General features: G+C 41.5%; 53 protein-coding genes (1 of these 53 running past the window's edge). 16 read left to right on the top strand and 37 right to left on the bottom strand.

The window, feature by feature from the left end:
* A protein-coding gene (locus QT711_RS09945) for a DUF4179 domain-containing protein (protein ID WP_317943890.1) crosses the window boundary here: on the bottom strand, window positions 1-19 show its beginning. Its footprint begins 1,307 nt before the window's first position; only the first 19 of its 1,326 coding nucleotides appear in the window; it begins with the start codon at window positions 17-19; its stop codon lies beyond the left edge, outside the window.
* Window positions 12-542 (bottom strand): sigma-70 family RNA polymerase sigma factor, encoded by a 531-nt coding sequence (locus QT711_RS09940; RefSeq protein WP_317943889.1) that lies wholly within the window; start codon window positions 540-542, stop codon window positions 12-14. The genes QT711_RS09945 and QT711_RS09940 overlap by 8 nt, the downstream gene beginning before the upstream one ends.
* 126 nt (window positions 543-668) lie before the next feature.
* On the opposite strand from QT711_RS09940, the gene QT711_RS09935 reads away from it, so the two are divergent.
* Window positions 669-1,328 (top strand): hypothetical protein, encoded by a 660-nt coding sequence (locus QT711_RS09935; protein ID WP_317943888.1) that lies wholly within the window; start codon window positions 669-671, stop codon window positions 1,326-1,328.
* Between the two features lie 742 nt (window positions 1,329-2,070).
* Here the strand turns inward: QT711_RS09935 and QT711_RS09930 are convergent.
* Window positions 2,071-5,154 (bottom strand): efflux RND transporter permease subunit, encoded by a 3,084-nt coding sequence (locus QT711_RS09930; protein ID WP_317943886.1) that lies wholly within the window; start codon window positions 5,152-5,154, stop codon window positions 2,071-2,073.
* A 90-nt stretch (window positions 5,155-5,244) separates the two neighbouring features.
* Here QT711_RS09930 and QT711_RS09925 point away from each other — a divergent pair, with 90 nt between their 5' ends.
* Entirely contained in the window at window positions 5,245-6,084 is an 840-nt protein-coding gene (locus tag QT711_RS09925; RefSeq protein WP_317943884.1) for a TetR/AcrR family transcriptional regulator, read from the top strand.
* Between the two features lie 341 nt (window positions 6,085-6,425).
* Here the strand turns inward: QT711_RS09925 and QT711_RS09920 are convergent, their stop codons facing one another.
* The 5 genes from QT711_RS09920 to QT711_RS09900 all read right to left on the bottom strand — a co-directional run bounded on the left by QT711_RS09920 (window position 6,426) and on the right by QT711_RS09900 (window position 9,828).
* The gene (locus QT711_RS09920) at window positions 6,426-7,241 is read right to left on the bottom strand and encodes a ZIP family metal transporter (protein ID WP_317943883.1); all 816 of its coding nucleotides are present in this window, start codon (window positions 7,239-7,241) and stop codon (window positions 6,426-6,428) included.
* Between the two features lie 114 nt (window positions 7,242-7,355).
* The gene (locus QT711_RS09915; protein ID WP_317944033.1) at window positions 7,356-8,069 is read right to left on the bottom strand and encodes a ZIP family metal transporter; all 714 of its coding nucleotides are present in this window, start codon (window positions 8,067-8,069) and stop codon (window positions 7,356-7,358) included.
* 187 nt (window positions 8,070-8,256) lie between these two features.
* Window positions 8,257-8,763, bottom strand: a complete 507-nt coding sequence (locus QT711_RS09910) for a DUF2165 family protein (protein WP_317943881.1) — start codon at window positions 8,761-8,763, stop codon at window positions 8,257-8,259.
* 16 nt (window positions 8,764-8,779) lie between these two features.
* Entirely contained in the window at window positions 8,780-8,971 is a 192-nt protein-coding gene (locus QT711_RS09905; protein WP_317943879.1) for a DUF4177 domain-containing protein, read from the bottom strand.
* A gap of 620 nt (window positions 8,972-9,591) precedes the next feature.
* Window positions 9,592-9,828, bottom strand: a complete 237-nt coding sequence (locus QT711_RS09900) for a hypothetical protein (protein WP_317943877.1) — start codon at window positions 9,826-9,828, stop codon at window positions 9,592-9,594.
* A gap of 128 nt (window positions 9,829-9,956) precedes the next feature.
* Here QT711_RS09900 and QT711_RS09895 point away from each other — a divergent pair, with 128 nt between their 5' ends.
* Window positions 9,957-10,934, top strand: coding sequence for a tRNA dihydrouridine synthase (locus QT711_RS09895; RefSeq protein ID WP_317943875.1), 978 nt, complete (start codon window positions 9,957-9,959; stop codon window positions 10,932-10,934).
* A 211-nt stretch (window positions 10,935-11,145) separates the two neighbouring features.
* Here the strand turns inward: QT711_RS09895 and QT711_RS09890 are convergent, their stop codons facing one another.
* Together QT711_RS09890 and QT711_RS09885 are read right to left on the bottom strand one after the other, a co-directional pair.
* Window positions 11,146-11,748, bottom strand: coding sequence for an FAD-dependent oxidoreductase (locus QT711_RS09890; RefSeq protein ID WP_317943874.1), 603 nt, complete (start codon window positions 11,746-11,748; stop codon window positions 11,146-11,148).
* A gap of 6 nt (window positions 11,749-11,754) precedes the next feature.
* Window positions 11,755-12,255: an FAD-dependent oxidoreductase gene (locus QT711_RS09885; protein WP_317943872.1), complete on the bottom strand. Its 501-nt coding sequence runs from the start codon at window positions 12,253-12,255 to the stop codon at window positions 11,755-11,757.
* Between the two features lie 339 nt (window positions 12,256-12,594).
* Here QT711_RS09885 and QT711_RS09880 point away from each other — a divergent pair, with 339 nt between their 5' ends.
* Entirely contained in the window at window positions 12,595-13,497 is a 903-nt protein-coding gene (locus QT711_RS09880) for a LysR family transcriptional regulator (RefSeq protein WP_317943870.1), read from the top strand.
* Here the strand turns inward: QT711_RS09880 and QT711_RS09875 are convergent.
* From QT711_RS09875 to QT711_RS09850, 6 genes are all read right to left on the bottom strand, one after another.
* Entirely contained in the window at window positions 13,488-14,495 is a 1,008-nt protein-coding gene (locus QT711_RS09875; RefSeq protein ID WP_317943868.1) for an ABC transporter ATP-binding protein, read from the bottom strand. The genes QT711_RS09880 and QT711_RS09875 overlap by 10 nt on opposite strands.
* 6 nt (window positions 14,496-14,501) lie before the next feature.
* Window positions 14,502-15,482 carry an ABC transporter ATP-binding protein gene (locus QT711_RS09870; protein WP_317943867.1) on the bottom strand — a complete coding sequence of 327 codons (981 nt, stop codon included), beginning with the start codon at window positions 15,480-15,482 and terminating at the stop codon, window positions 14,502-14,504.
* A gap of 17 nt (window positions 15,483-15,499) precedes the next feature.
* The gene (locus QT711_RS09865; RefSeq protein WP_317943866.1) at window positions 15,500-16,435 is read right to left on the bottom strand and encodes an ABC transporter permease; all 936 of its coding nucleotides are present in this window, start codon (window positions 16,433-16,435) and stop codon (window positions 15,500-15,502) included.
* A 16-nt stretch (window positions 16,436-16,451) separates the two neighbouring features.
* Window positions 16,452-17,369, bottom strand: coding sequence for an ABC transporter permease (locus QT711_RS09860; protein WP_317943865.1), 918 nt, complete (start codon window positions 17,367-17,369; stop codon window positions 16,452-16,454).
* Window positions 17,370-17,440: 71 nt separating this feature from the next.
* The gene (locus QT711_RS09855) at window positions 17,441-18,994 is read right to left on the bottom strand and encodes an ABC transporter substrate-binding protein (protein WP_317943864.1); all 1,554 of its coding nucleotides are present in this window, start codon (window positions 18,992-18,994) and stop codon (window positions 17,441-17,443) included.
* 13 nt (window positions 18,995-19,007) lie between these two features.
* The gene (locus QT711_RS09850) at window positions 19,008-20,198 is read right to left on the bottom strand and encodes a M20 family metallopeptidase (RefSeq protein WP_317943863.1); all 1,191 of its coding nucleotides are present in this window, start codon (window positions 20,196-20,198) and stop codon (window positions 19,008-19,010) included.
* Between the two features lie 666 nt (window positions 20,199-20,864).
* Here QT711_RS09850 and QT711_RS09845 point away from each other — a divergent pair.
* The gene (locus QT711_RS09845; RefSeq protein WP_317943862.1) at window positions 20,865-22,379 is read left to right on the top strand and encodes a Na+/H+ antiporter NhaC family protein; all 1,515 of its coding nucleotides are present in this window, start codon (window positions 20,865-20,867) and stop codon (window positions 22,377-22,379) included.
* Between the two features lie 116 nt (window positions 22,380-22,495).
* On the opposite strand, the gene QT711_RS09840 is transcribed toward QT711_RS09845, so the two are convergent.
* From QT711_RS09840 to QT711_RS09825, 4 genes are all read right to left on the bottom strand, one after another.
* Entirely contained in the window at window positions 22,496-23,065 is a 570-nt protein-coding gene (locus tag QT711_RS09840; RefSeq protein ID WP_317943860.1) for a cupin domain-containing protein, read from the bottom strand.
* Between the two features lie 150 nt (window positions 23,066-23,215).
* The gene (locus tag QT711_RS09835; protein WP_317943858.1) at window positions 23,216-23,803 is read right to left on the bottom strand and encodes a hypothetical protein; all 588 of its coding nucleotides are present in this window, start codon (window positions 23,801-23,803) and stop codon (window positions 23,216-23,218) included.
* A 221-nt stretch (window positions 23,804-24,024) separates the two neighbouring features.
* Window positions 24,025-24,684: a hypothetical protein gene (locus QT711_RS09830; RefSeq protein ID WP_317943856.1), complete on the bottom strand. Its 660-nt coding sequence runs from the start codon at window positions 24,682-24,684 to the stop codon at window positions 24,025-24,027.
* A 38-nt stretch (window positions 24,685-24,722) separates the two neighbouring features.
* Window positions 24,723-26,195: a BCCT family transporter gene (locus QT711_RS09825; protein WP_317943855.1), complete on the bottom strand. Its 1,473-nt coding sequence runs from the start codon at window positions 26,193-26,195 to the stop codon at window positions 24,723-24,725.
* Window positions 26,196-26,493: 298 nt separating this feature from the next.
* Between QT711_RS09825 and QT711_RS09820 the strand changes: the two genes are divergently transcribed.
* Genes QT711_RS09820 through QT711_RS09800 form a run of 5 tightly spaced genes read left to right on the top strand, consistent with a single transcriptional unit; the run spans window position 26,494 to window position 33,402 of the window.
* Entirely contained in the window at window positions 26,494-27,819 is a 1,326-nt protein-coding gene (locus QT711_RS09820; RefSeq protein WP_317943853.1) for a hypothetical protein, read from the top strand.
* Between the two features lie 3 nt (window positions 27,820-27,822).
* Window positions 27,823-29,085, top strand: coding sequence for a Zn-dependent hydrolase (locus QT711_RS09815; RefSeq protein ID WP_317943851.1), 1,263 nt, complete (start codon window positions 27,823-27,825; stop codon window positions 29,083-29,085).
* Between the two features lie 20 nt (window positions 29,086-29,105).
* On the top strand, window positions 29,106-30,551 hold the full coding sequence (locus tag QT711_RS09810; RefSeq protein WP_317943849.1) for a M20 family metallopeptidase: 1,446 nt from the start codon (window positions 29,106-29,108) through the stop codon (window positions 30,549-30,551).
* A 9-nt stretch (window positions 30,552-30,560) separates the two neighbouring features.
* Window positions 30,561-32,078 (top strand): AbgT family transporter, encoded by a 1,518-nt coding sequence (locus QT711_RS09805; RefSeq protein ID WP_398295910.1) that lies wholly within the window; start codon window positions 30,561-30,563, stop codon window positions 32,076-32,078.
* Window positions 32,079-32,121: 43 nt separating this feature from the next.
* Complete coding sequence (locus tag QT711_RS09800; RefSeq protein WP_317943847.1) at window positions 32,122-33,402, top strand: amidohydrolase; 1,281 nt, start codon at window positions 32,122-32,124, stop codon at window positions 33,400-33,402.
* Between the two features lie 159 nt (window positions 33,403-33,561).
* Here the strand turns inward: QT711_RS09800 and QT711_RS09795 are convergent, their stop codons facing one another.
* Window positions 33,562-34,086: a CueP family metal-binding protein gene (locus QT711_RS09795; RefSeq protein WP_317943845.1), complete on the bottom strand. Its 525-nt coding sequence runs from the start codon at window positions 34,084-34,086 to the stop codon at window positions 33,562-33,564.
* Window positions 34,087-34,977: 891 nt separating this feature from the next.
* Complete coding sequence (locus QT711_RS09790) at window positions 34,978-35,244, bottom strand: hypothetical protein (RefSeq protein ID WP_317943842.1); 267 nt, start codon at window positions 35,242-35,244, stop codon at window positions 34,978-34,980.
* A gap of 216 nt (window positions 35,245-35,460) precedes the next feature.
* Between QT711_RS09790 and QT711_RS09785 the strand changes: the two genes are divergently transcribed.
* The gene (locus QT711_RS09785) at window positions 35,461-36,105 is read left to right on the top strand and encodes a hypothetical protein (protein WP_317943841.1); all 645 of its coding nucleotides are present in this window, start codon (window positions 35,461-35,463) and stop codon (window positions 36,103-36,105) included.
* Here the strand turns inward: QT711_RS09785 and QT711_RS09780 are convergent.
* Window positions 36,102-37,049, bottom strand: coding sequence for an AEC family transporter (locus QT711_RS09780; protein ID WP_317943839.1), 948 nt, complete (start codon window positions 37,047-37,049; stop codon window positions 36,102-36,104). The two genes, QT711_RS09785 and QT711_RS09780, sit on opposite strands and share 4 nt — an antisense overlap.
* 283 nt (window positions 37,050-37,332) lie before the next feature.
* Between QT711_RS09780 and QT711_RS09775 the strand changes: the two genes are divergently transcribed.
* The 3 genes from QT711_RS09775 (at window position 37,333) to QT711_RS09765 (ending at window position 39,211) form a co-directional block, all read left to right on the top strand.
* Window positions 37,333-37,770, top strand: coding sequence for a general stress protein (locus tag QT711_RS09775; RefSeq protein ID WP_317943838.1), 438 nt, complete (start codon window positions 37,333-37,335; stop codon window positions 37,768-37,770).
* 87 nt (window positions 37,771-37,857) lie between these two features.
* On the top strand, window positions 37,858-38,004 hold the full coding sequence (locus QT711_RS09770; RefSeq protein WP_317943836.1) for a YfhE family protein: 147 nt from the start codon (window positions 37,858-37,860) through the stop codon (window positions 38,002-38,004).
* Between the two features lie 238 nt (window positions 38,005-38,242).
* Window positions 38,243-39,211 (top strand): Rpn family recombination-promoting nuclease/putative transposase, encoded by a 969-nt coding sequence (locus QT711_RS09765; RefSeq protein WP_317943834.1) that lies wholly within the window; start codon window positions 38,243-38,245, stop codon window positions 39,209-39,211.
* 216 nt (window positions 39,212-39,427) lie between these two features.
* Here QT711_RS09765 and QT711_RS09760 read toward each other — a convergent pair whose 3' ends face one another.
* Window positions 39,428-40,786, bottom strand: a complete 1,359-nt coding sequence (locus tag QT711_RS09760) for an amidohydrolase family protein (RefSeq protein ID WP_317943832.1) — start codon at window positions 40,784-40,786, stop codon at window positions 39,428-39,430.
* Window positions 40,787-40,890: 104 nt separating this feature from the next.
* Here QT711_RS09760 and QT711_RS09755 point away from each other — a divergent pair, with 104 nt between their 5' ends.
* The gene (locus tag QT711_RS09755) at window positions 40,891-41,814 is read left to right on the top strand and encodes an Rgg/GadR/MutR family transcriptional regulator (RefSeq protein ID WP_317943830.1); all 924 of its coding nucleotides are present in this window, start codon (window positions 40,891-40,893) and stop codon (window positions 41,812-41,814) included.
* Window positions 41,815-42,577: 763 nt separating this feature from the next.
* On the opposite strand, the gene QT711_RS09750 is transcribed toward QT711_RS09755, so the two are convergent.
* The 9 genes from QT711_RS09750 to QT711_RS09710 all read right to left on the bottom strand — a co-directional run bounded on the left by QT711_RS09750 (window position 42,578) and on the right by QT711_RS09710 (window position 52,477).
* Window positions 42,578-42,736: a sigma factor gene (locus QT711_RS09750; protein WP_317943828.1), complete on the bottom strand. Its 159-nt coding sequence runs from the start codon at window positions 42,734-42,736 to the stop codon at window positions 42,578-42,580.
* A gap of 174 nt (window positions 42,737-42,910) precedes the next feature.
* Window positions 42,911-43,426, bottom strand: a complete 516-nt coding sequence (locus QT711_RS09745; protein ID WP_317943826.1) for a nucleoside deaminase — start codon at window positions 43,424-43,426, stop codon at window positions 42,911-42,913.
* An 88-nt stretch (window positions 43,427-43,514) separates the two neighbouring features.
* Window positions 43,515-43,760, bottom strand: a complete 246-nt coding sequence (locus QT711_RS09740) for a transposase (RefSeq protein WP_317943824.1) — start codon at window positions 43,758-43,760, stop codon at window positions 43,515-43,517.
* 109 nt (window positions 43,761-43,869) lie between these two features.
* Window positions 43,870-44,856 carry an Rpn family recombination-promoting nuclease/putative transposase gene (locus tag QT711_RS09735; protein ID WP_317943823.1) on the bottom strand — a complete coding sequence of 329 codons (987 nt, stop codon included), beginning with the start codon at window positions 44,854-44,856 and terminating at the stop codon, window positions 43,870-43,872.
* Window positions 44,857-45,246: 390 nt separating this feature from the next.
* Window positions 45,247-46,122, bottom strand: coding sequence for an ABC transporter ATP-binding protein (locus QT711_RS09730; RefSeq protein ID WP_317944031.1), 876 nt, complete (start codon window positions 46,120-46,122; stop codon window positions 45,247-45,249).
* Between the two features lie 5 nt (window positions 46,123-46,127).
* Complete coding sequence (locus QT711_RS09725) at window positions 46,128-48,584, bottom strand: hypothetical protein (protein ID WP_317943821.1); 2,457 nt, start codon at window positions 48,582-48,584, stop codon at window positions 46,128-46,130.
* Between the two features lie 615 nt (window positions 48,585-49,199).
* Window positions 49,200-50,672, bottom strand: a complete 1,473-nt coding sequence (locus QT711_RS09720; RefSeq protein ID WP_317943819.1) for a YcdB/YcdC domain-containing protein — start codon at window positions 50,670-50,672, stop codon at window positions 49,200-49,202.
* A 195-nt stretch (window positions 50,673-50,867) separates the two neighbouring features.
* The gene (locus QT711_RS09715; RefSeq protein WP_317943817.1) at window positions 50,868-51,413 is read right to left on the bottom strand and encodes a GNAT family N-acetyltransferase; all 546 of its coding nucleotides are present in this window, start codon (window positions 51,411-51,413) and stop codon (window positions 50,868-50,870) included.
* Between the two features lie 143 nt (window positions 51,414-51,556).
* Window positions 51,557-52,477, bottom strand: a complete 921-nt coding sequence (locus QT711_RS09710; RefSeq protein WP_317943815.1) for a tetratricopeptide repeat protein — start codon at window positions 52,475-52,477, stop codon at window positions 51,557-51,559.
* Between the two features lie 307 nt (window positions 52,478-52,784).
* On the opposite strand from QT711_RS09710, the gene QT711_RS09705 reads away from it, so the two are divergent.
* On the top strand, window positions 52,785-53,111 hold the full coding sequence (locus QT711_RS09705; RefSeq protein ID WP_317943813.1) for a hypothetical protein: 327 nt from the start codon (window positions 52,785-52,787) through the stop codon (window positions 53,109-53,111).
* Between the two features lie 169 nt (window positions 53,112-53,280).
* Here the strand turns inward: QT711_RS09705 and QT711_RS09700 are convergent, their stop codons facing one another.
* The 4 genes from QT711_RS09700 to QT711_RS09685 form a co-directional block, all read right to left on the bottom strand.
* Window positions 53,281-53,973 (bottom strand): ABC transporter ATP-binding protein, encoded by a 693-nt coding sequence (locus QT711_RS09700; protein WP_317943811.1) that lies wholly within the window; start codon window positions 53,971-53,973, stop codon window positions 53,281-53,283.
* Window position 53,974: 1 nt separating this feature from the next.
* Window positions 53,975-55,606, bottom strand: a complete 1,632-nt coding sequence (locus QT711_RS09695) for an ABC transporter permease (protein ID WP_317943809.1) — start codon at window positions 55,604-55,606, stop codon at window positions 53,975-53,977.
* A gap of 69 nt (window positions 55,607-55,675) precedes the next feature.
* On the bottom strand, window positions 55,676-56,743 hold the full coding sequence (locus tag QT711_RS09690; RefSeq protein ID WP_317943807.1) for a Fe(3+) ABC transporter substrate-binding protein: 1,068 nt from the start codon (window positions 56,741-56,743) through the stop codon (window positions 55,676-55,678).
* A gap of 391 nt (window positions 56,744-57,134) precedes the next feature.
* Window positions 57,135-57,416 (bottom strand): hypothetical protein, encoded by a 282-nt coding sequence (locus QT711_RS09685; protein ID WP_317943805.1) that lies wholly within the window; start codon window positions 57,414-57,416, stop codon window positions 57,135-57,137.
* Between the last annotated feature and the right edge of the window lie 255 nt (window positions 57,417-57,671).

Raw genomic sequence — 57,671 nt, 5'->3', positions numbered from 1 at the left:
CCTTTTCTTCATCAAACACGGCGAATTTCTCCTTTCTCTTCAAAAAATGTGCGTAATGATTTGATCGCTTTATACAACCTCGTTTTCACAGTTCCTTCTGGTGTTGCTGTCATTGCGGCGATGTCCTTAATTTTGAGATCATGTAAATATTTCAAGTGGACTAAGTCTCGATCTTCTTCAGCAAGATGGCTGAGCGCTTCTTCGACTTCAAGGTACGTAAAATCATCACTCACTTTATTTGTAAGAATGAGTTCTTCATTAAGCACAACACGTTTTTGATTCCGCAGTAAGTCGTGACAATGATTCATCATAATACGGATTAGCCAAGTTTTTACATATTGAGGATTCCGTAATGATTTCATTTTCTCATAGGCACGTACTGTTACTTCTTGCAACGCTTCGAGTGCGTCTTGTTCATTTTTCAAATAAGCAAGAGCGGTTCGATAAAGAGCCTCTTTATGGATAAACATCAGTTGTAAAAAGGCATCGTCGTCTCCACGGATCGCTTTCCGTGCTAGGTCTATTTCTGTCAATTTCCCCACCCCCTGTGAGCACCTTCTATCTATTAGACTGTCATGTACGAAAAAAGTTTTTTCTTCCCCAAGAGTCCAACCCAATTCTTTTATTGTTACATAGAATGAAGAGAAGCGCTTGAGAGGAGAGAACCAATGAATGACGTAAATTCTACGAATCAAGGTCAAGGACAGGAGCAATGGTACCCGAAATTACCTGAAGGATATACTGGGGAGGCAGAGAGAATGAATAATAACGGAATGGGTGGATGGATGCCAGGAAGCGGCATGCCGAATTATGGAATGGACGATTGGATGTCGGGAATGGGCATGCAAAATTATGAGATGAATCATTGGGGGCCTGGCGGACAGTTTCCTCCATTTGGACCACCAGGTTTTCCACCAGGGCAAGGTGGACCAGGAGGAATGCCTGGATTTCCACCAGGGCAAGGCGGACCAGGTGGTTTCCCAGGGGGCGGATTCCCAGGATTTCCGGGTGGCGGTTTTCCAGGATCACCGGGGCAAGGGGGTTCTGGCGGACCAGGCCAAGGCGGATCACAAGCGCCTACTGCTGCGCCACCGAGTTATACACCGAGTTATCCGAGCGCACAATTGTACCGCGTCGATCCAGGCGGCATAAGAGGTTGCTTGTACCGCTATACGTACATTTGGACGTCTCGAAATAGAGGTTTCTGGTTCTATCCAACTTTTGTCGGGCGCACGTCGATTGCGGGCTATCGCTGGAGACCGAATCGTCGTCGTTGGGAATACTTCGGGATGGATTTAGACCGAATCGATCAGTTTACGTGCTATTGAGTTGGGAGGGAATCCTAGATGATAGGATTCCTTTTTTTAGTTGGTTATGCGGTGATTTGGGTCTAGTTATGCGGTGTTTGAGTGGATTATGCGGCGATTGGAGAGAGTTTGCTGTGTTTGAGAGGATTATGCTGTGATTGGCGGGAGTTTGCCGCGTTCGAGAGGATTATGCGGAGTTTGGCGAGAGTTTGCCGCGTTTGAGAGGATTATGCGGAGTTTGGCGAGAGTTTGCCGCGTTTGAGAGGATTATGCGGAGTTTGGCGAGAGTTTGCCGTGTTTCGGCGTTTTATGCGCCGTTTTAGGATAATTTGAGTTGTTGGGAGAGAGTAAGCCGTGTCGAGATGTTATCGTGCTTTTTTAGGAGTTTATTTTTCTCTGATCTGTCGTTTGGTGAATGTTGGATTCGCGGATTACTATTGAGTTGCAGTTTTTATTATTCGCGCCAATTGGGTTTTGACAAACTAGAGGGGTTGTACATTGGAAAATGCGGCGTTTAGGTGGCAGTTTGCGCCGTTCGAAAGATTATTCGGTGATTGAAGGGAGTTTGCCGCGTTTGAGAGGATTATGCGGCGATTGGCGGGAGTTTGCCGTTGTTCGAGAGGATTATGCGGAGTTTGGCGATTGCTTCACCTACTGAACCTACTATAAATTTTTCTAGGATTTATTAAATACTATTTATTCAAAAACGCATGAAGACGAATGAGTCTCCATGCATTTATAAGGTAGCTGTGAAGATTGAATGTTATTCTTCCTCTAAATCTACACGATTTTTCTTAAACATCTTGGATAAAATCTCGTACACAATCGGTACCACAATCAATGTCAATGCTGTTGAACTGATCAACCCACCAATAACTGTGATGGCAAGGCCTTTGGAAATTAATCCGCCACCGCCGCCCGTGCCGAGCGCTAACGGAACAAGTGCACCGATTGTTGCAATTGCGGTCATTAAGATCGGGCGCAAACGAGTGACTCCAGCTTCAAGTACCGCTTCTCGCATTTTTAACCCGCTACGTTCCATACGAACGATTCGATCCACTAATACAATGGCATTTGTGACGACAATCCCAATTAACATCAACAATCCCATCATGACCGAAACAGAAATCGTTTCACCTGCAATCAACAGACCGACAAATGAACCAATAACAGTAAATGGTAACGAGAACAAAATCGCAAAAGGTGCGACACCTTCACGGAATGTAACAACTAGAATGAAGTAGACAATCGCGATTGCCGCTAACATGGCAACAATTAGTTGAGTAAATGTTTCTGTCATATCTGCAGCAACCCCAGCCACATCAATGGTTACGCCTTTAGGTAACTCTAACTTATCGATAGCTTCATCAACTTCTGTTGTCGCTTTTGAAATATCTTCATCTTTAATCGTTCCTGAAACGGTTGCATAGTATTCGCCCTTACTTCTTGAAAGCTCATTTAGCGTCGTTCCTTTTTCAAGCGTTACTAGATCTGACAATTTCATCGTCGTGCCAAGTGCTGTTTGTACCTCAGTCGCTAGCAATTCATCAATCGACTTTGGCTGTTTTGCCTCTTCTTGCTGAACAACTACTTCTAACGTATTGCTGTCTTTTTCAATCGTCGTTAGCACATCATGTGTCCGCGAAGGGTTCAGCATCATAACGATTTGACCTGTCGTTAGACCGTACTGAAGCAATTCATCTTGTTCGACTTTGAATTTGTACTCGATGTATGCATCCTTCGCACTTGAAGAGACGTCCTCCAGTCGGTCGTTCTCATTCATAATACCTTCGACCATTTTTACAGCTTCATTTAATCGATCAAGATTTTCACTATAGAATGTGTAGCTAATCTCATTTGTTGGCATAGCCATTCCGAAGTTTTGGCTCTTCCATTCACCGGACTGACTAATATTGAATACATACTCTTCAACTTCCGTACGAGCCGCAGGGAAGTCCTTCATATCTGGATCGAAAATGAGATACATTAACGCACCATTTGACCCGCCACCCATCATCGCAGACATCGGATCCCCCGCGTCCGTAACAGACAACTGGACAATATCAATATCATCACGTTTCATTAGTTCTTGTTCCACAACTTCAATATTCGCTAACGTATCTTCCATTAACTCGCCCGTTTCTGGCGTGTATGTTAAATACATGACTTTTTCTTCTTCACTACCTAAGAAACTAAAACCAATCAGTGGCGTGAGTGCGATACTTCCTGCTAATAAAACAATTGAAACAATAGAGGTAATCCACTTGTGATTCAACGTCCAACGAAGAATCCCTTTGTAGCTTGTCGCCATCTTACCAATCTCTTTGTGACGGCTATCAGTTTTCTCACTATATAACTTTTTCTTAAATAAGAAGTGTGATAGAGCAGGAACGATTGTTATTGCAACAAGTAAGGAAGCTCCGAGTGCAAAAGTCATCGTCAATGCGAACGGCATGAACAATTCGCCGACCATACCACCTACGAAGATGAGTGGTGCGAAGACTGCAACGGTTACTAATGTTGAAGACATAATCGGCTTAAACATTTCAATTGTCGCTTCCCGTACAAGTGCTCTACCGGACAATTTCTCTGTTTTTAAATGCAAGCGTCGATAGATGTTCTCTACAACGACAATAGAGTCATCGATGACACGACCGATGGCAACGGTAATTGCTCCAAGCGTCATAATGTTTAACGTGATATCCATCCAGTTCAGTAGCAACAAAGCCATGAAGATCGATACTGGAATGGAAACGATGGAAATAATCGTTGATTTTACATCGCGAAGGAACAACAAAATGATGAGCACAGCGATTAATCCACCAAACAATGCTTTTTCAATCATTGTGGCAACAGATTCTTCAATTGGTGCGCCTTGGTCAAGTGAAATATCGACTACAAGACCTTCTACAGCTTTTTCTTCTTCCTTAACGAGCTTCTTCACCGCATTTACTACTTCAACGGTATTTGCTTGTTGCCCTTTAACAACTTGAATGGCAATGGCATCTTCACCATTTGTGCGGGATACCGATTGTACTTTCCCGACTACTTCAATTGTCGCGATATCACCAAGCTTTACAAATGGTGATGGGTTCGCTTCAGATGGTGTGACAGGAATCAGCATTCCTTTCAGTTCATCCACCGTCATGAATTTCCCATCTACTGAAACTGCTTGTTCCCCTTCTTCAAACTCATAAAGGCCCAATGAGACAGCTAGATCACTAGCTTGAATCATCTGTTTCACGTCTTCAGGCGTAATGCCCAGTTCAGCCATTTTCTCAGCGTTGTATGTTAACTCTACTTCTTCTATATGCTGCCCTGTAATCGTAGCTGAAGCAACACCTTCGATCTTCTCGATTTTTGGAAGGAGTATATCTTCTACAGTAGATGTTAACTCAACAATGTCTTCTGTTTCACTGCTTATACTTAACGCAACGACTGGCATCATGTTCATACTAATCGCTGTTATTGTCGGCGCCTCTGCACCTTCCGGTAAAGTTGCCGCATCTAAAGCGGATGCTAAAGCACGCTTCGCTTCATCCATATCTATTCCGTATTCATATTCCACTTGAATACTGGACATGTTAGAATACGAGTTGGAATAAACTCCTTTAACATCTTCAAGGTTTTCAATCGCTTTTTCTAACGGAACGGAAACATCTTTCATGACTTGTTCAGGAGTTGCTCCTGGATAGACGTCCATAACCATTAAAAATGGAATTGAAATATCAGGCAACGTTTCTGTTTTCATCCGTGTCCCTGAATAAATACCTGTTACAACTATAATAATTGTTAGTAGCCATACTGCTAGTTTATTTTTCAATACAAAATTGACCAAGCCTTTCACAATGACACCTTCCCCTACATTGACTTTGAGAACTCATTTATTTATACTAATGACTACTCGGTCACTTGTCAACAAACGAGGAGTGATAATATGCACATGACAAAGAAACAACTAATTATGGAAAACGCTTTGGAACTCTTTGCAGAACAAGGTTTTGAAGCAACTTCTGTACAACAAATTACTGATCGCTGCGGAATATCGAAAGGTGCATTCTACTTAGCTTTCAAATCCAAAGATGAATTGATTTTAGCATTAATCGATCATTTCACTACGCAATTCACGTCAAACATTGACTACTTGGTCAACACAATAAAAGATGACGATGAGCTTCTTTATAAATTCTATTATTTTGTTTTTGATTCGTTTGAGAGACATTCGGACTTTGCTAAGATATTAATTAAAGAACAAATGCAATCGTTTAACGAAGACTTCATGTTAAAGATGCGGTCATACGATCAAATGATGGAACAGACAATATTATTGATGGTGGAACGATTATTTGGCGATGCTGTTGATCGCACGAAACACGATCTTGTATACAGCATTAAAGGTTTTATGAAAATGTATTCGGAGTTGTTCATTTTCTATAACACGCCATTAGATGTAGACGTACTCGCTCGATCACTCGTGGAAAAGACGGAGATACTCGCTAAACATATCATTACTCCATTCATAACAAATGAGCTTGTTCAGCAGTTTCAGCACGGCATTTGCAAAGAAGTGTCAGTAGATCAGTTACTTGACGTTATCGAACGGACCTTGCATGACATTGATGCGTCTATTGAGAAAGATTCGTTGGAATTACTGAAGCAGGAATTACTAGAGCCGACGCTAAGCCGCCCGCTTGTTAAAGGTTTACTCGAGAATATCCAATTACATCCACATTGTAAATGGGTCGCTTATTTATTGAGGAAGCATTTTGGATTTTAATAGAGGGATATGCCGTGTTTGAGCGAGTTTTGCGGCGTTACGAGAGAGTTTGCCGTGTTTGAGAGAAGTTTGCGGCGTTCTGAGAGAGTTTGCTGAGTTTGAGAGAAGTATGCGGCGTTCTGAGAGAGTTTGCTGAGTTTGAGAGAAGTTTGCGGCGTTCTGAGAGGGTATGCCGCGTTCATCAAGATTATGCGGCGTTCTAGCGAGTTTTGCCGTGTTGGTGAGTGCGCGGTAGGATTCAAGATGGGTGTTAATCAAAATCGCGCTAAATGGTTTTGACAAACTAATGGGTTGCTTGCGATGAGGGTGTGAGTCCTTTCTACACGAATGATTCGGGGCATTCATCCAAAAGCGACGTCCAGTATCATCATAACTGTGAAGCCGATTAAGTAACACATCGTCGCTAGATCGGTATTGCCGTTTTCTTGTGAACCTGGAATGACTTCTTCCACTACGACAAACAGCATCGCGCCTGCAGCGAAACTGAGCGCGAAAGGAAGAATGGGTTGTAATGCTACGACTGCAAGTACCCCGATTATTGCTGAAATAGGTTCTACCATACCTGAGAATTGCCCATAGAAAAAGCTTTTTCTGCGGGATAACCCTTCTCTGCGAAGGGGCAAGGAAACAGCTGTTCCTTCAGGTAGGTTTTGTAAACCGATGCCTATTGCAAGCGCGACAGCAGACGCTATTGTTGCTGATGGTAAGCCAGCAGCCACTGCGCCAAACGCCACGCCAATTGCAAGACCTTCGGGAATATTATGTAATGTTATTGCCAGGACAAGCAGCGTACTCCTTCTTTTCCTTGTTGGTCGGAATCCTTCCGCATGCTTCAGCGACATGCCGGGATGTAAATGTGGAATGATTTTATCTGCAATCCACAAAAAGAGCCCACCTGCTAAAAAGCCAACAGCAGCTGGAAACCAAGATGGATAAGGACCGTTTTCAGCCATGGCAATTGCTGGTGCAAGCAGCGACCAAAAGCTAGCTGCTACCATGACACCGCCCGCAAATCCTAACATACCATCCATGAATTTCTGGTTCACTTTTTTCGTTGTGAATACGAAGGATGCGCCGACAGCTGTCATCCCCCAAGTGAAAAGCGTTGCAAGCACTGCTTGTTCTATTGGACTGCGCGCTGTAAAAAATTCAATCATCTATTTACTCCTCAGTTTTTAAGCTATTTATATGCGACAGACTTACCCGGTAAGACCACACTGCTATTCATACTTATTCCCATACTTCTTTGATTCTCGTCGTCGTCATTTATTTCAAACAATAAACATGTACACCCACATCACACCGAAACCAATACAAACTATGAACAAACTAGAGAGATTGGAAGATCGCTTTACGGCTTCAGGCAGAATTTCTTTTATTGTAATCATGTAGATTGTACCTACCGTTACACTAATGAGCAGACCCAATAGCATGTCAAATTGTTGCCCCATTTCATTGCCAATATATGCACCTATGCCAACAGGAATGGACACAATAATTGCCAATAGAAATATTACCGTTACACGAACGCGAGCAAGGAGTAGTGGCGTAAATAGAATCATCCCTTCAGGAATCGTATGAAGTGCAAGCGCTTGTAATAAAGAGAGATTGAGCGTTGTATGATGACTCGCTCCTAAAACAACGCCCATTGGCAAATTATGCAGTAAAATGATAACCGCCAACAAAATGCCCGAGCGAATCCATTGTGTCTTCTGAGCATCTTTGCGAATAATCGGATAGCGATGCAACCACTTATGAGTTATCACAAAAAGTAGAACCCCTCCGAAAAAACCTACGCCAAACACCAGCCATCCCCCTAAATGGATTGCCTCAGGTGCAATTTCTAAACTAAGCAATCCGAGTAAAAGGCCCGCACAAAGTGCAAAGATTGTCGCGATACTTCTTGTAGTTTGGTTAACAATTGCCGCCAAACCACCGCCAATTACAAGTCCAATGAATGTTGTAGTGAATCCCACAATCCACATATGTGCCAATGAACCATCCTTTAGCTAATTGTTTCTACTGTTATATGGAAAAAGAACAAGTATTATGCGTAGTCAAATTCATGCAGTGTATAGCTATTAACAAAGTAGTGACTTCCAATAAAAAAACTTTACAAGAATTGATCTCTTGTAAAGCTTCGTTTAAGGAATATAAAAATAAATAAAAATATTAGGCCTCTAAATCTTCATCTTTTAATGCTAATAAAATTGCGAAACCGATCCAAACAGATGTAATATCCATCGCTGTTTCTTTTCCGTTCCAAATTTGCGACTGCCACATTGCAAACCATTCGCTACCGATGACAATAAAACCAAAGAACCAAATCGCGAATCCTAAAATGAATGCATAAAAACCAAATGACTTCGCTTTGTTAAATTGGCGTCCTGTCCCACGTAAATTCTTCAACATTTTGTACACACCGATGAATGCTAAGAAACTAAACGTTCCTTCTGCAATAATTAATGCCCAATAAGCAATTGTGTGTGCTGTAGAGCTTTCAATTGCTCTCCACATTAATGAATTTCCTTCAAACGTAGTGTCCATCGATAATACATGTTGAACGAATTGATAGTTTGAGTTATAGTCCAACAAATTCCCAGCAAATACAAAGAAACCGAAAAGGCCGGCAAGCAATAGCGTAACAATTTTCAACAAACGCAATGCAACTGTATTCATGAGAGTCACTCCTTTCCTATTCTATTTTCCTTTCAAATAGGAGATCGATGCGACGTTCGTTAGGTGCCAATTCAGAAAAAACGACAAGTTGTACAAACCGCCATCCTTGTTTTGCATACGCGGCAATGTGTTGCTCATAGTCTTCAACTAAGGACATCCCCTCACGACCATGAACTAAAGCAATTCGTTTCACGGTATACTCGTACATCGTAGATACCTCCTTATTCATCCAGGTCATTAATCCTATTCCATTAAACCCTCAACGATTCACCTTGTCAAGACTAAAGTTGCGTGTTATCTATTTTGTAAAAGGTATATAAAGAACTATAAAATGGAATTAATTACATAAATAGTTTTGTGCTGCGAAGGTAAGGATGAATGACGACCTTATGCCCTGTTGACAGCAATAATCATTGTATTAGCATGAAAGCTACTTGCCAAATTCCGTTTTCATTCGGTTTGTGAAGGGTTTGTTGGAGTCTATGGAAATATGAAGTTTTTCATTGGCATATTGGAACAATTGTAGAAAATAAGAGCTTTTACACAAAACCTAAGCGACTTCTAGATTTTCGAACGCGAGAAATGGCTTGTATCTAAATGTCTCACGTCGCGCCTAATTGGTTTGACATGCTAACGGGGTTGTTTGATGAGTGGATTGTTTTGTAGGAGTATGCGGTGTTTAAGAGATGTTTGCCGCGTTTTAGGAGTTTATGCGGCGTTTGAGTGATGTTTGCCGCGTTTGAGAAGTTTATGCGGCGTTTGAGTGATGTTTGCCGCGTTTAAGAAGTTTATGCGGTGTTTGAGAAATGTTTGCTGCGTTTTAGGAGTTTATGCGGCATTTGAGTGATGTTTGCCGCGTTTGAGAAGTTTATGCGGCGTTTGAGTGATGTTTGCCCCGTTTGAGAAGTTTGCCCCGTTTGTGAAGTTTATGCGGCGTTTGAGTGATGTTTGCCCCGTTTGAGAAGTTTTTGAACCGGTTTTATGTGAAATCAGCGTTTTAACTTGATAACGAACAGAGATTTTGTAGATGTTTACATAATTCTGCAGTTTTTCTGTTACTAACAAGGTTAAAGTTCATGGGAATGATTTAGTTGTCTCTGTGCATCCTTTACAAAAAATGATAAACTCTAAAATGGATTAGGAATTCGCAATGAATAAAGTTGGTTTTATTGATTGCATCAGGAGGATATGAAATGAGTAATGAAGATAATTTCTGGCTCGATTTACCGAAGCCGTTTTTTATATTAGCACCAATGGAAGATGTTACAGATGTTGTATTCCGTCATGTCATTGCAGAAGCAGGGCGACCTGATGTATTTTTTACGGAGTTTACAAATACGGAAAGCTATTGTCACCCAAATGGTAGAGATAGTGTGCGTGGACGATTGACGTTTACGGAAGACGAGCAACCGATTGTGGCACATATTTGGGGCGATAAACCGGAGTATTTTAAACAAATGAGCATCGATATGAAGAAACTTGGTTTTCGCGGAATCGACTTGAACATGGGATGCCCTGTACCAAATGTCGCTGCCAAAGGAAAAGGATCAGGGTTGATTAGAAGACCCGATGTGGCTGCAGAGCTTATCCAAGCAGCGAAAGCAGGCGGATTGCCAGTTAGTGTAAAAACACGTTTAGGCTATGTTGAAGTCGATGAATGGCGCGAATGGTTAGGACATGTGTTGAAGCAAGATATTGCGAACCTTTCCATTCACCTCCGCACTAAAAAAGAAATGAGTAAAGTCGATGCACATTGGGAACTGATTCCTGAAATCAAAAAATTACGGGATGAGATTGCGCCAAACACGTTGTTAACGATAAATGGCGATATTCCTGATCGTGCAACAGGTATGAAATTAGTGGAACAATATGGCGTAGATGGCGTCATGATTGGTCGCGGTGTATTTACAAATCCATTTGCCTTCGAAAAGGAACCTAAAGAACATAGTGTGAAAGAGTATTTGAATTTATTGCTTTTGCAATTAGATTTGCACGATCAGTATTCAACAGAAGCTGAACCTCGTTCGTTCAAACCGCTTCTCCGTTTCTTCAAAATTTATATCCGTGGATTTAGAGGTGCGGGCGAATTACGGAATGAGTTGATGAACACTAAATCGACTGATGAAGTACGTAGCTTAATCGTGCCTTTGTTGGATAAAGAGCTAGATTGAGACGTAAAAATCCAATCAATTTCAAAACGTCTAGCATTTCATTTGCTTAATAAACGAAAAGAGTGCTAAGAAGCTAACAACCTTCTTTCACTCTTTTTTCATGTAAATTTCTTAATACTTTCAAGGTTTTGCCTGTTACTTCCAAAACTTCACCTTCCGCTGCATGCAGAACTATCACATATGTAGGTTTAATTGCTATTTCTAGTCTTCTTTACGGACGACCAAACGACTGGCTATAAAATTGTCCGGATTGGACCATTTGACGGACGATGTTCAAACGGAGAGATTCATATTTTGCTAAAGCTTGGATTGCCAATTGTCCTTGTATGCCTTTTGAGACACATCTTCCTAAAGTTACCGCATCTTGGAGCAATTCATTGAACCCACTAGCTGTAATGGGTGCTGGTACATGTGCTGCATCACCGACGAGTGCAATGCGTCCCCTCACCAAATTATCCGGGACATATTCTTTGATGGGAATGCCCATGAGTGTGCGTGTTTCAATGGCATGAAGGGCTGTAGAACGCCATGGCTCTGGCCAATCGGAAGCCTGATGCGCCAGCTCCGCTAATGTAGATTTTGGTATATCCTGCCCATTCAATGAATGACGGACAACCATCCCCTCTACACAACCCCGATGACGCAGCAACTCACTTCGTTTATTGTCATACCATGTACAGCCAATTCTTCTGCTCTCGACTTCAGAGCCCTCTTCTCTTTCAATAATCGAACCGAATTTAAAGCCATCGACATGATCAAACATCTCGACAGCTGGCCCCTCATCGTAATGATGAATACGAAGGTTGTCAGGCAAGTCATCCTAACTCATGGAAGCAATCCAGCCCATATAACCCGCGTATACAGCATTCGACTTTTGAGGAGCCACATGCTTTCGCACGCGGCTATTGTGCCCATCCGCGCCTATTAATAGGTCACCGCAAATCTCCTCTCCCGATTCTGTCACTGCCCAAGCAGTGTCTTCATCTTGTCCTACCGATGATACACGCGTATCATAGAGCAAGTTAATTCGGGATTCTTTTTTAGCTTGAGTACGTAAACGGGACTCAATCGTAGACCAAAGCTGTACAGAGCTCTTCCCACGTGAAACGAGTTGTTTAAGCAACCTTTCAGTCTTTGATTCACCAAAGGTCTCGCCGTTCACGCGTAGTCCTGATCCCCCATGCCGAATCTCCCCTACCTTGTCTATAATCGTTATATGTATACCTTCTTGTGCAAGTGCAATACCCGTCATAAGACCTGAAAGTGAAGCGCCAACAATGACTGCAGATCCGTCCCGCTCATTCCTAAGTGCGTTCTTCACAATAACCCCTCCTTATTTTATGGTAGTATATCACTTTTGAGTTATTCGAAGCTAAAACAAACGTAGGTTAGTTGTTTATTTACAAGACTTTTCCTACGACTTCAGTAGCGCCAGATTTTCTATGATTCGTCAAATTAATGATCTCTTACAAGCATTCTTTGACATAGTTTGACCGACAAATTACAGTATAATTAGGACATTCCTTTAATTTCGTCGTTCCTACTTTTTATACTGAACAAGATATGCAACTAACACATCCCACTAATCACCAATCTACGAGAATAGATGATTTATAAAAGAACGAATTCTCAACGTAAAGCTACACAAAGGAGGAGTCTTATGCAAAAGCAAGATTGCTTAATGCTTATTTCAGTTTACGAAGAAAAAAACCTTACGAAAGCCGCTGAAAAGTTATTTACCTCTCAACCGGCTATAACGTATCGTCTTCAAAAGTTAGAAGAGGAATATCAAATTAGACTATACACAAGAGAAGGGAATAAGTTATTTTTCACTCCAGAAGGTGAGTATTTAGTAGACTTTTGTAAAAAAATGCTTCTGGATTTAAACAAATTAGAAGAAAACTTAAAGACATTAAAAAAAGACGCTACCGGTACAATTCGGATTGGCGTCTCAAGTAACTTTGCCTTATATAAGTTACCCACTCTCATTAAGCAATTTGTAGACAATTATCACTCCATCCAGGTGAATGTAACGACAGGATGGAGTTCAGAAATTATTCAGTTGCTAAACAAAAATGAAATTCAAATTGGTATAATCACTGGCAATTACAATTGGTTCGACGAAAAAATTCTGCTAGCCGAAGATCCATTGACCATCATCTCTAAAACCCCAATCATTCTAGAGGAAATCCCTTTCCTCCCGCTTATTTCCTATCAGCCTAATAAAAAGAAGGGGCCTGGAGAAAAAGCAACGAATCCTCTCGCGCAAATGATTGAAAATTGGTGGCAAGACCGTTTTTCAGCCCCTCCATTAGTACGAATGGAACTCGATAAAGTCGAGACGTGTAAAGAAATGGTTAACAAAAACCTAGGCTACTCAATTATTCCAAAATCATGTTTGACGGACAAAGATCCATTTTACACACATGATCTTATCAATGATAAAGGGAAGCCTTTAAACCGTAAAACATGGCTCATCTATCGGAAATCGAATATGGAACTTTTAACAGTGACCCAATTTATCAACTTCATCCAAGCGCAACAAAACGGATTTCATTCCTGATGTAACGGAAAATGGCACGCAACATAGTGTCCTTCTTCTTTCTCTTCAAATTCGGGGACGACCAATTTACATGTTTCTTGTGCAAATGGACAACGAGTGTGGAATTTACAACCACTAGGGGGATGTACAGGGCTTGGCATATCCCCTTCCAACAGCACCTCATCTTTTTCTGCTCTTCGCAATCGCGGGTCAGAAATTGGTAGTGATGCTAGTAATCCATTTGTATACGGATGCATTGGCTTTTTAAAAAGTGCATCTTTCGTTGCTAGTTCGACTAAGTTCCCTAGATACATGACGCCGATCCGATCACTGATGTGACGAAGAGCCGGCAAACCATGAGAGATGAAGATGAACGTTAAATCATATTTCTTTTGGAGTTCATCGAGCAAATTCAGTATTTGTGCTTGAATAGATACGTCTAATGCTGAAACCGGCTCATCACATATAATAAGCTTCGGTTTTAACGAAAGCGCGCGTGCAATCCCTATACGCTGCCTTTGCCCGCCACTGAACTCATGTGGGTACCGATGAGTATAAGAGGGATCGAGACCGACATCTATCATCAAACGATGAACTTCCTCTTCTAATTCCTTTTTTGAGAACTTACGGTGTGTAATTAACGGCTCAGCGATTAAGTCAAAAACGCGCATTCTTGGGTTTAATGAAGAGAAGGGATCTTGAAAAATCATTTGGTAGTCTACGCGATATTTTTTCAAATCCCGTTCTTTCATTTTCGATATATCGACACCATTAAAGTAAATTTCACCTTCAGTTGGCTGCAATAATCCCATGATTACATTCCCTAATGTAGACTTTCCACACCCTGACTCTCCAACGATCCCAAGCGTTTCTCCTTTGTATACCGTCAAATCGACACCATCAACTGCTTTTAAATATTCCTTTTCCTTTTTAAAGAACTGTTGATTTACAAGAAAGTGTTTTTTCAAGTTCTTTACGACAAGAATTTCTTCCGTTTGAACAGATGTAAGATTACCCATTACTCCTCACCCTTCCTTCTGTTCTGCATGAAGCCAGCATCGTACTTTATTTCCGTTCTGTTCGTTCGTTTCCAACTCGGGCATTTGACTTTTACATCTTTCCATTGCGAACGGACATCTCGGATGAAAGTAACAACCAGACGGTTTATTGCTAGGCGTCGGAACATTCCCTTGAATTGAATTTAATGTATCTACTTCTGCGTCAATTTTAGGTGTACTTTGGATTAACCCCATTGTATAGGGGTGTTTAGGATCCGCATATAAAGAGATGACATCCGCCTCTTCAACAACCTGTCCCGCGTACATCACAATGACTTTGTCAGCTAGTTCCGCAACAACCCCTAAGTCATGGGTAATTAATAAGATGGATGTCTCAATTTCGTTCTTCAAGTTTTTCATTAACCGCAAAATTTGAGCTTGAATCGTAACGTCCAATGCTGTAGTTGGTTCATCCGCAATGAGTAAACTTGGGTTACACGATAATGCCATAGCAATCATGACACGTTGTCGCATCCCTCCACTTAACTCATGGGGATGCATGTCATACACTTGTTCAGCACGTGGAATCCCTACTTTTTTCAACATCTCAATGCTTTTTATCTTTGCTTCTTTTTTACTTATCGTTTGATGCAATAGTAGAATTTCATCTAATTGAGCGCCAATCTTTAAGATTGGATTTAAAGATGTAAGAGGCTCCTGAAAAATCATAGAAATTTCATTGCCTCTAATTTTACGCATTTCCCGATCACTTAAACCGGTTAAGTCCTTGCCTTTAAAAAGGATTTCTCCACCAACGATTTTCCCTGGAGCGCTCACTAGCTGCATTATTGAAAAAGAGGTAACACTTTTCCCGCACCCAGACTCTCCTACTAATGCAGTCGTTTGCCCAGCTTCTAGAGCGAATGAGACTCCATCAACAGATGGAACGATGCCATTCGTCGTATAAAAATAAGTCTTTAAATCTTTCACTTCTAACAAAGTCGACATACAGCAGCCTCCTCTCTTTACGAATTAGTACCTTGTGAACGTGGGTCAAGCAAATCACGCAACCATTCTCCTAAGAAGATGATGCCTAACACAGTCAGTGTAATAGCTAATCCTGGGAACGTTGCTAACCACCAGCTAGTGGCCACATATTCTTTTCCTTCACTTAACATAATTCCCCACGAAACAGTAGGTGGCTGAATTCCTAACCCTAAAAAGCTAAGGGAAGATTCAGTTATAATCGTGCCCGCTACACTCAGTGTTGAGATAACAATTATTGAAGATGTGACATTTGGAAGGATATGCCGTTTCATAATTTGAAAATCGGACACCCCCATCGTTCTTGCAGCCTTTACATACTCTCGTTCTCGCAAGCTTAACGTTTCGCTTCGAATCATCCTCGCATACAGGACCCAGCTCGTCACACCAATAACAATGATTAAGGTAGGGATTCCAGGATCCAGTACTGTCAAAAATACAAGACAGAAGAGAATCGTTGGAACAGATAAAAACGCATCCACGAGTCGCATAATTACGTTATCAACCAGTCCACCGTAATATCCCGAAATCAGTCCAAACACAACCCCTATTGCTCCCGCAACCAAAACAGATAATATTCCAACAATTAAAGAAATACGCGATCCGTAAATAATGCGACTCAAAATATCGCGCCCTAAATTGTCAGTACCTAAAATATGAGTCATACTTCCGCCCTCCGCCCAAAATGGAGGGACTAACATTTTTGTTGTATCAATTTTCCCAGGATTGAACGGTGCAATCAATGGAGCAAAGATTGCCATCAAACATAACGCTAGAACAATTACTAGTCCAACTGTTCCTGTCTTACTTCTTAAAAGTTTTGTAAAAAAGATTGTAAATTTGTTTTTCGATTTTATACTTCTATCATTCTTATCTATAGGAGGAGAAGCAAGTTCAACTTGACTCGTTGATTTCATATTGTCAAATCCTTTCTTAGCTATATTTGATGCGCGGATCTAAGAAACGATAGAGAACATCCGTCAACAGATTCATGAATAGAATAAGAACTGCGGTTACAAAAACAGCCGCTTGAATAATTGGTAAGTCCTTATCGTAAACCGCTTGGATGATCAATTGACCGATTCCCGGCCACGCAAAGATCATTTCCGTTATCAAAGAGCCACCTACTAAACTTGCCATTTGTAGGATCGTAATTGTAAGGACTGGGACTAATGAATTTCGGAATGCATGACGGAAAATAATAACGCTTTTCTTCTGCCCTTTACTCCTTGCTGTTCGAATGTAATCTTGCTGAAGGATTTCCAACATATTGGATCGGACGAGTCTAGTAATTTCAGCTGATACAGCTGTACCAAGCGTAATTGCAGGTAAAATAAGATGTTTCCAACTCCCTGTCCCAGAAACAGGCATGATCTTTAAATTAACCGCAAAGACTAAAATTAACATGATCCCTAACCAAAAGTTTGGAATCGCTTTCCCAAGAACCGACAAACCCGTTGTGAATAAGTCAATGATTCCATTTGGTCTAATAGCCGAAATAATCCCTAGAGGCACCGCTATAATAATAGCCATAATCATAGATGCCGTAGCTAATTCCAATGTCGCAGGCAGTCTTTCCAAAACAAGGCCTAGAGCAGATATGCCGTATTTATACGATTCACCAAAATCGCCTTGCACTAAATCCACCATGTACGTCCAAAACTGTATGTAAAAAGGTTGATCAAATCCTAAGGCGGCTCGCAATTGCTGCACTTCTTGCTGTGTTGCTTCTGCAGGTAACATCATCGCCACCGGATCTCCTGCTACATAAACAAGTACGAAGATCATTAGAGAAATGATAAAAAGCACGATTGGTATTTGCAAAAATCTACTAAGAAAGTATCTCCACATATTGCTCCTCCTTGAAAGAAGGGCGGCAGGGTCTGTCTGCATAACAGTCCGCTGCCGTTTCCTTCATTTCCTTATTTTTTATGAACATCTGGAATGTAAATCAATTCGTCTAAACGTGGCGTATATTCAATGCCATCCGTTACGCCAAAGAACTGGTCAATTTGGAATAAAGGAATAATCGGCATTTCTACACTAGCAATCTTTTGAATTTCTTGGTATTTTGTCGTTCTCACAGATGGATCCAACGATGTATTCGCTTCCTGTAACAACGCATCAATTTCCTTGTTGCTATAGCCGTTAATAGAAGCAGAACGTTCAGTTCCGTAGTAATCAAGTGCTTGTCCTGCATCAAAGAAAGATGATCCAAGAGCAATTAAATAGCCATCTTTGTGTTTTTCTTGGTCTCGTAACTCAGCGAAGCTTCCCCATTTGAGCAAATTCATTTCTGTATGAATGCCCACTTCTTCTAGCATCCCTGCAATCAATTGCATCACTTCACGGTCTTTAATGTATCTTCCAGTAGGACCAGCTAGCTCAATCGTCAAGCCATCCTTATACCCCGCCTCTTCCAATAATTGTTTCGCTTTATCGACATCAAAATTGTATTGATCGAAGAGACTTTCCTCAAAACCAACATTTCCAGGATTGACCCTAGTCAATGTTGGAGTTCCTCCCCCATCTAGTAAACTATCAACTAACGCTTTGTCATCAATTGCATAATCAATCGCTTGACGTACTTTCACATCAGAAGTTGGCCAACCTTCTTGTGTTCGCAAGAATAACATGTACGTACGATTAGAAGGACCGTTTACAATGTCACTATTATCCGAGTCATTGATACGTTTCCAATCACTTGGTGGAACGTTTGCAATAATATTTACACTGTCCGTCAATAACTCAGCTACACGTGTAGAATCTTCCGGAATTGCACGAAATACGACTTGATCCCACTCGCCTTTTTTGCCGAAATAATCGTCGTTCTTTACTAATGTAACTTGGTTATCCTTTTTCCACTCTTTAAACTTATAAGGGCCTGAGCCAATCGGTGAATTCAAGAATTCATCCATTCCTTTTTCTTCAATATACGCTTTTGGAAGGATTCCTGACGCTTGTCTTGAAATCCGGCTAATTAACATCGGATCCGGCTCTTTTGTAATGATTTGAAACGTATAAGGATCTAGCACTTTCACTTCTTTAATCGTATTGAAGTCGCCATGACTTTTTAGCTTCTCATCATTTGCCACTCGCTCCAATGTGAACTTCACATCTTCTGCTGTGAGTTCGTCACCATTATGGAACTTGACACCTTCATTTAATTTGAATTCATAAGTTGTGTCGTCCACCATTTCCCATTCTTTTGCAAGGTGTGGTTGGATGTCACCTTTCGTGTCTCTCATTAACAAGTAGTCAAAAACGTTCACATGAATAGCTTCCGTAGCAGTCGTCGTATGGTTATGAATGTCCCAAGTGAGCATATCAGAACCTAATGAAATTGTTAACGTACTGCTTTCTTTCTCCCCTGTTGCTGATCCACCACTTTCATTAGATGGCTTACTTGTCGTCGTACATGCAGATAACATGACGAGTAATGCTGCCAACATTAAACACAAAAACTTCTTATTCATTATTTTTCCCCCTTTATTGTAAAACCAAGTTTTCTTGTAGCTCTTTTTCTTCCTTAAATTGCATTTTAATCGCATCTAATAACGTTGCAGACGAAAGTACATCGATACACGTAGCACCCAATGTCTTTGCTGCAGTAATAATAGCCTCGTTCCCTTCCTTGCTATTAGAAGCCTCTACCCATTCTTTTGTATGATTCGGTGTGCCTTGTGGAACAAATGCAACTCGGATGCACGCACCTGGCACGCGGTGTGTGACAATACTAAAATCTGTAGAACCCGTTTTCTCACGTGGAGGTGTAACGTTTTTCGCTCCAACTAACTTTGCATTCTCCAAAAGCACATCATTGAGCGCTTGCACGTTTAACTTACTTTCTAACGATTTTTTAGGATGGATATGCACTTTTGTCCCGGTAGCTAAAGCGGCTCCTCTTGCGACATTTAATGCACGTTCGACAACTGTATCCAAGTAAGGACGGTTAATCGCTCGTATAGAAAACATCGCCGCAGCTCTCTCTGGTACAATATTGGCTGCGATTCCTCCGTCTGTAATGATCCCGTGGATTCGCACGTCTGAACGAACATGTTCCCTTAAATACTCCATCCCATTAAAAGTCATTAAGACACCATCTAAAGCACTAACACCTTTTTCTGGAGCAACCGCAGCATGTGAAGCCTTACCTTCAAACACAAATTCGAAGTTATCAACCGCAAGTGAACGGCCATCTACTGTCGTCCTGTCACCCCCATGCATCATGAGTGCGATGTCTAAGTGGTCGAAGCATCCTTGCTGCGCCATAGGAATCTTCCCACTTGTCGTTTCTTCAGCTGGTGTACCAATTACTTCAATCGTACAAGGCGGTAAATCCTCCAAACGTGACAAAGCAAGCGCCGCGCCTACAACAGATGGAGACTGTAAATTATGCCCACAACCATGCCCTAAGTCCTTTAGCGCATCATACTCGCATAACATCCCTATCACGGGTCCCCCTAATCCAACCGTATAGCTTGCTCGGAATGCAGTATCCAATCCAGCCAAACCACGTTCAACTACAAATCCGTTACGTTCTAAAATGTGTGTAATCCTGTTTACTGCCTGAAACTCTTCATTGCCCAATTCTGGATTTGCATGCAAGAATGCACTTAACTCTATCAACTCTTGTTCCAAATCCTCAACTCTCGTAAACAAAGCTTCCTTACTCATCATAGATCGCTCTCCTGCCCTTCTCTGTTGTAATCGCTTTCACATACGAGGAGCGAATACTCTGTAAACAAATCGTACAAGAGTCCTTCGATTAAAGGAAATTGAAAAAATTTAAACAACCAATAAAAAACTTTTATAGCGCATGATAAAGGTTTGTTTATTATGTAGTTTGCTCGTTTCTCTGCTCGGCAACTAATATCTAAAAAAGCAATTGATATTGAAGTAGTTAAATCTATCCTTAAAAGCCGATTTGTAAATTGAGCTATTACATGAACAAGAATAACATAAAATAGCTATTGGAATATTTATAAAATAAAAGAATAGTACAACCACAAATACTTTAGTTACATCCCTTATAGCTATCAACAACTTGAACAGAACTTTTATACGAATACAAAATATTTCTACATTTGTTATCAAATAGTAGGGAACTTACATAGGCCTGAACCTATTTAATATGATAGCCATCTTGACAATAGAAACGCGTACTATATTTATGTATAGTTTCTTTTTTAAATCCAAGAAAAAATTTATAATATAAGGTTAGACATTATGCATTATTGATAATTCTACAACGCATGTAAATTCGAATTCTCTTTCTCACGTTGTATATAAAATGATATTATTGTATAGTTATGCAATGAATAATCTTAGAGAGGAATGGACTGTATGGAACATATGGGACTGTTATCGTTAATTCCCCCAATTATTGCGGTCATTTTAGCGATCGTTACGAAAAATGTACTGATTTCGTTATTCTCCGGCGTGTTTGCCGGTGTGCTTATTCTTGTTGGCGGGAATCCGCTGTCAGCTACGACTGGCGTCATTGGAGAATACTTATTTCCTCAACTGACAGATAGTTATAATGCAGCGGTACTTGTATTGCTGTTCTTCATCGGCGGCTTTGTTGCTTTGATGGAGAAATCTGGGGGCGGAGCGGCCCTTGCTGCAGCATCCATGAAATTTATTAAAACACGAGCAAATGCGCAATTAGCAGCTTGGTTCGGCGGCATACTCATATTCTTCTCTGACTTAGGTACGCCGCTTATCGTTGGACCTGTTTTTGAAAAAATCTTTGATAAGGTGAAAATTTCGAGGGAGAAACTTGCTTGGATTATTGATTCCACAGCCTCACCAGTAGCTGTTCTAATACCGTTTATCGGGTGGGGCGTCTATATTATGGGATTAATTCGCGCAGAGTTTGATAAGTTGAATATTGCTGATTCAGAATTCAGCACACTTATCCAAGTTATCCCTTTTCAATTTTATGCGATTTTAACAGTTTTGCTTGTGCCGTTAATCGCCATTACGAAATTGGATTTTGGTCCAATGGCAAAAGCGGAACAACGTGTACGTCAAACTGGCCAGCTGTATTGGCCAGAGTCCAAACCGTTGCGGAAAGCCGAAGAAATGAAGGACTATACGACGGGAAGCCGTACAATTCTCATATGGCTTCCGCTTCTCGTTTTATTTGCAACGTTGTTTGGATTGCTCGTGTCGAAAGGTTTCCCGGTAACGCCTGTTCCAGGAAGCGAATTCCGTGTGGCGTTAAGTACGGCTTACTTGTTTGCGGCGATTACAATTGTTGTTTTAATGATTGTGTATAAAGTGAAGAAATTCAATGAGATCTTTGATATTTATACAGGCGGCATGCAAAAGATGGTGTATGTGGCGACGACACTTGTTCTTGCGTGGTCACTTGGTAAAGTCATTGGTGAGATGGGGACTGCTGCTTTCATTGTGGAAATCATGAAAGGGAATGTACCTGCATTTATTATCCCGGCCATTCTCTTCATTGTCGGTGCAGTTATGGCGCTTGCTTCTGGTACGTCTTGGGGTACATTTGCAATTATGTTGCCGATAGCAATTCCGATGGCGATTTCGTTGGACGCGCATATACTCGTCTGTATCGGTGCAGTTTTATCCGGAGGAATTTTTGGAGATCATTGCTCACCAATCTCTGATACGACCATTCTTTCTTCAACTGGAGCAGGCGCGGATCATCTGGATCATGTGAAAACGCAATTCCCTTATGCATTGTTGAATGCCTCTATTGCGCTTGTTGGGTTCATTGTTGCTGGTTTGACAGGAAGTGCTTATACACTACTCTTGGCAATACTTCTACTTGTCGTAACGACTCTCGTCTTATCGCGACGGAAACAAGCACAGATTATTTCAGCATAGCTACAAGATTACAAGGTGGACAAATTGAGTGAACAGAGAAAATGCCTGATTGGAATGATCCTTCAGGCATTTTTACTATTTAAGCTTTCTACAACGCAAATTTAAAATGGCGACACTTACTCGGTTCCATATTCCGCCGCCATTGCGGCTGCTTTTGTCGGGTGAATAGTACCAAACGGGTGATTAGGAGGTGCATAAATCGAGTACAGCTTTAACGGAATACGCCCTGTATTCGTGAGGTTGTGCCATGCACCAGCAGGAATAAAGATTGCCGAGTCTTCCGCTACAGCAGCTTGAAAGTCTAGCCGGTCTTTTTGCTTGCCCATTTGTGTAATTCCTTCTCCTTGTTCAATGCGTATGAACTGGTCCACATCAGGATGTATTTCAAGTCCGATACTTTCTCCCGGTTGAAGGCTCATTAATGTCGCTTGTAAATAAGTTCCTGTCCATATGGCAGTACGGAAAGTATTGTTTTGTTTCGTCGCTTCATCAATGTTCAAGACAAATGGTTGCGGTCCATAATCTGTAGGAGCCGTTTGATATGGAAAATAATTGTGATGAGAGGGATAGGCCTGCATCGCTCCATTAGGACAAGGTTGATAGGTTGGATTACCTGCTGAATGCTGCATTGAACCATTCCAATAATTGCGCGGTTGGTTCGGATAGCCGTACGGTGGATAATACATAGGACTCGCTCTTCCTTTCAAACTTTTCTTCTAGCATATGCGAATGTCTTTGAAACGTCCTTTAGTGATGGATTTATCATTACGTTTCTGCTGTTTTACCTTTCATCCGTACACCTAAAAGAAATCCTCCATCGATCGGTGTTGTTCGTTCTACATGCCTATCGGTCTTGTTTGATGGATTTTTAGTTGCTCCTCCAATAGAAGTATGAGCTTTTGCTTGACCGATTCCGTTGTCACAAGACAGCTCACTTCTGAAAATTTCGTATGAATTAGTAACTCATAGCCTTCATTCAGTTCAGGTGAATAGCCATAATAGCGATGATGTTTATCGATTTGGATGAACTGATAGGACTCTAACCGATTCCACGGAATAAAACGGTTACCACAAACAATTCCTTGTTTTAGAAAAGCGAATAGATTCCATAGTTTAGGCAAGTTCCACAATATTGGAGCGAACACGATAGCGGCAGGAAAATGACGTTTTAAGAGAAATGTTTCCACTACAATCCACACAGTGATGAAAAAAATGACTAGGCCATTTCCCCATACAGCCATCTTTTGGTGAGAGAGGTCCGGCTTGCCAACCGTTTTATTCGGATGAACTTGAATGGAATTCCACTCAACTTCTGTCAATGGAAAAACAACCGTCTGTCTCATCTTAAAAAGAATACGAATGAATCGAATAGTTAAGAAAAGAAGTATGGATACCCATAAACCCGTAATAACTGTAATGTACATGAAATGCTTCCCCCTCTCCGATTTTCAGTATCAATCGATTATTCACCATGTATTTAAAGAATCACGCACTAGCACTTTAACTGTAAACACCTTCCAGTTGAAAGTCAATCCACCCATGTAGAAACAAATCAAAAATTTCAATACACAAAAGATGAGGGGAAGGCGAATGAAAAAAGCCAACCAGAACTTGTCTGATTGACTCGCTTTTACGTATGCATTCCTTACAATGGTACCCGGGCAAGTAAACTCCACGTCTTGCTGTTTATTAACTTTTCAATCGGCACCTCGATATCACCGCCTAAATAGGCTGTGTCACCTTTAATGGCAACGACCATCGCTTGTAAAACAGGGTCAGTATTGTTTTTCTGATAGACATCGCCAATTTTAGGCGTATACGTCTGACGTATATGCTGTTCTTGTCTCTTTGCCTGTTCGGCCGATTCATGGCTATCGGGTTGTGCCAAGTCAATGATCGTCGCCCCTTCTTCCAGCCTCGGAACCATGACCCAGTACTCACTATGTTTAATACCGTTGGATTTATTACTGATAACACCATTTGCTTCAATAGAAGAAACGATTTCAATTGCATGAAGATGGTGATGATCCAAGGAGTCTGGTTTGGGATTAATGATTAAAATATAATCTCCCACACTCGCCTTTGCTTCTTTATGCAACGTATACCGTTCATAATTAAATAGGAAACTATCCAAATGCTTTGGTTTGTACAATGTAATTTCTTTTGCAGTAACGATTTCCTGTTCCAAGTCTTCTAGGCGAATAAGGTGCACAGACTTTTTAAAGAACGGTTTGACGGAATACACCTTGTGCAACTTATTGTTGTAATAGACAAATTGTCCTTTTCGAACGTTTAATAAATTCACTAAAATCACACCTCTTGAGAATTTTTGTAGCTAAAGGCTTATTCTTTTTGCTGAATGATTTTGTAAAAAGAAACAACCATTAATATAACGATAAGGGAAAGCGGCAATGCGGAAATGATAAGCATATTCTGGAAGCCTTTAATCCCACCGGAGTACATGACAATCGCAGCCATTGCAGCTAGCGTGAGACCCCAAACGATTTTGACGACGTTGGACGGATTCAATTGACCACCTGTACTGAACATACCAAGAACAAACGTTGCCGAATCGGCTGATGTGATAAAAAAGATTGCAATCACGAATACAGTGATGAAAGACAAGACCGTACCGAGCGGATAATGTTCGTACATACCGAATGTCACTGTTTCTGTGATTAATGAGGACAGCTGGGCTATCCCATTTTGCTCCAAGTATAATGCCGATCCACCGAATACTGCAAAGAAGATGAAGGTTACAAGTGTTGGAGCAAGCAAAACACCTGCAACAAACTCTTTAATTGTACGCCCTTTAGACACACGCGCGATGAACATTCCAACAAATGGAGCCCAAGAGATCCACCAAGCCCAGTAGAAAATTGTCCAATCGTTAATCCATTGACGTTTGTCGCCATTTAACGGTTGGAGCTCAAAACTCATTTCAATAAAATTACTCGCATACTTCCCGATCGATGTCGTAAACAGATTTAATATGTACATCGACGGTCCGACGATGAATAACAAAATGAGTAGGATGAACGCGACAACAATATTGACTGTACTTAAGTATTTGATACCTCTGCCAATTCCAGACCATGCTGAGAGTATAAACAAAACCGTTGCTACTAAAAGAATGATGAGTTGGAACCAAAAGGTTTTCGGTGCATCAAATAAATACGTCAATCCGCTGTTTATTTGCGCTGAACCAAATCCAAGTGTAGAAGCTACTCCAACAACCGTTGCGAAAATGGCAAGTGTATCCACAATATGACCGACAGAGCCTCTCATTATTTTTTTGCCGAATAACGGTTCCAATGTAGCGCTAATTAATCCTGGCGCACCTACTCTGAATTTGAAGTACGCTAACACGAGCGCAACAATACTATATAGTCCCCAACCGTGAAGCCCCCAGTGAAACATGACATACTGAAGGGATTCAATAATTGCTTGGTCGGATCCCGGTGATGCATTTGGTGAACTGATAAATGCATGGGAGATCGTTTCCGCTGTCGTAAAAAACATAAGGCCAATCCCCATACCTGCACTGAAAAGCATTGCAAACCATGCAAGTAAACTAAAATCCGGTTCATCATTTTCTTTCCCTAACTTCACCTTACCAAATCGGGAGAACATCATGTAAAAACAGAAACTGATCATGGCGACAATAACAAAAATATAAAACCATCCAAAGTGATCATAAATAAATGCTGTTATTACCTTTGTTGAATCGTTTAATTGAGCGGGAGCAAGTGAACCCCATAAAACAATCGCTATACAAATAACGACTGCATACCAAAATACTCTAGTAATATGCAAAAAAACTTCTCCTTTCGACTTATTCTTCTTAAATGCAATGTCTTCATCTACTAATTAAAGCGCGACAAGTTATCTAGTTAGCGTTTAAGTATTCCCCATTAAAAACAAAACTAAACTTTTTTCACTCTATTTTTTCGTTTACATCGCTAAAACCCCATCATATCAATGTTTCTAAAAAACAATCTAATATTTCCAAAGAAAAACATATAGACAGTGAAAGCGCTTTATAGTAACGTATAAGGAAACTTAAAGGAATTTGTCCTTAAATCGCATTTCACATTGGAGAGGAGGTGCCTCATTGCTTGTCACGATCGGCGTTATTGGACCTGCTGAATCGGTTGAAAAGATCCTATACGTTGCAGAAGAGTTTCCACATGCAAAGTGCATTCCATTCATTTACGAAAAAGTGAGTGAATTACCTGGCCTCATTGAGCAAGGTCGTCCAATTGTCGATCAGTGGCTGTTTTCCGGGATGATGAACCATATGTACGCACTGCAACATGAACTGGTACCGGAAGAACAGTCGAATTATCCTTATTTACACGGTTCCAGCTTTTTCGTCAAACTACTAGAAATTCAAGAGAAAGAAGGAAGAATGATTCACTCTGTGAGTATTGATTACATTACGGATGAAGAAATGGAGAAAGTCGTCTCCTTTTATAATTTTGACCATCTCCGATTTAGTACAATCCCTTCTTCTTTTAACGGCGACAGTAAGCAGATCGCTAGTTTGCATGAGAAAATGTATAAAGAAGGGAAAACGGAAGTAGCCATTACAGCGTTAAAAGATGTATTCGATCGCCTTCAAGCCGTCAACATCCCTGTGTACCGGCTCACCCCTTCGTACATTGCGATCAAGTTAGCACTTGAGCTACTTATTGAAAAAGCACAGTCAAAACACTATGAAAACTTGCAAATGGCTGTTCTCGGTTGCCAAGTGTTGAACGCACATGAAAACATCGAACAATCCATTTTTGAATGGAAGCACCAAGATTTGCTCGTTAAAAAAGATTTGCTCACATTAACGCAAAAATTGAACGGATCGTTTGTTGAGAATGCTGATGGTCTTTATTCAATCTATACAACGAAAGGTGAAGTTGACGAAGACATTGAAGCTTCATTACTGAACATGATTGAAACATTCAAATTGAATCAGCAATTGGATGTCGGTTTTACGATTGGTTACGGACAAACCGTTCTTGAAGCTGAACAACATGTGCGACATGGGCTCAATCAATTGCAAGCCGTTGAAGAACCGTACATTTTAATTGTAAGAACAAAGAAAGACATTACGCAAAAAGTCCAAAGCGATTACGCCAATCAATTGAACACGACTGAAATGCGTGCCACGTTACAAGACCGGTTCCAGTTGACGGACAGCAACGCTCGTGATGTTTTGCGATTAGCTTTTCATTGCCAACGCTATAACAGACAAGCATTTACGGCGGACGATGTGGCGCAATGGTTTTCGCAAACGAAACGGAATGCGCGGCGTATCTTATTGGAATTACAACAAGCCGGGGTCATTACAATTCATGAACGAACGCAAACGACACAAAGAGGACGACCGAGCAATGTGTACCGTTTTTCGGACATGGAACTCCTCTTCAGGAAGGAGGAGTAAGTGATGGAACTACTCACTTGTTGGATTGAAGAGACGTTGTGTCGACTCAACCTCGTTGAAACGATGGACCAGCCTAAAGGGTTTTCACGTCTCGGTTATTCGAAAGAAGAACAAGCCTCTCAAGAACAATTTCGGTCCATCGCGAAAGAACTTGGCTTGCAAACGTTCCAGGATGCAGCTGGCAACCAATGGGCGGTATGGCAAGTTGACGAATCTGCAGATTTAATTGCTACAGGCTCGCATCTCGATACGGTTTACAACGGTGGCGGATACGATGGTGTAGCAGGAGTCGTCGCTAGTCTTGCCGCGGTCAAACTACTAAAAGATGCTTGTTTTAAACCGACAAAGAACATTGCCGTGATTGCCTTTGCCTGCGAAGAGTCTGCGCGTTTCAATGTATCAACGATTGGCAGTAAAGCGATTGCTGGCTTGTTAGACACGGACAAACTTGCTTTGTTCGAGGACTCGAGTGGCATCTCGTTAAAGAAAGCGTTTACAGATTGTGGATTAGATTGGGACGCCCTTCATGAAGCTCGACTAGAAGATCATCAGCTTGAGCAATTTATTGAATTGCATATTGAACAAGCGACGCAACTTGAAAAAACCGGGAAGGACATCGGGATCGTCCGCACCATCGCCCAACCGACGAGACTTCGGATTACTACCATTGGCAAAACAAATCATACAGGTTCTACGCCGATGGATGAACGGCAAGATGCGCTCGTTGCAATCGCACCGCTTATCAGCTTCATCGAACAGGAAACGCTTGCGATAAATCAACGAAATACTCCACTTGTCGCGACGGTAAGCACAATCCAAAATAGTCCAAATGCGATGAGCATGATTCCAGGAGAAGTCGTGTTAGGCGTTGATATTCGAAGTACAAGTGCTGCCGCAAAACACGAACTGGTCCAAAAGATTAATCATTTCGTTCGGACCATCGAAGCAAAACGAGCGGTGACGGTCTCGATCAAAATACTCGTTGATGATGACCCGATTGAGTTGGACCCAGCGATACATGCAACACTTACCCAACTATGTAACGACATCGGATTGTCATCGATGGAACTAAATAGTGGTGCAGGACATGACGTGATGAATCTAGCAAAACGCTGGCCGTGCGGGTTGCTTTTCATCCCTTGCCGTAACGGAGTGAGCCATCATCCGTCAGAGCATGCCGATAGTGACGATCTACTGAAAGGAACGAAAGTGCTTGCCGAATATTTAAAACGAGTAGCAAGCAATGAAGACCCATCATTAGACTGAAAACTAGGAGGAAATTTTACATGTATACATTCATCAAAGATTATATGGATAACAAAGCAGACTACTTCAATGAGGTATCCGCTTATATTTTCCAGCATCCAGAAACAAGGTTTGAAGAATTTGAATCTGCAAAGTTTCTAGCAGAGCAATGTGAGAAACAAGGTTTTACGGTCGAGCGTAAACTTGCCAATATCCCTACTGCGTTTAAAGCGACATACGGTTCAGGGAAACCGGTCATTGCTTTCTTAGGTGAGTATGACGCTTTGCCCGAATTGAGCCAAACGCCAGGAACAGCTAAAAAGGAGCTTGTTGAAGAAACCCCTCATTTCGGACATGGATGCGGACATAATTTACTCGGTACAGGCGCATTTGCTGCAGCTTGTGCAACGAAAGCCTATTTAGAAGCGAACAACTTGCCAGGTACGGTCGTCTTTTACGGCTGCCCAGGTGAAGAAGGTGGATCGGGAAAAACGTTCATGGTGCGAGACGGTGCGTTTGAAGGCGTTGACGCCGCATTGACATGGCATCCGTCACCGGGTAATTCCATTATGAGCCGACCGACGCTAGCAAACTACCAAGTCGCTTTCCGTTTCAAAGGGATATCTGCACACGCAGCAAACTCCCCTCACCTAGGCAGAAGTGCGTTGGATGCAGTCGAATTAATGAACGTCGGTGTCAATTACTTGCGTGAGCATATCATTCAAGATGCTCGTGTTCACTATGCCGTTACCGATACAGGCGGCCTATCCCCTGCTGTCGTGCAACCACAAGCGGAAGTGCTTTACTTAATTCGTGCACCTAAAAACAATCAAGTCGAAGGGATTTATAAACGGATTTGCAAGATTGCTGAAGGTGCAGCACTCATGACGGAAACGAACGTGGAAATTGAATTCATTAAAGCGTGCTCCAACTATGTGCCAAATCGAAGTTTGGAACAAATCCTTCACAAAAACTTGAAAGAAGTCGGAGCTGGTGAAGTGTCTGCCGAAGAAGAGGCGTACGCAAAACAGATTTGGGAGACATTCTCATCTGATGAGCAAGAATTTTACTTAGATGTTATGAGTGGATTCGGCTACATCGGAGACGGTAGTGAATTCAAAGGCAAGTATTTGAATGATCAAATTTCTGATTATGTCCCATCTGAGGAAATTTTCTATGGCTCGACAGACGTAGCGGATGTCAGCTGGGTGCTCCCTACTGCCCAACTTACGGCTGCAACAAGTACGCTTGGTACAGCACTTCATACATGGCAAATGACGGCGCAAGGGCTTTCAGATTTTGCGCATCGCGGGATGATCCGTGCAGCTTCAGCAATGGCTTTGACTGGTATTGATCTACTCACATCAAGTGAAAAACTTGCACAAGTGAGAGAAGAACATGCTCAATTTGAGCACCAAAACCCATATAATCCGCCGATTCCGAAAGATGTCAGTCCATCTACGCTTGGCGGAAAAAGAATCTACTAAAGAGGTGAAATGATGAAAGAGAAGAAAGGTTTTTTCCAAAAGTTTTTGGACATTGTTGAGAAGGTAGGGAATAAATTACCCGATCCATTCGCACTATTTGTCGGTTTAGCAGTATTAATGATTATTGTTTCTTGGATTTTCAGTTTGTTTAACGCTTCTGTTGTCCATCCAGGTAAAGGTGAAGTCCTACCGATTAAAAGCTTGATTTCTGCAGAAGGTTTGCAGTTCATCCTCACATCGATGCTCGATAACTTTACGGGCTTTGCGCCACTTGGCCTTGTCGTCGTCATGATGCTTGGTGTTGGATTAGCTGAAAAAGTTGGGATGTTAGACTATGCTGTACGTAAAACAATTTTGAAATCCCCCCCTTTCCTACTGACATACACAGTTGTATTCGTTGGGATCATGGGGAACTTGGCGTCAGATGCTGCAGTCGTATTAATTCCACCACTTGCAGCACTTGTCTTCTATAAAGTCGGCCGTCATCCTTTAGCGGGTCTAGCTGCAGGATTTGCAGGAGCAGGTGCAGGTTTCACGGCAAACTTGTTCATTGCTGGAACAGATGCATTGCTTGCGGGTATTACGACAGAAGCTGCACGCATCATGGATGAAACATTCATCGTGTCACCCGTAGATAACTGGTTTTTCAATATCGCGTCCGTTATCGTTTTAACAATTGTCGGGGGCTTGCTGACAACGAAATTCATTGAGCCTCGTCTTGGTGTCTACAAAGGAGATGCTGTTGTAGACGAAGAGACGGAAGAACATCCGAAGGCGAAGAAAGCGTTCATATCAGCAGTTCTTGCAGGTCTTTTATATGTCATTCTAATTGTCGTAACGATTTACTTACCGAACAGCCCATTAACAAATGAAAACGGCGAATTACTTCCGAAATCTCCGTTCTTAAGCGGTATCATTCCGATTATCTTGTTCTTCTTCATTATTATCGGGGTAACTTACGGTATGGTTATCGGCAAAATTAAGTCTAGTAAAGATATTAGCCACTACATGTCTGAATCCGTCAAAGACTTGTCTAGCTATATCGTACTCGTATTCGCAATCGCACAATTCACTGCGTATTTCAACTGGTCGAACTTAGGAACATGGGTAGCTGTCAACGGTGCGGAATTCCTAGAAAGCGTCAACTTTACAGGAATGCCACTTATCATCGGGTATATTATTTTCACATCACTTATGAACTTCCTCATTACATCTGGTTCAGCAAAATGGGCTATTGAAGCACCAATTTTCGTACCGATGTTTATGGAGCTTGGGTATCATCCGGCATTCACGCAAGTTGCTTATCGTATTGCGGATTCATCTACAAATATCGTTACGCCGTTGTTCCCTTACATGGTCATTATTTTGGCGTTCATGCAACGCTATGATAAGAAAGCTAGTATCGGAACGTATATGTCCTTAATGATTCCATATAGCCTTGTATTCTTAATCACATGGATCATTTTAATTCTTGTATTCTTCTATGCAGGCATTCCGTTCGGACCTGGTATTCCAGCACGTATGTAATAAAGAATACAAACAACAATTCGTCATTTCAGGAGGCATTAGTATGCAACTAGAAGAACAAATGATTGACTGGAGACGTGATTTTCACCGATTTCCCGAGCAAGGTTTTCTAGAAATCCGTACGGCATCCATCGTAGCAAGCATTTTAGAACCGTTAGGGTTTGACTTACAGCTCGGTAAAGAAGTGATGAAAGAAGACGAATGCATGGGGAAACCCGATGCAGCTAAAACAAAAGCACATGTCACTTGGGCAATTGAAAACGGTGCCGTCGAACGCTTCCTTCCTTATTTTGAGGAAGGGTTCACAGGCATCGTTGCAACGCTCGATACAAAGCGCCCTGGTCCGACCGTTACGTTCCGGGTAGACATGGATGCACTGCCGATTTTAGAGGCAGATACAGCGGATCATACGCCTGCTTCATTCGGTTTCCGGTCAACTGCTGACGGATCGATGCATGCATGCGGGCACGATGCACACACGTCAATAGGTCTTGGACTCGCTACGCTACTTGCAGAAAAGCAAGAAGAGCTGAACGGTGTCATTAAGCTCATTTTCCAACCAGCAGAAGAAGGAACGCGAGGCGCAAAAGCAATGGCTCGTGCCGGAGTTGTAGACGACACAGATTACTTCATCGCCTCTCATATCGGTACGGGTGTGCCGCAACACCATTTTGTCGCTGCAAACAATGGCTTTTTAGCGACAACGAAGCTCAACATTTCGTTTACAGGGAAAGCTGCACACGCGGGCGGAGAACCGGAAGCCGGAAAAAACGCCTTGCTTGCCGCTGCTAGTGCTGCATTGAATATGCACGCCATCTGCCGACATTCAGGCGGTGACTCGCGCATTAACGTAGGTGAATTGCATGCTGGATCGGGACGAAACATCATCCCGAACCATGCCACACTTGTCGCCGAAACACGTGGTGAAACGAGTGACGTGAACAACTACATGAAAGAACAAGTCGAAAACATCGTAAAAGGCGCTGCCCAAATGTACGGCATTGACTATTCGATCGAAACAGCTGGCGAAGCGGTGAGCTGCAAATGCTCGGATGACTTGGCAAAACGCTTAGCCGATATTGCGAAGCATCATGCATTCATCCAACATGTGGACGTCACAAGTGAAGCGAACGCAGGATCAGAAGATGCAACTTACTTTTTGGAAGCGGTCCAACAGCGCGGTGGTCAAGCGACCTATTGCATCTTTGGCACAGAGCTTGCTGCTGGTCATCATCACGAATGCTTCGACATTAATGAAGACGCCCTACTCCCCGCTGCTGAAATTTTATTTGCCGCTGCAAAGGAATTAAGCCGTACGGAGTGAGTTATTTAATTAAAAAGGATGTTCCAGAAAATTGATTTCAGGAACATCCTTTTTTATGTCCAAACACGGGTCTTAATGAGTAGTTTTTAAAAACTTATCGCTATACTCAACAATTGTTTGGCATATCAAATCTGTTACAAATGCAACTCTGTAACAGCATTAAGTCAGTTGCATTGTCGTAATACAAGTATTATCGCCTTCAAATGTAGAAATAGTAGATTCAACTGTTTTATCGCCTTGTGTAATTTTCACCGACAAATTTTTATCGCGCGGTAACCACAAGTCAATAAATCCATTTTCTAGTGATGTCATCGTTTCATCTACTACTACATTGCCCTCTTCATCTTTAATGAGCACGCCAAATTCCTCTCCAACTAATTCCCCTTGGCACCCAGTTAAGCTGTGGATTGCACAAGAATGAGTCGTTTCAACAAAGGGAGCAATCGAAACAAAGAATTCATCGTTCGGCAAGTCGAATGTCGTTTTTTGACCTTTGTCCGTGACAATGAGTTCATGTGAGGTAATAGACGCTGTTACATCGTCTGGGAAACTTCCTACGCTATATTCATGTACCTTTTCTTTAATATCTTCGACTTCACTTTTATTCCCCGAATCTTCCTTACTACAAGCAACCAAGAGAAGACTTACTAGTAAACCGATTACTAAAATCAATCTTTTTTTCATAATGCATTTCACTCCTGTTCGTTATATGTTTCAGAAGGTGATCAAGTTCACATTCAAGTGAACAGCTAGTGTCTCTATTCTAGCATAGGCAACTTTAGGATTTCACTGTCGGACGATGAACGCAGTAGACAATGACATTATGTAAAAACATCACTGACTCGATCATGAAAGTTTGGCAATGTATATTTTTCGTATTTTATTAACCGTTAAAACGGATAAGATGATAGAAAAAATAATTACAAGTAAACTCAAAAGACCAAGATATAGAGAATGCCCCACATGTAGTGGCGAATAGTTATAAAGCAAACTGAGGATGTAAAAATAAAGTATGGCAAATGCAATGATGAACAGGTAATAGATAGACTTTCTAGCAAAATCCAAGTGTGCGATCCCCTTTCCGCGCTTTGTGTTGATGAACAAACTACCACTACATTTCCCCTGTTTTTATCCAATATCTACTACGTAAATTTCCAAATAGGGCTACCATAAATAGTGCTATGAGCATTAAAATCCATAACGATAACATACCGATTTCAGCAATGTCGTTCTTATGAATAGCCACAAAAATTAGGCAGCCAATCAGCATAATGTAACAGAATACATTGGGCACAATCCAAATAACCCTTAATATTGTATTCTTCAAAACATCACCTTCAATGGTTATTTTTCTCTCTCCCATACGTCTGTTAACTCTCAACAAGTTATGATCATTTATCAATTTTACTTAATGTAGTCGTGTATCTACTAGTTAATACGATCACTTACGGCAGAAAGTTTCATATGAATTCTGAACTTTATCATCTTATTAATTTCCAGCAATCAACAAAAAAATAAAAGCATGTTTTGAAATAAAAATCAAAACATGCTTTTATTCAAGGGCGGCTGACCCTATTATTCGTTTCCAACGATATTTAGACACCAAGTGAAGTTTTCCCAAGCGGAATTCCAGCCTGTGAAAATTTCCGTGGAGTCATCCCACCGGACTTCAAACTTCTTCTGTCCATCTACATCGACTAAATACAATTCGAGTGTCTTGTCCACTTTTGACACCGCAATTTTCATGCCGTGTTGAAGTTCCTCCTCTGTGAACGTTACATCTGAGACTGAACGCACTTGCGCTTGTTCAAATACTTGCTTGTTCATAATTCGATAATTCATAGTAACCTCCAGCAATCCGATTATTCGTTACTTCCGTACATCTACTCCAAGTAGAACTACAGAAGTCTATTTTAAATGCATTCACCGGTGAAATCAAAAATGAAATGAATTGAGTTTATTCAAACAACTCTCAATCTGTGCAATATAAGACGTGTCGATTATCTCGAAAAACAATCCGTGGTATGATGAAATTCTGATGTGAAGGAGTGAAAACCAATGGACAATAAAGAAAAACAACTTTTTGCATATTATTACAAACAATTCGCTGAACGGTCATTTGACGAAAAAGACGTGCTAGCATTTCTGTTATTTGCCAAAAAACATGCGCAAGCCAATAAAGTACTAAACGAACTCGGACAATTCCTTGTCCAACGTGAACAGATGACAGGGTACGTTAAAAGCTATTTCGACCACTGCCAAGAAATCATTCAAAACCTCGGCAAAGGAAAAAAAGAGAAAATCGAGAATTTGTTCTCCTTTAAGGAAATCCGCAACCAGCTCAATGCCTTTTTCGTGGAACAAGGATTCGATAAACTTTCACCTGAAGTGATCAATGATATTATGTTGTGCATGATCGCTTTATTGCAAGACGTAAAACTTATCTCCCGTACGACAAATAAGAAAGTCGGCCACTTAAGCTTTGCCGCATCTAGCAAAGAGTTATTCCTGATGGGCAATATGCGGGTCTTACATAAAGGACGTTTCATCCCAATCACCTTCCCTGTGCTAACGGCTAGAAATAGCTATGAAAAGGTTACACCACGTGATCAGAATGACACGCCTTACCTCTTTGACGATGCACTCATTGAAGTGATGAATCATGAAGGTCAATTGGTCATTACGTTTCCTACGATAAATTAGTAAAAATACGGATACAACCAATGCAAAAGGCTATATAATAACGGCAATGTAAACAGGCATAGCACCGATGTCAAAAGGACACCAAACGAAGCAAACGACGCATCCGCCCCAAACTTCTGGGCATAGACCGAAGTCGTTGTAGCACTCGGCATCGCCGATGTCAGCACAGCAACAACTAGCAATGGAAAAGGCACATGGACATAAAGGATAAGCAGTAAACAAATTGGCAACACGAGTAAACGAAAAGCAGCCGCTATCCATAGATACCTGTTTGTGCTGTATTGGCGGAATGTTCGCCATCGGATATCCGCAAGCAGACTACCGATGAGTAGCATCGATAATGGTATCGTCATCTTGCCAATGCTTTCAACGGTTGCTACAAATGCTTCTGGCCAAGAAAGAGGCAAAACCATCATAACAATCCCGATTACGGTCGATACAATGCCTGGATTGACGATCAAACCTTTCCAGTTCACCTTGTGTGCACCCTTTGTGAATAAATAAATGCCGTACGACCAAATAAGTAGCAAATAACAACTATTGAAAATCGTTAAATACACGATTCCCTCTTCAGCCATAAGAATAAAAATGATTGCATAACCAATGAATCCTTGATTGCCAAAAATAATGAGGCTTTCAAAGACACTTTTTTGTTGTTCAGGCAAACGCGCTTTCTTCCGTAGAATGAACGCGACAATGACGGAACTGCCGAGGATGAAAATGGACATTGCCACTAACCATTCAAAAGAGATAAGCAGTTCTTTTGTAAGCTTCGTGTTCAATGAATAGATGATTAATGCCGGTAACGTAATGTTCAGGAGTAGTAGGGTAATCACTTGATTCGTCTGCGTATGGAAGACGTTTATTTTACGCGCGATAAACCCGACGCTTGCAATCAGATACAACGGGAGTAACACTTGCATGAACGTGGCAATCGATAGCATCTTTAGCCCTCCTTTTCATATTGTTGTAGCGTATGAATGAATTAGCAAAGAGGTACGTAGAAGGTATCAACATAACGAAAGACTCCGTTTTTAATATCCAAATGAAAGATGCATAGGGGCAAACTGTCTCTCATGCATTTTTGTTTTGAGAGCCAATTTTCATGAGTGCTATCGTCCTTTTCATTTTATTGCGATAATAATTTTCAAGGAACGATGTATAGATTTCTTTCAGGATGGGTAAAGAGGATACATCACCGCAGAAGTGAACTGGAGGGATTTTGTTATGACAAAACAAGTAATTGGTGTCTATTCGACTGAACACGAAGCAGCTGAAATAGTGGAATCATTAAAAAAGGAAGGTTATACAACTGATGAGATTTCGGTGATTGCTAAACATATTGAAACGCCGGATGCCGTAACACAGGAAATTAAACCGTCAACGAGGGATGGAGCGATTGCAGGAGCTGCAACGGGCGGTGCGATCGGTATGGCAGGCGTTCTAGTTGGGTTATCGACCGTTGTGATTCCGGGATTTGGTGCAGTGTTAGCGGCCGGCCCCATTTTGACAACGTTTGGCGGTGCAGTAATCGGCGCTGGTACAGATGCTGGCGGATTAAAGCACGCATTGCTTGAACTAGGCGTTCCGGATGATGATGCAGAACAGTTTGCAGATGACGTTCAAAATGGAAAAGTGCTTGTGTTGGTTGATCCGAAAAAATGATGGATGTACTCTAACATTGAGTTGTGCATAGTATTCCAAGGTTTGGGTACAAGTAATAGAGACACAAGGATGAAGGGAGTAATTGAAATGGATAAGAACAAACAACCACATGAACAGATGACTGACAAGAATAATAATCTCAGTTCAGCACAAGAAGTACTTTATCAAAAAGACTTCAATAAGGCGGATAAAGCGATAGAGCAAGAGGAAAACGACAAAGATAAAAATAAATAATAGGACGACATTACTAAACCGTGTAGATCAAGTAGGATTCAACTTTGTCTACACGGTTTTTAGTTATGCATTTCAGTCCTCTACAATCCACCTTGCAAATGAGGGATATTATAAAAATAGTCTTCACAAAATACATAGAATAGAATACACTTAATAAAAGTTTGAATAATTCGTTATTTTAATTGATTTCCACGAACATTTGTTTTATTATAATTGTAACGAAATGGAGGGATGTACGTTGGTTACTGTCGTGAAGGAAGATATGGAAGTGTACGGTTCTGAATTACTAGAGCTACGAAATGATTTTGTTTTCAAATCGTTTTTCACAGATGAACGGAACAATCGGTTGCTTCTGCATTTTGTCAATTCAATTTTAGGGGGTACGATTAAGTCTTTACAGTTAATAGATCCCATGAATACGAAAAAGTATGCCGTTGATAAGTTGTCCATCATGGATTTGCGTGCGACGACTGAACTTGGCGAACAAATTAACATAGAAATGCAATTGGAAAGACATACTGCTTTCAACGAACGCATGCTGTATTATTGGGCGAGTTTGTATAGTTCACAAATAAAAAGTACAGATCCATATGGACAGTTAAAAAAAGTAATCCAGATTATCATTTCGGATTTGTTGCCAATTAAAGACATCCATAGTACATTTCAAATTATAGAACCGAAAAAAGGACTTCTCTTTTCTAAGCACTTGGAGATACACGTAATTCAATTGCCAAAAGAACTGCAAAAGCCTCTAGATGATATGAATACGCTCGAAAAATGGCTACTATTTTTTAGAGGAAATCAAAAGATGAAGGAGGAAATCGCGATGGAAAGTTCCGCATACAAAGAAGCATTTGAGGAAATCCGTAAACTCAGCATGGATCCCGAAACGTTCCACCTTGCTCTTAGCAGGGAAATTGCGCTGCGTGACCATATTCAACGGATGGAAGATGCTGAAAAGCTTGGACTTGAAAAAGGGATTGAAAGAGGCATCGAGCAAGGGATTCAGCAAGGCGTTGAAAAAGGGCGTGAAATCGGAATCGCAAAAGGTATCGAGCAAGGCATCGAGCAAGGAAAGGAACAAACCAAAAAGGCGTTTGTTTTGAAAATGCACGATGAATCTCTTCCTTTGGAATTAATTTGTAAGCTTGCTGATTTGACGGCTGAACAGGTACAAAACATCATTGATAACCGAGCAAATCAGTAATATTTTCTGTTAGGAAGCTACTGAGCGTATAAATGAAGAAAGTAACCATCCTACATACTCACTCACATGAGCAAAGGATGGTTATTTTCATTTTTCGTATTTTTATAAGATGTACTTCTACTATTGGCCTTCATTGTTAGTTGACCATCCCCTTGTCGAACAATGTGTCAATCCCTTCTCAACGTTGGTACAATGACTTCTCTCGCTTACTATATTTCAGTCGCCAACTTCCACTTTGCTCATCTCCTCTTCCCATCTACTTTGGAATTCAACCATCCGCACTTCGGACTCCTCATTGCTTTGAATATACGTAAGCACTTCTTCTTGGCTGTACACCCTCCCACCTTTCACAATGCGATGGATGCTTTTCGTATGCTCGATCGCTTCGAGTGGATTCTCATTCAAGATGACGAGATCAGCGATGTACCCTTCTTTAATTGCGCCGATGTTCTCAAGATAGATGGATTGCGCCGCACGGATTGTTGCAGCTTGTAACGTTTCCATTTCAGTTAGGCCAATCTCTCTGAATAGCTCTAACTCTCGATGCAGCGCCATCCCTGGGAACGTGTACAAAAGCGCAGGTGTATCTGTCCCTGCTACAACTGTCCCACCAAGGTCAAAGTAGCTCTTCGTCACAAGTTTCGTAAATGTATGCTGATTACAAAATTGCTGTTTAATACTGTGTACATGTTGTTCCATGCTCTGCCAATGGCTCATCAAAATATCATGTTCTTCAAGTGAACGGGTTACCAGATTTTCCGGTGACCATATGGTAGGATACTGTTTCGCCTGATCGAAGCAGACAAGCGTCGGACAGAGCTTCACTTCATATTGGAGCATCTGTTTACAAAGTTCTTTAATCATCTGCTCGTCAGGATTCTCCCAATCGATATGACTCCATTCTGCTTGATCCGCAGTTGGGTACCATCCGGGATAGAGAGACTGTACAAACCCTGAAGCATGCTCGAACCACGTAACGCCTAGCTCCGCTGCTTCCAACGCACTCACTTTTTGGGAATGAATCAAATCGCAAGCGACTTCCAAATCAAATTTCCGCGCTTCTTCAACGGTTGCCTGTATAACCTCCCGATTTGCCAAGCCATAAATTTTGATGAAGTTAACACCGGTTGCTGCCTGTCTTCGCACTTCCACTCGAGCTTCTTCAGGATCTTCCGTAACAAAATTTCCGTAACTTGTTGGCCCCCATAGCCCCGGTTCGCCGTCAATCATACGATCTGCTGAAAAAACACGAGGCGTTGCTGCATCTAACGGCGCGATGAGCAAATCCTCAATCATCATCACATTACTCGCCGGATTCCGGACAGTTGTCACACCAGACGCTAAGAAATGTGGCGCAAATCTACATTGAATATGACAATGCATATCGATCAAACCTGGAATAATATACATACCGTTCGCATCAATTATCTGAAGGTTTTCTGGCAACCTTTCATCCACCTTATACATCCGCTTAATTTTTGTTCCTTCAATTTCAATTGAGCCGAGGAATGATTCCCCTTTTTCAACATCAATAATCGTCCCATTTTTTATTAGATACTGTTTTGCTTCAGCCATTTCAGCCGCCTCCTCATGTATAATGGAAATATCTTATTTTTATTGTAGAATGAAAGTTTAGAAGGCTTTATCAAATTTTCATATAGTGGAATTGGGGCGAAGTAATGAAAGCATACGGGGAAACACTACGACAGATTCGGGAGCAAAAAGGGCTGACGATGAAGGAATTGGCGGATGGGATTTGCTCGATTTCATTCCTATCGAAATTTGAGCGCGGCGATTCCGATATGACACTTGGGCTGTTCACGGACATATTAGAAAAAATGATGATGAGTTTTGATGAATTTTTGTTTGTGCACAACGAGTTCCAATCGAGCCAACTTGAACAGTTTTTCAGAGCGGTTCACAACGCATACACACAAGGTGATTCGGATGCACTAAGGAAGTTAAAACAGCAGCAAACGAAAAAGTGGCAGCAATTCGGGGTGGAAACCTATCAGTATCATGTGTTAATGCTACATATGTATGAAGGGATCCTTGACAACAAAAGGATGGATGAAGAAGTAACCAAAGAGGACATTCAACGATTAGCAGATTACTTCTTCCGCATTGAAGTATGGGGGCTTTATGAATTCATGCTCTATAATGCGACGCTATTTTTTCTTGAACCGGAAACCGTGCTCCTGCTTTCTCGAACCGCATATGAAAAAAGTATTCGATACAAGGATTTCCAAAAGGTAAATGACGTCATTACGACCATTCTAATGAATTCAATTACGTATCTATTGGGGCCTGTCACTGACTTCACGCACGACACGAGATTTCAAACAGAACTGAACGAGTTCTTTTCCTACCTGCACAAGCTCTCACTACCTGAACACAAATTGTTTGAGCGGGCAAACTTGTTGCAGCTCAAAGGTGCTTATAAATTGCGATTGGGAGAAACAGAACAAGGGATCACGAAGATTCGAAAATCGATTTATCTATTTAGAGAATTAGGTGCTGTTGGGCAAGCGAAGCGGATTGAGAATTATTTGGAGTTGATTTTGGTCTATCAAGAACCGGGTTCACTTTCTACGAGACAATGATGAAATGAAATAGCAGGTTTGGCAATTGGTAACGTACTTTCGACCGTAACTACGAAATCTCCTATCGCAAATATGCAGACTCAAAATACGAATTCGTCATCTCTTTCGAAGACAAATACGGACAGAATTTCCGTGTCATAAAAGACGTCACCCCCTATACGTACCAGCAATACAACGTCGAGACAAGCTACCGATCGCGTACCGCAACGCAAATCCGTATGATGTATTCCTCCGTGGCACTTCGATCGAAGATGCCATTCAACTGTTGTTCACTTGGCAAATACTTGTCTATACCATTATTACGGGCGTAGTCGTTTTTAGCATACTGTTGAAGTATAGGGCGCGGAAGAAAAAACGATAACGATCGATTTGCATCGTCTACTCTGTCACCAATCTAAAATGGCCAGGTTCTTCATTAAACGGAGAAGAACCTGGCCATCTGTAGTTCCTGTCAATCAACCGCAATTTATTCCCGTGTATATACTTGCTCATCGGCGTCCAGCCAATCAAAGAAATCCGTCCGGTTCAAATTAAATGTATAATAAATTTCCTTTACTTCTGGATGGCTGAGGATAATTTGTGTCATTGTATTCAACAACTCGAATTGATCCTGAGATGACGGTACACCTATGATATGCGTAAACGGGACTAGGTCTATAACAGCAGTACCTTTTTGGTCCACGTAAACACCGTAAAGACCATGTTTCAAATCGCTTCCAAATAATTCATTCGAAGGACGACTTCCCTGCATATGTATCCAATTTCAAAACACCTTTAAGAAAATCTCCTGTGTCACATCTTCCGCTGTAGCATGGTCTTTCACATACGTATATGTAAGGCGCTTAAGCTCTTCACCGAATCGCGTCATCAGTTTTTCAATTTGCATATCTTTCGACAGCCCGCACAAATCTTCCTGATCCACACCATACGCCCCCTTTCCCTACCTGTTAGACGACGCTCGGTAACTATCGGTTACAATAAAAAAACCGGGTTTCAAAATGAAGAAAGTTCATCTGTACACCCGGTTGTACTGTATTGAGTTATTCAATGAGTTTTCATGTCCACCCTATCGTACATGTGAACGAATGCACCCTAATTACACATTTACGCTGCCGGCGGACCTTAAATGTTGGATGTGATTTGAATTTTGCTCCCATTGCCGCATTAGCTCGAGTTGACGATTTTTAAGCTCAACATCAGGCTCCGCAATGGCTTCGATTCGATTGAATTTGGTATTGAAGATCGCCGAATCCTTCATCTTTTGATAACCTCCAAATCCCATATCATCATTTAACAACCAGACGACTCGTTGAATCTTTGCAAAAAGAATTCCGCCTGTACACATGGGACATGGCTCCAATGAGCTATAGAGGGTAAAGGCTTTGTTATGTATTTTCGCGTCAAAAATAGCTTCTCCCGCATTTCGGATCGCATCGATTTCTGCATGCGCCGTTGCGTCTTTAGCGGTATGCACTCTATTACGTCCCTTTGCAATCACATTGTATTGATCATCCACAAGAATTGCGCCGACGGGATACGTATTTTGCTGAAGCGCCATCTCTGCCTCTTCCAATGCCATTTGTAAGAAAACCTTATCTCGATCTGTTATCACGTTCGACCACTCCTTTTGATAAATACTTCTACATGAAGAGTTACAATTCCTTCCCACTACTTCTGCTAGACTACAGGGAATCCTAATTTCACTGCAGCATTTCTCTCATCTTTTCAATTTCCTCTTTAGCCAAGTGCGTCACTTCTGCTATGAAATCCACTGGCGTTCCCTTTCTTAACATTTCCACGACCACTTTTTTAACACCTTGTTCCAAACCTTGTTCCAAACCTTGCTCCAAACCCTGTTCCAACCCTTGCTGAACGCCCTTTTCCCATTCCAGATCAAAAGCATTCTTACTTGTCGGGGAAGCGTTTTCCTTATTGTATAGCTCCATTAGCTCCGTCTCCTCTCGAATGATGGGCAGTATGAGAAAAAGCCAGGTTCTAGAACAATCTCTAATTCTAGTAGAACCTGGCACTGTTAGACTACAGGGAATCCTACTTTCACTGCAGCATTTCTCTCATCTTTTCAATTTCCTCTTTAGCCAAGTGCGTCACTTCTGCTATGAAATCCACTGGCGTTCCCTTTCTTAACATTTCCACGACCACTTTTTTTACACCTTGTTCCAAGCCTTGCTCCAAACCCTGTTCCAATCCCTGCTGAACGCCCTTTTCCCATTCCAAATCAAAAGCATTCTTAATTGTCGGGGAAGCGTTTTCCTTATTGTATAGCTCCATTAGCTCCGTCTCCTCTCGAATGATTGGCCGAATTTCGTTTGATAGCTGTTTCGTATAGGCTTCTGGCAATTGTAACAAGTAGTCGATAAAATGAAAAACGGCTTGCACGGCGGTGCGTGAGTAGTTTTGATTCCTGATTAGCTCACGCATTAGTTTACTTTTGAACAGATAGCGTTGATGGGCTTCGTCTTTCGTCTGATGTAAAACTTTTGCTGCTAATACAATCTTGCTAAAAATATTTTCTGAGCGTTCCAATTCATCATTAGAATACGCTTCCGTTCGGTAATTTCGATAGGAATAGTTCAACTCAGTCCCTAAATAATTGTACGTAAAACGTTTTGGAATGGTTTTTTTGTAAGGTGATGTGTGAACAGCGATGGCAACAATCTTTTCTTGATAGCGATCGTATATGCGATAGAAGTAGCGGAACATTCGTTCAGGAAAGTCAGATTCATTCTTGCTTTGGACTTCGATATGGATAAGAATCCATTGTTCCGTACCATTTTTCAGTCGGACTTTCGCCAATCGATCTGCAAATCGCCGACCTTTTTTCTCGTCTGCAATCTCCTGAAACAGTTCCTTGTCCAAAAAATCAGTGTGCTGCTGAAAGTCAATCTGTGCGTGTAATTCCGGTGAAGAAAACAATATAAAATCCTCGAATAAATCACCAATGACTTTCTTCCATAAACCATCTTGATCCAACGAGCCGCCGTCATAAGTCACTTCTTCTTCTCTGACCCACGCCACCGCCATTTTTAACACACCCCCATTTGTATTTTCAGATTACTAAATAAATGATAACACAACAAGAACATACGTTCAAATTATTCATTACAGAAAGAATATGTACACTATTAAGCCCACGTACTTCATTCACGTAATGACGGAGAGTACTATTATTACCAGCCCTATTTTTTTCATTACTATGCATTTAAATGCATTGACTAACTTCTCCCATACACTTAACAATTCTTGTGCCCTGATCAAAACTTATTGCTTCTAGCCATTCGCGCAGGTCCAAGTAAAGAGCATGGAATATTTCTGATACCATGCCTTATTTATATAGCTGATAGCATATTTTTTCATCCAATGTAAAACCAACCATTACTTCAGGCATTGAGTAAAGTCACATACGAAATTCATTTACGTATTCAAACCATAAAACTCTTTGTACTTCTCCTCTAGGGCCATGGTGCTTTGCTGGACCGCCTGAATTTTCGCTCCGTTCTTAATTAACTGCTCCAAATACAGTTCCACTTCAAACGCTGGATCAGTGGTCAGCGCGTTAGCGAGTGGGTGGAAAGGCAAATTGCTGTCCGCCATCAGCTGGTCCACTGTCTGCCCATCCCCTAACTGTACATCGATCTGATAAGATACTTTGTCAACCAACCCTATATTGGTCTGAATCAATTCCCCTTCTTTTATAAACCAAATCGCTTTCGTCATGTCCTCCAAGATATCCAAGTTATGCGTCGAGACGAGAATACCAATCTCTTGTGCGGATAAATCGCGGATCAACTGCTTCAATTCAATGATGCTCGTCGGATCCAGGCCATTGAACGGCTCATCCATCAAAATGACAATCGGCTTGGTTAAAATGGACAAAGCAATGAGCAAATGCTGCCGCATGCCATAGGAATAGGTTTTGACGGGATCGTTTACATAGGAGCGGATGCCGATGCTGTCAATTACCTCTTCAATCGCTGTTTTGTCCAGCCCATAGACATTGGCCACGAACGCCAAATGATCATAGCCCGACAAATGCATATACAAATAATTATCACTCGGCAGGAAGGAAACATATCTGAAAAATTCCGGCGACTGATTCGAAACCCCCTGCACGGATACAGTTCCTTCATCCACCTCTTCCAGCGCAAGGATAGAACGCATGAGCGTCGACTTCCCCGCCCCGTTCGGTCCAACTAGCCCGATAACTTCCCCGGCAGCCAGCTCAAAAGTGACAGCTTGCAGGACAGGTCTTTTTCCATACCTTTTCGTTAACTTCTCCACTTGTAACATAGTTATCACGACACCTTTCCCTTATTTGGAATCAATCCCACTAAGAACAGCACAGTTCCAGCGGCGATAAGTACGAGACAGCCCGTTCCAACATTGACGAGGGGCGACTCCAACAAAATCGATTGCCAGCCATCCACAACATGCCATGTATTGAAATACAAAAATGGATTGAACATCATATATAGAGAAGGATATTGGCTCGCAAACAGATAACCAGCAACTGTAATGAGCAGCGTTGCAATGACAACAGCGTACTGGTTTTTCATCCACCTTCCGATAAAACTAAACAGGCTGTTTAAAAAGAAAATCTGCGCCAAAATGAGAGCCACGCTTTTCAAGACCATTCCTTGCACACTGTCAAATGAAAAATAGACATTGTCGACAGGAGAAAAAAATTGTCCCTCACCACTTTCAGTTTCTTCGATAGCATATGTCGGAATTGGATAATCCGCTTCCCCATACCCGCCTAGCAACCAGCTGACGACGAAGGCAACCCCACCGCTGAACAGGAAGAATAGACAAGCAGTTGCCAGGTTGTATGCCCACTTGCTGACGTAGACCGAGCGGAGGTGGAGCGGTTTCGTTACCAGGAAGTGGACGGTTCGACCCAGCCGATGCTCCTCTGCCAAGCTCACCCATAACACGAAAACAAACAGAGCTAGCACTGACCACACAATATTATGATTCATGTAGAAAAAGGCGGTGAATAGTGCGCTGTGCCCGTATTTTTCATTTTCCTCTTGTACCATTTTTAATAAACTTGCAAGCTCATTGTTAGGCTCCCTGCTTGGATCGTCGAAATTCGATATCCATAATCCTCCAATAGGCCAAGGCTGCATTTCTCTTTCTTTTAACAACTTTTGCTGCTCTTCCGATGCCATTGTTGTTACACTCCATTGATTGGATTCCAATTCTTTGTAAGATTGAGAAGTGCCTGGGCCTAGTGATTTCAAAGTTTCCCTGTAGAGATGATGAAATTCAGGTGTATTTGCTTTCTTTTTAACCTCTTCCAATAACGCAATATCCTTCTCCATAATCTCTGAAAATTTTACGAGAGGAGTCTCATCGGTTGAATCTACTTTTTCTACTTCCTCTTCTTCCTCCATCAATTTGTATTTGAACTGGTTCGAGATGAAAAAACTTTGTAGTTCTTCAATCGCTTTGACGATTTTTCCATCGACCGACTTGTACTGCTGATTCACAAAAATAGAAGTGCCGACACTGATACCGACAAGCAATAGCAGTACAAAGAATATTCGTCCATCGCGTCTTCTTTTCAGATGCTCAAATTGAATAAGCTTTAATTGCGACTTTGGTTGGTAAGGTCTGCGGCCACTTGCCCTACCCTTCATCCGCAGCAACATGCGCTTTGAACGGAAGATTGGATAGGAAGCACCAATTAATATTAATAAGAGCAACAGCATACCCACCAAATAGATGATGAATTGGTTAGACGGGAATAGATTGGCATCATAACCCACTACGAGATGAATGGGGTTCAACACGGAAAAGCCAAGGTGCTCAGCAAGAAGATACAAGCACAAAAGCGGTAAAAAGATGAAGCCTGCTAAGACGCCTAGCGATACACGCTGCTTGCACAGCCAAGATGCCACCACCAATAGCAAGGAGACGAAAATCCCCCAACCAATCGGCAGGTAAAGGAGCCACTTCCATACAGGCACAATCGCCGTATCCCCTCCAATCGCGACCTCTAACGGGTAATAAACGGTCTTCAGATTACCTGTGAAGAGCGGTGGCAGAAAGGCCAGAACCACCGAAAACAAAAGGTAGCCAACCGTGAATAGAAAAAAGGAAAAGACATAGCCGTAATAAATAGCCGGATTCGATAGCGAATTCACCTTGAGAAAGTCAAATGTGCGGTTGCGTTCATCAGTTGTATATTTATAGCAGAACATAAGAAGAAATATAAGTGCCGTCAGTGGATTAAGCAACAGATGTAACAATTGCTTAGTGAAAAGAGCCGTTTTGACTGGGGTCTGCTGCTCAGTAAATGGAAGATCGTGTTTTGCTAAGTCGTTCAATTTATCTTTCTCAATTTCTAAAAGATCTTCATTTTCAAAATGAATAAAATTATATTTTCGATAGTCTAAATACTCATTTATAAATGCCAGGTTGTCTTTTGCGATATCCATATCGCCTTCTGACAACCTTTGAGAAATCCGCTTTACATAGTCCTCTTGCACAAGTAAGCTATCTAGCGCAAATTGCTGATTCTCCGGAAGTCCTACATACCTTTTTTTAATCAATGTTTTGCTAATTAAAAAATCCAAAGATTCCTCCCGTTTGTCAAAAGCCTGCTGCAGTTCATCTTGGGTAGAACTAATCTGAGCATTATTTATGAATAGCAAGGAAGACGTAATCAGTAATATGACAAACGCTAGTAAATAAATATATTTATTTTTCCTTATCCCTTTTGCTACGAACTTGACGACCTCTCTCATCTGTAGCCCTCCCCCGTCAACATGACAATCCAGTCGATTTATTAGCATTTAAATTACTTCATCACTAGGCTTTCAGATTCCATTTTCAATTCGGCTTTAAGTGAGCTGGCGAGCATATTGTATATGCAAGCGCTTCCAATTTTAGTTCCTGTCGTAAACGTTCTTGTTTGATTCGAACACCTAGTATCGTGTCAAACACACTTAGATAGCAGTTACCATATTCTAACATGAATAGTGATGAGACGGAAGGTAACTTTATGAACTACCATTGGTAGATTGGGAATAAAAAAAAGCAACCTCTCGCAAAAGCAAGAAGCTGCCACATTCTTTTACATACGATGAAAACTGATTAGGAAAGTCAATTTTTCAACTCTTCCCCTAAAAGTCCAGATAACCCTAATCGAACAACACGACTTCAATGATTTTCATCGTGTTGTACCTTGCACGAAAGTGGTGCCCGGTTTGAACGCCCACTCTACGCTTTAAGGACAATGACTGTGTAATGAACAATTAAGTCATGCAACCAATGTATATGATTATATAAGAATTACTACGAAGTGATGAAGTCTAACCGACACATTATTCGAAGGCATTTATCAAGCATGTAGAAGTTGCTTACAAAAACAAACTATCCCCCACATTGACATAGTACGCTTTACCATTTTGCGCATCAATTGCGCGAATATGTCCAGTTGTTTCAGTGTAGGACGGAAGGTAGACCACTTCGTAGAACGGCTCTCCGTCTTCATCATACGCTTGTGCTAACGCAATTTCCATGTGCAATTTTTCCAACAACAGTTTTTTCGCTGCCGCTTTGGATAGCTTCGGCTCCGTGCAAATTTGAAGAAGCGATTCTTCCTCCATTGGTTCAATTGAAGCGCTCACAATCCGACCTGATAAAACGCCTACTAGGATGCACGTAACGCTTTCATCGACTGGTACTCCATTCACTTGGTATTGAAAATAGAACGGCACTGTTTCTTCTTCTTCGTTTAGCAGTTCATCCTCCCACTCCTCAAAATCATCTTCATACTCATCGTCTATGAACGCTTCAAGTGGCGTTTCTAACGCATTCGCCACCTCTTCCTTTTGCATAACAAAATGCTCAGACGCTTGTGGGAAGATGGCAAACAGAAAATCCAGCGCACGTTGTTTCAGAAAATCAGTTGTAAGACGTATTGGTTCTCCTTTCCATGGTTCGCCATTGTAAAACACTTTTGGCAAGTTAGTAACTCGATGCGTATGAATTGTGATTAGATTCTCTTCGTAAACTTCAGACATGTCTAGCTCATTGGGTAAATCGATTGAAGGGTGCATAAATTTTTCAATTAACACATCCTCCTCGCTTTGCTCTCCGATTTTTCTATGATGACGTGTCACCCCGATCCATTCATGTAGCGATTTAGTAGGCGGAACACGCATCTCGATAGGTTCTACTTGACCCCCGACTGATACGACGGCTGGCTCTACCCCTGAAGCCGGAATGTCAATCGCATACTCTTTAAGCCCATATAGAAGCCGGTACGTATTATCTCCATTTGCATACAGCTCCGTATCTAACAACTGCACAATCAAATCAAAATCAATGTATGAAGCATACTTTTCTTTCGCCTCTTCAGGGGTAATGATATGCGAAGGATATCGGATTTCCGCTTGTTCATGTGTGTAACTGAATTGAATGACTTGCCCAGTTGGTGAAATGGACAAGGAGAACCCAATGCCTGGCACGTCTATCCCATATCGCTCCTCTTTCGCTCCATAGGAAACGATGAATAAGTCGTTTATATCAATGATCGACTGCAACTGATACGTTTGTAAACCAAGCGGATAAAATTGCGTGATGAAAGCTTCTGCAATTGCTGGCATATCATTACTCGTCAACTCGCCGTTCTTCTCCTCACAAAAATAGGAGAAATTCGATAAACGATTGGATGCAGTAAGGATACACTGGCCTACGACTTCTCCAGTATCCTCTTCAAGAATATCGTAGATTTCACCAGCATCCTCCTCTTCCACTTTCACAAATTGCACGTGTTGTGCCATCCATTCCTGCAAAGCTCTAAAAACCGGTTGCATATGTTTAATCATCCTCTCTGTCATCTAAAAATAAAATCTTTAACTACATCATTTCACTAATTTTCACAGATTACGAGATTAATCGATCCTTGATCAAAGACAATAACGGCTCGCTGATATCTTGATTACTGTATTTATTTCAGAAAATCAAAACGAACAATTTTTCTCTCTCTCTTTAAGTACGAACTCAATTACACAATAAGTACATTATTTCTCAATCCACTCTTGTTCTAAGACACTATATAATAAAGAATCACGCCAGCCATCTCTCAGCAGTAAAACCTCTCGTAATCTGCCTTCTAGCGTCATTCCTACTTTTTCTAACACCCGTGACGAGCCAATGTTTCTTGGATCGCATGTAGCAAAAATCCGATGGAACTTTAATTGACGAAAACCGAAAGTAAGTAAGGCGTTTGCAGTCTCGGTTGCATAGCCTGAGCCCCAATAAGCCGGGTGAATGATATAGCCGATCTCACCAACTCTGTTCGTATGATCCTGTTTAGTAATCTCGCCAGCACCAATCATCTTCCCGTTCTCTCTTAGCAATATGGCAAAAACAAAACGCTCCCTGCTATCCTTCGTAGCATCGCGTAAAACCTGCATTACAAAATCCTTGGAATCTTGTTCTGTGTTCGGTCCCCAAGGCTGATATTGACAAACCTTTTCTTGAGAAGCATAGTGATGAACGTCCACCCAATCCTCTTCTTCCATTTCTCGTAAAAGAACCCGCTTGCTTTTCAACATACCGACCATATACATTTCCCCCTTGTAATGAATTCTAACAATGTGTGCTGACTCCTACTCAGCAACACAACATGAATATAAGTGCTCCATTTGTAAAGCTTACCTAAGTCTTTGATTCACCAGAACCATCAACAATCCCCTAACCAAACCAATCACTCCACCCACTCCGAATGACCGTGTTGTTTACAGCCAAACAAATAACAGCCGCCCTCAGAATGTAATTCAAACTCAAAAACCGGTCGATAGCCTGCCTGCAATTTTGCAAATAGTTGTTGTAGGCCTTTTAGTTCCTCATGCAACTCCTGAACTTTGTCGGCTTTATCCGCTTCAGACCAATGTTCATCGCATATTTCCTGCTTCTCTTCTTCGATTTCAACTTGCTTGTCCTCAACCGCCTGATCGATCACTTGCCGGCAAGCGTGCACATCATGTAAGCGGAATAAAACATACGCATATCGACCGATCACATAAGGCGAAACGAAATAATCTTTCCACTCTTTTTCAAACATGTCCCGCGCTTCTTGCCAGCACTCCAATTCCACATACGCATCTGCCGCTTCGATTGCCCCTAAATAATGAGCAGACTCACTGTTCCACTCGTCAAGTATTGATTTGGCAACAGCCAACTCCCCGTTTCGAATACGCGCGATTACTTCATACCAACGGACGATATCCGAGTCTTCAGCGACTGCATGGAATCCGTCTGCCGCTTGTTGAAAATGGCCCGTATGAAAGTCAGTAACTGCTAAATTATGAATGGCTTCACGTGACGATTCAATAGTAATCGATGTTGTCAACAGTTCCCTTGCACTTTCCCAATCCTTCTCCCCCAACGCAATTTCTCCGAGCATGTTAAACGGAAAGTGACTGTTCGGGCACAGCGCTACAACCTCTTCCAGAAGCGGTTTCGCTCGACGCACATCCTCTTCTTCATACAAGTACATCCACGCCAAATTATTCAACGATTGCACTGTCCGCTTTTCCTTAACCGCCTGCTCAAGCAGTGCAAGCGCTGCATCATATTCATTGATCTCAAATAGTTGAATTGCCTTTTCATTTAGATTAACCGTCATTCTCCTACATCTCCTATTGTAAAATTCACTTTGACCATTGTCGTATCGTCTTCATACATCAGGATATTACACAGTAAACACGCACAGACGCAGTTTTCGTTTGTGCCAAAATCATTGGCAAGCAGCTTAATCTATTAGCCGTAACTAAATTGCTGCCAACCCATAAAGAGAAGTCAGCAGTAACTCCTCTCAAACAATTAAAAGAATACCTGTTATCTATAGCAATTATATCCCTCGTTGAAGTAACCGTATATCAATCGTATAATGAGTAAAACGGGGTGATGCTGATGGAAACTCAATTGACGGAATGATGGGAAAAGTCATGGACAAGCTTACTTCTATTGAATCGGAAATGGCCAGCATGAAGGCTGGAACGACTAGCATTAAGAGTGAAATGTCCAACTTGAAGGCCGAAATGTCTAACATGAAAACCGAAATGAATACAAGATTTGATGCGGTCGATACACGATTAGATGCAGTTGAATCAAAATTAACAGGGGTCGGCCAACATTTCGAAGCGTTATCAAAAAACACGATACAAGACAAAGATAATTTGACGAAAGAACTCAAATACGTTACACATAAAATTAATGCGCTTGACCGGGAATTATTTATGCGCACCAATCCACAATAATCGTTTAGCGTTCATTATATAACAATTTACATGAAAGAAGGGAGCCCATTCAATATGACGGGCTCCCTTCTTTCATTTTATTTCTTTGGTAATCGTGTTGAATTCACTAGTTTCATTCTTTCACAGGCAAAGCAGTTCCTCAAAACAACTCCACCCGTGTTGTAGGTTCTTACGTTGCACTACCGACCAACAAATCACAAGGACGCCCAATGATGTCAATCTTTCCGTCTTTAATCTTCACAATCCGGTCCGCCAGTGCATGCGCATCATTGATATTGTGCGTGACAAATACAGCAGTCGTATTAGCCTTCTTAAGAATGCGCCGAAGATCTTCCCTGATTTTCACTTGAAGATCTGTATCAAGGTTACTAAACGGCTCGTCAAGCAGGATAAGTTCAGGTTCTGGAGCGATTGCCCGTGCAAGAGCAACCCTTTGTTGTTGGCCACCGCTCAATTGATGTGGATAGCGTTTTTCAAAACCCTCCAGTTCAACGAGTTCAAGCACTTCATTTACACGCTTCTGCTTCTCTTTCCGACTCATCTTCGAAAGCCCAAATAATATGTTCTCCTCTACACTCATATGAGGGAATAGCGCATAGTCTTGAAAAACCATCCCAATTCCCCGCTTTTCTGGCTGAATAAAAGTACGCGCATCCATAATTTTTCTACCATTCAATGTGAACGAACCCGCATCCGGCATTTCAAGACCTGCGATCAAGCGTAAAATTGTACTCTTTCCACTTCCGCTTCGACCAAGGATAGAGATGACTTCCCCTTTTTCCACTGTAAATGAAATGCAGTTAACTGCTCTCGTTACTGAATTAGCATACGAAAAACTCAAATCTCGAATGTCGATGAACATATCATTTCGGCTCCTCTCTTAGTAGCTTATGGAAAACAATAATGGCAACTGCGCTGACACCCACAATCAGTAACGAAGCCTGTGAAGCCTCCATGATTTTTTCATCACTTGCATACTGAAATGCTTTCGTTGCAAGCGTGTCATAGTTGAAGGGTCTTAAAATAAGTGTTAACGGAATTTCTTTGAGAATATCGACGAACACAAGGACGAATCCACTAATAATCGCACCCTTCATCATCGGAACGTCGATTTTGAAAAATGTTCGCAATCGGCTAACCCCTAACATGCGAGAAGCGTCATGGAAATCCGTGCCGATTTTATCGAATCCAGCTTCAATCGAATTATATCCAATCGCAAAAAAACGGATGACATACGCACTGATGAGCATGAAAAGACTCACACTTAAGACAAGATCTGCATCCATCCCGAACCACCGATAAACAGGAGCAAAAAAACGATCAAGCGCTATAAATGTCGTAACGACCGCTACCGCGATGACTGCCCCCGGAATTGAATAACCGAGTATGGTCAATTTAGGTAGTACTTTTGCAAATTTATGATGGACGAACCGGCTAAAATTGCCGATGATCAACGAGAATACAATGATCAATGTCGCGCTGAGTGCAGCGACAGAAACAGAGTTTTTCGTATACACGAGAACCTCATCCATCGGCACTTTTCCAAACGTCAAGATCACCCAATCGACCAGCTGAATGACAGGGATTAGAAAGGCAATGCTAAAAATCGTCAAGGTATACATCGTTGCAAAAGCGGCTGACTTCCCTTTCAACTTGACAAGAGGAAGCGGTCTCACTTTTGTCGTTGAATAACTGTATTGTTTACCACCACGTAGTAAACGTTCCACCATTAGAATAAAAATCACAATGCCCATGAGGGAAGCAGCGAGTTTAATGGATGAATCCAAATCACCAAGTCCGAACCACGTCTGAAAAATAGCTGTACTGAACGTTTGAATGCCAAAATACTTAACGACTCCATAATCATTTAACACTTCCAAAATCACGAGACTTACGCCACCAATAATTGAGACGCGTGAAATAGGGACAACTACTTTCAAGAAAACTGCCCACGGCCCTTTCCCGAGGGTACGAGCACTTTCAATTAGCGACGCGGATTGATGAGATAAAAAAATTCTCGTAATCATATATACATACGGATAGAGAAAGATTGTATAAATGAAAATGGCACCTGGCACATTCATGATGTCAAAGAAAGCAGGATTAGGATTGATTTCAAACTGGTTACGGAGTGTCTTTTGAATCACACCCGTGTAATTCAAAATGCCATGATACGTGTAAGCACCGATAAATGGCGGAATTGACAAAGGAAGAATGAGTGCCCACTTCATGAAATTTCTTAGCGGAAAATCATATTGGGCAATTAACCAAGCAAGACTGAGACCAATTATTATCGTAAACAATGCCGTAAATAAAACGAGTGTTAATGAAGATTTTATATAATCTAAGAGCATGTATTCCTTAATATGCGTCCAGTTTTCACTTGCTGGTGAAAAAATGCCGGTTACAATCGAGATATTTGGTATAAATAGCAAGATAATAATAAGTATAGCTCCAATTGTCCACCCATTCACGTTCGCCAAATACCTGTTCATGACAAATCCATCCTTTATCTTTTCCGCAAGAAACCCCTTACCGCAAAAGCGGCAGGGGGCTTACTCTTTTTATTTCCAACCGACTTCGTTAAAGATCATAATCGCTTTCGCGTTGTTCTCTCCAAGCGTTGGCAACGGAATATCTTGTTCTTTGAATTCACCCCAAGATTTTAGGAGCTCAGAAGGTTCAACATCCGGATTCACCGGGTATTCATAATTCGCTGAAGCAAACTCTGCTTGTGCTTCTTCACCCGTAATGAATTCAAGTAATTTCATTGCATTTTCAGCATTTTTCGATCCTTTTACAACGCCTGCACCGCTAATATTCACATGTGCTCCCGTTGTTTCTTGGTTCGGGAAAAACACGCCAAGATTTTCAGCTACTTTCACTTCTTCTGGATCTTGTGAGTTCAGCATTTGACCAAAATAGTATGTGTTCATAATCGCAACATCACCGATTCCAGCAGCAATTGCTTTCGCTTGGTCTCGGTCTCCACCTTCAGGATTACGAGCAAGATTGTTAACAATTCCTTGTGCCCACTCTTTCGCTTGCTCTTCTCCATTTATTTCAATGAAAGAAGCAAGAAGGGACTGGTTATACACACTTTCCGAAGAACGAACAAGAACTCGTCCTTTCCACTGATCTTCCGTAAGGGCTTCATAAGTAGAAAGTTCTTCAGGTTTCACTTTTTCTTTATTATACACTAAAACTCGTGCACGTTTCGTCAATCCTACCCACATATCGTCATGATCTCGGAATTTTTCTGGCACTTGTTTAGCTAAAATGTCACTTGACACCTCTTGAAGCAAGCCATCTTCCTTCGCACGGAAAAGACGTCCAACATCTGCTGTTAAGAAAACGTCTGCTTTCGTTGCAGTACCTTCACGCTTAATGCGCTCAATCAGCTCATCAGCTTCACCTTTGATGACGTTCACTTTAACGCCTGTTTCTTCTTCAAACTTTTTATATAATTCATTATCCACATCATAATGTCTGCTTGTATATAAATTCACTTCACCAGATTGTGCCTCTGGCTCTTTTTTTGTTTCTTCTTTTTTGCCCTCGTTACTTGCACTGCCGCATGCAGATAATACAAGCATCATAGCGACAACAAGAAAAATCATACTTTTCTTCATACCTATTCATCTCCTGACTTCAATTAATTGAAAATGATTCTCAATATCGTTGATAATATAATGAATTTCTAAGCTCGTCAAGAAAAAAATCGAAATATGTTTAACAATGTTTCAATAGCGGAAAACCTTATTGTCAAGAGACCAATCAGAATCGTTATATAGGAATAGCACTTTGTACTTCCTAGCGGTATTTGCGCCTCAACGGAACATACATGTATACAAAGAAAAAAAGAGCGATCCAATACCTTTTACATTCAGATAGGGATCGCCGTTTTTATTGTATTTTTATTCCATCGAGATTAAGAGTACCCTCAAATACCCGCTACGGAAGAAACTATATATCGCTTACCACTTACGGCAATCTGCGCAATCGTCGACTCTTCTCTCCTAATTACTCCGTACTTTCACCTTGCTCATGTACGTCCTTCAGTTGTTGCCGCAAATCATCCAATTGTTCCTTATTCTGATGAACCGTATCCATATGCTCATTTTTCTCCACTGCATTGGCAAAGGCATTTTCTGCTCGTAAAATCGAATTAAAAGCATGTTCGACCGCCATTTCTTCAGGGTTTGACAACGCTTGCTTCACCGAGCGTTCCGCCTTTTCAACAGCATTGCTCAACTGGGAGCTCGGGTGGTTCTTTTTCCAGCTAGGATTCGAATCGTTTGTCACAATCATCATCCCTCCTATTATAGATGGACTTAGTATAGTGACAAAAAGGGATTCTATGCATAGGTGGGTGATTTTCGACGGTGCATGGAGTAGAAACATTCATGTTAATTTAATCATTTTAAACAGGTATTCGAATGAATTTCATAATTACCAGCCTATGTCTCCCAAGGGTTTGTAGACACAAAAAAGGAAGTACCTCCCCAAGTCTTGTATAATGGTAGTCGACGAAAACATTCCATAAAGACTGGAGGGGTA

It is taken from the genome of Sporosarcina saromensis (assembly GCF_033253735.1).
In the GTDB taxonomy this organism is placed as follows: domain Bacteria; phylum Bacillota; class Bacilli; order Bacillales_A; family Planococcaceae; genus Sporosarcina; species Sporosarcina saromensis.
This window is presented reverse-complemented; position numbering and strand designations above follow the sequence as displayed.

Coding starts and splice junctions, on each gene's coding strand:
- QT711_RS09935 (WP_317943888.1), top strand. CDS start 669: ATGAATGACGTAAATTCTACGAATCAAGGTCAAGGACAGGAGCAATGG.
- QT711_RS09925 (WP_317943884.1), top strand. CDS start 5,245: ATGCACATGACAAAGAAACAACTAATTATGGAAAACGCTTTGGAACTC.
- QT711_RS09920 (WP_317943883.1), bottom strand. CDS start 7,241: ATGATTGAATTTTTTACAGCGCGCAGTCCAATAGAACAAGCAGTGCTT.
- QT711_RS09915 (WP_317944033.1), bottom strand. CDS start 8,069: ATGTGGATTGTGGGATTCACTACAACATTCATTGGACTTGTAATTGGC.
- QT711_RS09910 (WP_317943881.1), bottom strand. CDS start 8,763: ATGAATACAGTTGCATTGCGTTTGTTGAAAATTGTTACGCTATTGCTT.
- QT711_RS09905 (WP_317943879.1), bottom strand. CDS start 8,971: ATGTACGAGTATACCGTGAAACGAATTGCTTTAGTTCATGGTCGTGAG.
- QT711_RS09895 (WP_317943875.1), top strand. CDS start 9,957: ATGAGTAATGAAGATAATTTCTGGCTCGATTTACCGAAGCCGTTTTTT.
- QT711_RS09880 (WP_317943870.1), top strand. CDS start 12,595: ATGCAAAAGCAAGATTGCTTAATGCTTATTTCAGTTTACGAAGAAAAA.
- QT711_RS09875 (WP_317943868.1), bottom strand. CDS start 14,495: ATGGGTAATCTTACATCTGTTCAAACGGAAGAAATTCTTGTCGTAAAG.
- QT711_RS09870 (WP_317943867.1), bottom strand. CDS start 15,482: ATGTCGACTTTGTTAGAAGTGAAAGATTTAAAGACTTATTTTTATACG.
- QT711_RS09865 (WP_317943866.1), bottom strand. CDS start 16,435: ATGAAATCAACGAGTCAAGTTGAACTTGCTTCTCCTCCTATAGATAAG.
- QT711_RS09860 (WP_317943865.1), bottom strand. CDS start 17,369: ATGTGGAGATACTTTCTTAGTAGATTTTTGCAAATACCAATCGTGCTT.
- QT711_RS09855 (WP_317943864.1), bottom strand. CDS start 18,994: ATGAATAAGAAGTTTTTGTGTTTAATGTTGGCAGCATTACTCGTCATG.
- QT711_RS09850 (WP_317943863.1), bottom strand. CDS start 20,198: ATGATGAGTAAGGAAGCTTTGTTTACGAGAGTTGAGGATTTGGAACAA.
- QT711_RS09845 (WP_317943862.1), top strand. CDS start 20,865: ATGGAACATATGGGACTGTTATCGTTAATTCCCCCAATTATTGCGGTC.
- QT711_RS09840 (WP_317943860.1), bottom strand. CDS start 23,065: ATGTATTATCCACCGTACGGCTATCCGAACCAACCGCGCAATTATTGG.
- QT711_RS09835 (WP_317943858.1), bottom strand. CDS start 23,803: ATGTACATTACAGTTATTACGGGTTTATGGGTATCCATACTTCTTTTC.
- QT711_RS09815 (WP_317943851.1), top strand. CDS start 27,823: ATGGAACTACTCACTTGTTGGATTGAAGAGACGTTGTGTCGACTCAAC.
- QT711_RS09810 (WP_317943849.1), top strand. CDS start 29,106: ATGTATACATTCATCAAAGATTATATGGATAACAAAGCAGACTACTTC.
- QT711_RS09805 (WP_398295910.1), top strand. CDS start 30,561: ATGATGAAAGAGAAGAAAGGTTTTTTCCAAAAGTTTTTGGACATTGTT.
- QT711_RS09800 (WP_317943847.1), top strand. CDS start 32,122: ATGCAACTAGAAGAACAAATGATTGACTGGAGACGTGATTTTCACCGA.
- QT711_RS09795 (WP_317943845.1), bottom strand. CDS start 34,086: ATGAAAAAAAGATTGATTTTAGTAATCGGTTTACTAGTAAGTCTTCTC.
- QT711_RS09790 (WP_317943842.1), bottom strand. CDS start 35,244: ATGAATTATCGAATTATGAACAAGCAAGTATTTGAACAAGCGCAAGTG.
- QT711_RS09785 (WP_317943841.1), top strand. CDS start 35,461: ATGGACAATAAAGAAAAACAACTTTTTGCATATTATTACAAACAATTC.
- QT711_RS09780 (WP_317943839.1), bottom strand. CDS start 37,049: ATGCTATCGATTGCCACGTTCATGCAAGTGTTACTCCCGTTGTATCTG.
- QT711_RS09775 (WP_317943838.1), top strand. CDS start 37,333: ATGACAAAACAAGTAATTGGTGTCTATTCGACTGAACACGAAGCAGCT.
- QT711_RS09770 (WP_317943836.1), top strand. CDS start 37,858: ATGGATAAGAACAAACAACCACATGAACAGATGACTGACAAGAATAAT.
- QT711_RS09760 (WP_317943832.1), bottom strand. CDS start 40,786: ATGGCTGAAGCAAAACAGTATCTAATAAAAAATGGGACGATTATTGAT.
- QT711_RS09755 (WP_317943830.1), top strand. CDS start 40,891: ATGAAAGCATACGGGGAAACACTACGACAGATTCGGGAGCAAAAAGGG.
- QT711_RS09740 (WP_317943824.1), bottom strand. CDS start 43,760: ATGGAGCTATACAATAAGGAAAACGCTTCCCCGACAAGTAAGAATGCT.
- QT711_RS09735 (WP_317943823.1), bottom strand. CDS start 44,856: ATGGCGGTGGCGTGGGTCAGAGAAGAAGAAGTGACTTATGACGGCGGC.
- QT711_RS09730 (WP_317944031.1), bottom strand. CDS start 46,122: ATGTTACAAGTGGAGAAGTTAACGAAAAGGTATGGAAAAAGACCTGTC.
- QT711_RS09725 (WP_317943821.1), bottom strand. CDS start 48,584: ATGAGAGAGGTCGTCAAGTTCGTAGCAAAAGGGATAAGGAAAAATAAA.
- QT711_RS09720 (WP_317943819.1), bottom strand. CDS start 50,672: ATGATTAAACATATGCAACCGGTTTTTAGAGCTTTGCAGGAATGGATG.
- QT711_RS09715 (WP_317943817.1), bottom strand. CDS start 51,413: ATGGTCGGTATGTTGAAAAGCAAGCGGGTTCTTTTACGAGAAATGGAA.
- QT711_RS09710 (WP_317943815.1), bottom strand. CDS start 52,477: ATGACGGTTAATCTAAATGAAAAGGCAATTCAACTATTTGAGATCAAT.
- QT711_RS09705 (WP_317943813.1), top strand. CDS start 52,785: ATGATGGGAAAAGTCATGGACAAGCTTACTTCTATTGAATCGGAAATG.
- QT711_RS09700 (WP_317943811.1), bottom strand. CDS start 53,973: ATGTTCATCGACATTCGAGATTTGAGTTTTTCGTATGCTAATTCAGTA.
- QT711_RS09695 (WP_317943809.1), bottom strand. CDS start 55,606: ATGAACAGGTATTTGGCGAACGTGAATGGGTGGACAATTGGAGCTATA.
- QT711_RS09690 (WP_317943807.1), bottom strand. CDS start 56,743: ATGAAGAAAAGTATGATTTTTCTTGTTGTCGCTATGATGCTTGTATTA.